General features: G+C 46.9%; 57 protein-coding genes and 1 tRNA gene (1 of these 58 running past the window's edge). 23 read left to right on the forward strand and 35 right to left on the reverse strand.

Going from position 1 to position 57071, the window contains the following annotated elements; genetic code table 11:
* Window positions 1-198: 198 nt before the first annotated feature.
* Together htpG and R6242_RS13965 are read right to left on the reverse strand one after the other, a co-directional pair.
* Window positions 199-2100 carry a molecular chaperone HtpG gene (htpG, locus tag R6242_RS13960; protein ID WP_318427762.1) on the reverse strand — a complete coding sequence of 634 codons (1902 nt, stop codon included), beginning with the start codon at window positions 2098-2100 and terminating at the stop codon, window positions 199-201.
* A 157-nt stretch (window positions 2101-2257) separates the two neighbouring features.
* Complete coding sequence (locus R6242_RS13965; RefSeq protein WP_293932906.1) at window positions 2258-2593, reverse strand: hypothetical protein; 336 nt, start codon at window positions 2591-2593, stop codon at window positions 2258-2260.
* Window positions 2594-2812: 219 nt separating this feature from the next.
* On the opposite strand from R6242_RS13965, the gene R6242_RS13970 reads away from it, so the two are divergent.
* From R6242_RS13970 to R6242_RS13995, 6 genes are all read left to right on the forward strand, one after another.
* Window positions 2813-3625, forward strand: coding sequence for an alpha/beta hydrolase (locus R6242_RS13970; RefSeq protein WP_318427765.1), 813 nt, complete (start codon window positions 2813-2815; stop codon window positions 3623-3625).
* A complete protein-coding gene (gene msrB, locus R6242_RS13975; protein ID WP_318427768.1) occupies window positions 3626-4021 on the forward strand; it encodes a peptide-methionine (R)-S-oxide reductase MsrB in 396 nt (131 codons plus the stop codon).
* Window positions 4022-4354: 333 nt separating this feature from the next.
* Entirely contained in the window at window positions 4355-5416 is a 1062-nt protein-coding gene (locus R6242_RS13980; protein ID WP_318427771.1) for an FUSC family protein, read from the forward strand.
* 501 nt (window positions 5417-5917) lie between these two features.
* Entirely contained in the window at window positions 5918-6463 is a 546-nt protein-coding gene (locus tag R6242_RS13985) for a heme NO-binding domain-containing protein (protein ID WP_318427774.1), read from the forward strand.
* A 10-nt stretch (window positions 6464-6473) separates the two neighbouring features.
* Window positions 6474-8633, forward strand: a complete 2160-nt coding sequence (locus R6242_RS13990; protein WP_318427776.1) for an EAL domain-containing protein — start codon at window positions 6474-6476, stop codon at window positions 8631-8633.
* 189 nt (window positions 8634-8822) lie between these two features.
* Window positions 8823-9944 carry an MBL fold metallo-hydrolase gene (locus R6242_RS13995; protein WP_318427778.1) on the forward strand — a complete coding sequence of 374 codons (1122 nt, stop codon included), beginning with the start codon at window positions 8823-8825 and terminating at the stop codon, window positions 9942-9944.
* 225 nt (window positions 9945-10169) lie between these two features.
* Here the strand turns inward: R6242_RS13995 and tsgA are convergent, their stop codons facing one another.
* The 3 genes from tsgA to R6242_RS14010 all read right to left on the reverse strand — a co-directional run bounded on the left by tsgA (window position 10170) and on the right by R6242_RS14010 (window position 14161).
* Window positions 10170-11369, reverse strand: coding sequence for an MFS transporter TsgA (gene tsgA, locus R6242_RS14000; RefSeq protein ID WP_318427780.1), 1200 nt, complete (start codon window positions 11367-11369; stop codon window positions 10170-10172).
* A gap of 2 nt (window positions 11370-11371) precedes the next feature.
* Window positions 11372-12202, reverse strand: a complete 831-nt coding sequence (locus R6242_RS14005; RefSeq protein WP_046350813.1) for a purine-nucleoside phosphorylase — start codon at window positions 12200-12202, stop codon at window positions 11372-11374.
* A 645-nt stretch (window positions 12203-12847) separates the two neighbouring features.
* Entirely contained in the window at window positions 12848-14161 is a 1314-nt protein-coding gene (locus tag R6242_RS14010) for a Na+/H+ antiporter family protein (protein ID WP_318427783.1), read from the reverse strand.
* A gap of 226 nt (window positions 14162-14387) precedes the next feature.
* Between R6242_RS14010 and R6242_RS14015 the strand changes: the two genes are divergently transcribed.
* Both R6242_RS14015 and R6242_RS14020 read left to right on the forward strand, forming a co-directional pair.
* On the forward strand, window positions 14388-15851 hold the full coding sequence (locus R6242_RS14015; protein WP_293932889.1) for an amino acid permease: 1464 nt from the start codon (window positions 14388-14390) through the stop codon (window positions 15849-15851).
* 259 nt (window positions 15852-16110) lie between these two features.
* Entirely contained in the window at window positions 16111-17724 is a 1614-nt protein-coding gene (locus R6242_RS14020) for a methyl-accepting chemotaxis protein (protein ID WP_318427788.1), read from the forward strand.
* 91 nt (window positions 17725-17815) lie between these two features.
* On the opposite strand, the gene R6242_RS14025 is transcribed toward R6242_RS14020, so the two are convergent.
* Window positions 17816-19018, reverse strand: coding sequence for a sterol desaturase family protein (locus tag R6242_RS14025; protein ID WP_318427790.1), 1203 nt, complete (start codon window positions 19016-19018; stop codon window positions 17816-17818).
* A 391-nt stretch (window positions 19019-19409) separates the two neighbouring features.
* On the opposite strand from R6242_RS14025, the gene R6242_RS14030 reads away from it, so the two are divergent.
* From R6242_RS14030 to R6242_RS14040, 3 genes are all read left to right on the forward strand, one after another.
* Window positions 19410-20660, forward strand: a complete 1251-nt coding sequence (locus R6242_RS14030) for a 6-phosphofructokinase (RefSeq protein ID WP_318427792.1) — start codon at window positions 19410-19412, stop codon at window positions 20658-20660.
* Window positions 20661-20736: 76 nt separating this feature from the next.
* Window positions 20737-21411, forward strand: a complete 675-nt coding sequence (locus R6242_RS14035; RefSeq protein WP_293932882.1) for a MarC family NAAT transporter — start codon at window positions 20737-20739, stop codon at window positions 21409-21411.
* 56 nt (window positions 21412-21467) lie between these two features.
* Window positions 21468-21929 carry an MgtC/SapB family protein gene (locus R6242_RS14040; RefSeq protein ID WP_318427795.1) on the forward strand — a complete coding sequence of 154 codons (462 nt, stop codon included), beginning with the start codon at window positions 21468-21470 and terminating at the stop codon, window positions 21927-21929.
* Here R6242_RS14040 and miaA read toward each other — a convergent pair.
* The 4 genes from miaA to R6242_RS14060 form a co-directional block, all read right to left on the reverse strand.
* A complete protein-coding gene (gene miaA, locus R6242_RS14045) occupies window positions 21926-22861 on the reverse strand; it encodes a tRNA (adenosine(37)-N6)-dimethylallyltransferase MiaA (protein WP_318427798.1) in 936 nt (311 codons plus the stop codon). The genes R6242_RS14040 and miaA overlap by 4 nt on opposite strands.
* A 234-nt stretch (window positions 22862-23095) precedes the next feature.
* A complete protein-coding gene (locus R6242_RS14050; protein ID WP_318427800.1) occupies window positions 23096-23257 on the reverse strand; it encodes a hypothetical protein in 162 nt (53 codons plus the stop codon).
* A gap of 347 nt (window positions 23258-23604) precedes the next feature.
* Window positions 23605-24351 carry a tetratricopeptide repeat protein gene (locus tag R6242_RS14055; protein ID WP_318427801.1) on the reverse strand — a complete coding sequence of 249 codons (747 nt, stop codon included), beginning with the start codon at window positions 24349-24351 and terminating at the stop codon, window positions 23605-23607.
* A 57-nt stretch (window positions 24352-24408) separates the two neighbouring features.
* Window positions 24409-26418: a bifunctional 2',3'-cyclic-nucleotide 2'-phosphodiesterase/3'-nucleotidase gene (locus R6242_RS14060; RefSeq protein WP_318427802.1), complete on the reverse strand. Its 2010-nt coding sequence runs from the start codon at window positions 26416-26418 to the stop codon at window positions 24409-24411.
* Between the two features lie 461 nt (window positions 26419-26879).
* Here R6242_RS14060 and R6242_RS14065 point away from each other — a divergent pair, with 461 nt between their 5' ends.
* The 3 genes from R6242_RS14065 to R6242_RS14075 all read left to right on the forward strand — a co-directional run bounded on the left by R6242_RS14065 (window position 26880) and on the right by R6242_RS14075 (window position 30329).
* Window positions 26880-28502 carry an NAD(P)/FAD-dependent oxidoreductase gene (locus R6242_RS14065; protein ID WP_318427803.1) on the forward strand — a complete coding sequence of 541 codons (1623 nt, stop codon included), beginning with the start codon at window positions 26880-26882 and terminating at the stop codon, window positions 28500-28502.
* Window positions 28503-28748: 246 nt separating this feature from the next.
* A complete protein-coding gene (locus tag R6242_RS14070; RefSeq protein ID WP_318427804.1) occupies window positions 28749-29411 on the forward strand; it encodes an OmpA family protein in 663 nt (220 codons plus the stop codon).
* A gap of 192 nt (window positions 29412-29603) precedes the next feature.
* Window positions 29604-30329, forward strand: coding sequence for a 1-acylglycerol-3-phosphate O-acyltransferase (locus tag R6242_RS14075; protein ID WP_318427805.1), 726 nt, complete (start codon window positions 29604-29606; stop codon window positions 30327-30329).
* On the opposite strand, the gene R6242_RS14080 is transcribed toward R6242_RS14075, so the two are convergent.
* From R6242_RS14080 to R6242_RS14100, 5 genes are all read right to left on the reverse strand, one after another.
* Window positions 30312-31043 (reverse strand): alpha/beta hydrolase, encoded by a 732-nt coding sequence (locus tag R6242_RS14080; protein WP_318427806.1) that lies wholly within the window; start codon window positions 31041-31043, stop codon window positions 30312-30314. The two genes, R6242_RS14075 and R6242_RS14080, sit on opposite strands and share 18 nt — an antisense overlap.
* Window positions 31040-32050 carry a M14 family zinc carboxypeptidase gene (locus tag R6242_RS14085; protein WP_318427808.1) on the reverse strand — a complete coding sequence of 337 codons (1011 nt, stop codon included), beginning with the start codon at window positions 32048-32050 and terminating at the stop codon, window positions 31040-31042. Before R6242_RS14085 ends, R6242_RS14080 begins: the two co-directional genes overlap by 4 nt.
* A gap of 89 nt (window positions 32051-32139) precedes the next feature.
* Window positions 32140-32808: an amino acid ABC transporter permease gene (locus tag R6242_RS14090; RefSeq protein WP_318427812.1), complete on the reverse strand. Its 669-nt coding sequence runs from the start codon at window positions 32806-32808 to the stop codon at window positions 32140-32142.
* Between the two features lie 173 nt (window positions 32809-32981).
* Window positions 32982-33758, reverse strand: coding sequence for a transporter substrate-binding domain-containing protein (locus R6242_RS14095; protein ID WP_293932862.1), 777 nt, complete (start codon window positions 33756-33758; stop codon window positions 32982-32984).
* A 175-nt stretch (window positions 33759-33933) separates the two neighbouring features.
* Window positions 33934-34641 (reverse strand): ABC transporter substrate-binding protein, encoded by a 708-nt coding sequence (locus R6242_RS14100; protein ID WP_318427818.1) that lies wholly within the window; start codon window positions 34639-34641, stop codon window positions 33934-33936.
* Between the two features lie 626 nt (window positions 34642-35267).
* On the opposite strand from R6242_RS14100, the gene R6242_RS14105 reads away from it, so the two are divergent.
* From R6242_RS14105 to R6242_RS14120, 4 genes are all read left to right on the forward strand, one after another.
* Complete coding sequence (locus R6242_RS14105; RefSeq protein ID WP_318427821.1) at window positions 35268-36275, forward strand: isopenicillin N synthase family dioxygenase; 1008 nt, start codon at window positions 35268-35270, stop codon at window positions 36273-36275.
* A gap of 3 nt (window positions 36276-36278) precedes the next feature.
* Entirely contained in the window at window positions 36279-37673 is a 1395-nt protein-coding gene (locus R6242_RS14110; protein WP_318427824.1) for a cystathionine beta-synthase, read from the forward strand.
* 66 nt (window positions 37674-37739) lie between these two features.
* Entirely contained in the window at window positions 37740-38885 is a 1146-nt protein-coding gene (locus R6242_RS14115; protein ID WP_318427826.1) for a PLP-dependent aspartate aminotransferase family protein, read from the forward strand.
* An 84-nt stretch (window positions 38886-38969) separates the two neighbouring features.
* Window positions 38970-40097: a PatB family C-S lyase gene (locus tag R6242_RS14120; RefSeq protein ID WP_318427828.1), complete on the forward strand. Its 1128-nt coding sequence runs from the start codon at window positions 38970-38972 to the stop codon at window positions 40095-40097.
* A 72-nt stretch (window positions 40098-40169) separates the two neighbouring features.
* On the opposite strand, the gene R6242_RS14125 is transcribed toward R6242_RS14120, so the two are convergent.
* The 4 genes from R6242_RS14125 to R6242_RS14140 all read right to left on the reverse strand — a co-directional run bounded on the left by R6242_RS14125 (window position 40170) and on the right by R6242_RS14140 (window position 45660).
* Entirely contained in the window at window positions 40170-40610 is a 441-nt protein-coding gene (locus tag R6242_RS14125) for a MarR family transcriptional regulator (protein WP_318427830.1), read from the reverse strand.
* Complete coding sequence (locus tag R6242_RS14130) at window positions 40607-42157, reverse strand: MFS transporter (RefSeq protein ID WP_318427832.1); 1551 nt, start codon at window positions 42155-42157, stop codon at window positions 40607-40609. The genes R6242_RS14125 and R6242_RS14130 overlap by 4 nt, the downstream gene beginning before the upstream one ends.
* A gap of 157 nt (window positions 42158-42314) precedes the next feature.
* Window positions 42315-43562, reverse strand: a complete 1248-nt coding sequence (gene sstT, locus R6242_RS14135) for a serine/threonine transporter SstT (protein ID WP_318427834.1) — start codon at window positions 43560-43562, stop codon at window positions 42315-42317.
* Between the two features lie 271 nt (window positions 43563-43833).
* Window positions 43834-45660 carry a methyl-accepting chemotaxis protein gene (locus R6242_RS14140; protein WP_318427836.1) on the reverse strand — a complete coding sequence of 609 codons (1827 nt, stop codon included), beginning with the start codon at window positions 45658-45660 and terminating at the stop codon, window positions 43834-43836.
* A gap of 273 nt (window positions 45661-45933) precedes the next feature.
* On the opposite strand from R6242_RS14140, the gene R6242_RS14145 reads away from it, so the two are divergent.
* The gene (locus tag R6242_RS14145; RefSeq protein ID WP_412100222.1) at window positions 45934-46575 is read left to right on the forward strand and encodes a Vat family streptogramin A O-acetyltransferase; all 642 of its coding nucleotides are present in this window, start codon (window positions 45934-45936) and stop codon (window positions 46573-46575) included.
* 92 nt (window positions 46576-46667) lie between these two features.
* Here R6242_RS14145 and R6242_RS14150 read toward each other — a convergent pair.
* Together R6242_RS14150 and R6242_RS14155 are read right to left on the reverse strand one after the other, a co-directional pair.
* A tRNA-Leu gene (locus tag R6242_RS14150) sits at window positions 46668-46751 on the reverse strand.
* 486 nt (window positions 46752-47237) lie between these two features.
* The gene (locus R6242_RS14155; protein ID WP_293932840.1) at window positions 47238-47579 is read right to left on the reverse strand and encodes an FKBP-type peptidyl-prolyl cis-trans isomerase; all 342 of its coding nucleotides are present in this window, start codon (window positions 47577-47579) and stop codon (window positions 47238-47240) included.
* A gap of 359 nt (window positions 47580-47938) precedes the next feature.
* On the opposite strand from R6242_RS14155, the gene R6242_RS14160 reads away from it, so the two are divergent.
* On the forward strand, window positions 47939-48184 hold the full coding sequence (locus R6242_RS14160) for a hypothetical protein (RefSeq protein ID WP_318427842.1): 246 nt from the start codon (window positions 47939-47941) through the stop codon (window positions 48182-48184).
* A 614-nt stretch (window positions 48185-48798) separates the two neighbouring features.
* Here R6242_RS14160 and R6242_RS14165 read toward each other — a convergent pair.
* The 11 genes from R6242_RS14165 to R6242_RS14215 all read right to left on the reverse strand — a co-directional run bounded on the left by R6242_RS14165 (window position 48799) and on the right by R6242_RS14215 (window position 54388).
* On the reverse strand, window positions 48799-50499 hold the full coding sequence (locus R6242_RS14165; protein ID WP_318427846.1) for a DNA cytosine methyltransferase: 1701 nt from the start codon (window positions 50497-50499) through the stop codon (window positions 48799-48801).
* Between the two features lie 30 nt (window positions 50500-50529).
* Window positions 50530-50883 carry a hypothetical protein gene (locus R6242_RS14170; protein WP_318427851.1) on the reverse strand — a complete coding sequence of 118 codons (354 nt, stop codon included), beginning with the start codon at window positions 50881-50883 and terminating at the stop codon, window positions 50530-50532.
* A gap of 1 nt (window position 50884) precedes the next feature.
* Entirely contained in the window at window positions 50885-51601 is a 717-nt protein-coding gene (locus R6242_RS14175; RefSeq protein ID WP_318427857.1) for a conjugal transfer protein TraL, read from the reverse strand.
* Window positions 51602-51605: 4 nt separating this feature from the next.
* On the reverse strand, window positions 51606-51932 hold the full coding sequence (locus R6242_RS14180) for a hypothetical protein (protein WP_318427866.1): 327 nt from the start codon (window positions 51930-51932) through the stop codon (window positions 51606-51608).
* Between the two features lie 68 nt (window positions 51933-52000).
* Window positions 52001-52189 (reverse strand): hypothetical protein, encoded by a 189-nt coding sequence (locus tag R6242_RS14185; RefSeq protein WP_318427870.1) that lies wholly within the window; start codon window positions 52187-52189, stop codon window positions 52001-52003.
* A 9-nt stretch (window positions 52190-52198) separates the two neighbouring features.
* Window positions 52199-52480 (reverse strand): helix-turn-helix domain-containing protein, encoded by a 282-nt coding sequence (locus R6242_RS14190; RefSeq protein WP_318427875.1) that lies wholly within the window; start codon window positions 52478-52480, stop codon window positions 52199-52201.
* The gene (locus tag R6242_RS14195) at window positions 52477-52923 is read right to left on the reverse strand and encodes a hypothetical protein (RefSeq protein WP_318427880.1); all 447 of its coding nucleotides are present in this window, start codon (window positions 52921-52923) and stop codon (window positions 52477-52479) included. The genes R6242_RS14190 and R6242_RS14195 overlap by 4 nt, the downstream gene beginning before the upstream one ends.
* Window positions 52920-53573, reverse strand: a complete 654-nt coding sequence (locus R6242_RS14200; protein WP_318427884.1) for a hypothetical protein — start codon at window positions 53571-53573, stop codon at window positions 52920-52922. The genes R6242_RS14195 and R6242_RS14200 overlap by 4 nt, the downstream gene beginning before the upstream one ends.
* A gap of 2 nt (window positions 53574-53575) precedes the next feature.
* Window positions 53576-53764 carry a hypothetical protein gene (locus tag R6242_RS14205; protein WP_318427889.1) on the reverse strand — a complete coding sequence of 63 codons (189 nt, stop codon included), beginning with the start codon at window positions 53762-53764 and terminating at the stop codon, window positions 53576-53578.
* A gap of 19 nt (window positions 53765-53783) precedes the next feature.
* Window positions 53784-53969 carry a hypothetical protein gene (locus tag R6242_RS14210; protein WP_318427894.1) on the reverse strand — a complete coding sequence of 62 codons (186 nt, stop codon included), beginning with the start codon at window positions 53967-53969 and terminating at the stop codon, window positions 53784-53786.
* A gap of 29 nt (window positions 53970-53998) precedes the next feature.
* Window positions 53999-54388 carry a hypothetical protein gene (locus R6242_RS14215; protein WP_318427896.1) on the reverse strand — a complete coding sequence of 130 codons (390 nt, stop codon included), beginning with the start codon at window positions 54386-54388 and terminating at the stop codon, window positions 53999-54001.
* 104 nt (window positions 54389-54492) lie between these two features.
* Here R6242_RS14215 and R6242_RS14220 point away from each other — a divergent pair, with 104 nt between their 5' ends.
* Window positions 54493-54678 carry a hypothetical protein gene (locus tag R6242_RS14220; protein WP_318427899.1) on the forward strand — a complete coding sequence of 62 codons (186 nt, stop codon included), beginning with the start codon at window positions 54493-54495 and terminating at the stop codon, window positions 54676-54678.
* A 338-nt stretch (window positions 54679-55016) separates the two neighbouring features.
* Here the strand turns inward: R6242_RS14220 and R6242_RS14225 are convergent, their stop codons facing one another.
* Window positions 55017-55247: a hypothetical protein gene (locus tag R6242_RS14225; RefSeq protein ID WP_318427901.1), complete on the reverse strand. Its 231-nt coding sequence runs from the start codon at window positions 55245-55247 to the stop codon at window positions 55017-55019.
* Between the two features lie 226 nt (window positions 55248-55473).
* Here R6242_RS14225 and R6242_RS14230 point away from each other — a divergent pair, with 226 nt between their 5' ends.
* Entirely contained in the window at window positions 55474-55695 is a 222-nt protein-coding gene (locus R6242_RS14230; protein WP_318427904.1) for an Arc family DNA-binding protein, read from the forward strand.
* A 163-nt stretch (window positions 55696-55858) separates the two neighbouring features.
* Here the strand turns inward: R6242_RS14230 and R6242_RS14235 are convergent, their stop codons facing one another.
* Entirely contained in the window at window positions 55859-56218 is a 360-nt protein-coding gene (locus tag R6242_RS14235) for a hypothetical protein (protein WP_318427911.1), read from the reverse strand.
* A 24-nt stretch (window positions 56219-56242) separates the two neighbouring features.
* Complete coding sequence (locus R6242_RS14240) at window positions 56243-56941, reverse strand: helix-turn-helix transcriptional regulator (protein WP_318427914.1); 699 nt, start codon at window positions 56939-56941, stop codon at window positions 56243-56245.
* 73 nt (window positions 56942-57014) lie between these two features.
* Here R6242_RS14240 and R6242_RS14245 point away from each other — a divergent pair, with 73 nt between their 5' ends.
* On the forward strand, window positions 57015-57071 hold the start of the coding sequence (locus R6242_RS14245; RefSeq protein WP_318427916.1) for a hypothetical protein. The gene runs 162 nt beyond the window's last position; only the first 57 of its 219 coding nucleotides appear in the window; the start codon lies at window positions 57015-57017; the stop codon falls past the right edge of the window.

Consider the following 57071-nt stretch of genomic DNA (forward strand, 5'->3'; position numbering starts at 1 on the left):
AAGTCGGCGCTTGGTGCTTGCATGCGCAAATTGGTTCACCTGTGCTTCGGCGTCCTGAAAACACAAAAAAAATATCAAGCTGAGTATCAAAATGCTTGACCGGCAAGACGGTATCTACAAATTCCAAAACCAAATCAAGCACTCAAGAAATCCATCTACACAGAGGCTATTGAGCAAGAAACATAATCAGGTAACCGTTTATGCCACGACGGACATCATTAGGCTATTCAGGCGTTTTACAAAACTAGCAGGGTCATCTAGCTGTGCGCCTTCGGCCAGCTGAGCTTGGTCAAACAATAGCTCAGTCCAGTCACTAAAGCGCTCACCTTCTAACTCGGCCTTCAGTTTTTTAACCAGCATATGATCTGGGTTGATTTCCAGAATGGGCTTGCTGCCTTTTACATCTTGCCCTGCAGATTTTAATAGGCGCTCTAAGTTAGCGCTCATATCTTGGTTTTCTACCACGATGCAAGCTGGGCTGTCGGTCAGGCGATTGGTGACGCGCACGTCTTTGACTTTATCACCCAATACGGCTTTCACTTTGTCCAGCACGTCTTTTAGCTCGCTGGCGGCGGCTTCTTGCTGCTGCTTTTCTTCTTCGTTTTCAAACTGAGAAAGATCTAACTCACCCTTGGTCACGGATTGCAATTTCTTGCCGTCAAATTCGGTTAGGCCAGAGATCATCCATTCGTCAACACGTTCGCTCATCAGCAGCACTTCAATGCCTTTCTTACGGAAGACTTCGAGGTGCGGGCTGTTTTTAGCGGCAGCAAAGCTGTCAGCAGTAATAAAGTAGATCTTGTCTTGGCCTTCTTTCATCCGCGCTACGTATTGCGCCAGGCTGACATTTTGATCTGTGCTATCGCTGTGCGATGAGGCAAAGCGCAGCAAGCCTGCCACGCGGTCTTTATTGGCGAAGTCTTCGGCAACGCCTTCTTTCATCACGCGGCCAAACTGTTCCCAGAATGTTGCGTATTTAGCTTGCTCAGCAGCATCATCAGAATTAGCCATGCCTTCTAAAAGGCCTAGCACTTTCTTCACGCAGCCTTGCTTAATCTGCTCGATATCTTTGCTGTGTTGCAGAATTTCGCGGCTTACATTGAGCGGTAAGTTGCTGCTGTCGATCAGGCCGCGAACAAAGCGCAGGTATTGTGGCAGCAGCTTTTCTGCGTCTTCCATAATAAATACGCGGCGAACGTAAAGCTTGATACCGTGACGGCGTTCGCGGTCGTGCATATCAAACGGCGCACGTTGAGGAATATAAAGCAGCTCGGTGTATTCCTGCTTACCTTCAACGCGAGCATGGCTCCACGCTAATGGTGCTTCAAAATCGTGTGATACGTGTTTGTAGAATTCGGTGTATTGCTCGTCAGTGATGTCTGACTTAGCGCGTGCCCACAGTGCGGATGCTTGGTTGACTGCTTCAACGCCTTCCGCAGGGGTGATATTGCCCTCATCATCGTAGCCCGCTGTTTTAGGCATGAAAATAGGCAGGGTGATGTGGTCAGAGTATTTGCGGATCACTGAGCGTAGGCTCCAGTCTGATAGATATTCGTCTTCGCCTTCTTTCATGTGCAAGACGATCTCTGTACCACGGCCTTCTTTTGCGACTTCTTCTAGCGTAAATTCGCCATCGCCTGTGGATTCCCATTGGGTAGCGGTGCTTTCACCAGCACGGCGGGAGGTGAGGGTCACTTTGTCGGCAACAATAAAAGCCGAGTAAAAGCCCACACCAAACTGGCCGATCAAGTTGGCATCTTTCTGTGCATCGCCAGAGAGCTTGCCAAAGAATTCTTTGGTGCCAGAGCGGGCAATGGTACCGATATTCTTGACGACTTCATCACGGCTCATACCAATACCGTTGTCATGCAGAGTAAGGGTACGCGCTTCTTTGTCGAAGGAAAGGCTGATCTTCAGCTCGCTATCATCCCCATACAGGCTTGCATCGTTCAGTGCTTCAAAACGTAGCTTGTCGCAAGCGTCTGATGCATTGGAGATCAGCTCACGCAGGAAAATCTCTTTGTTAGAGTAGAGAGAGTGGATCATCAGCTGTAGGAGCTGTTTAACTTCGGTTTGGAAGCCTAATGTTTCTTTTGCCATGAAGATGCTCTTTTAATAAGTGAACGGTGATGCGGTTCTAAGTGGGGGCAGCTTCTGGCGCTTCAAGAGCTAACTCGATTTGATTGCGTTATATCTAGCCTAGCAGCAGCCGGATCGCTTGCCAGCAAGGGTTTGTTGCATTGCGGCAAAGGCAATCCTATTCGCCCCAAATTAAACCATCTCTAGGTGCTAGGATGCTGCTACTCTGTGGCAAGTTTTGCCTTAGATTACGTCTAGCCAGAATCTTGGTCTGAGCTTCTGCGGGAAGATCGGTCAGCAAAAGTAAGTTTTTACGAATTAATGCATCGATCACGTCCTCAATAACGCGAATCAAATCGCTATCAAGTGAGTGAAATAGCTCTGAATGGGCTGGCGCGCCGATAAAGCTCACTAGCTCGGGTGCATTTTGCGGGATAAATTCGCTAGCCTCAGAACTGGCGTCACGAAAAATGGCGATAATTTGGCCATTTGGGTCGCGGGAAATGTAGGGCATGGTAGATCCTTTAATGAATGTAAGTACTGCTTTAGTTTAACAGGCCATTGAAACACGGTTGTTTAGCTCATCCTCTTCATTTAAGCAGTTTGTAGCGCGGGTATATTATTTTGTCTGTTTGAACGGCTAAGCCTACCGCCTTGGCCCGCGCTACAGATTGGTATGCTTAACTTGCAATGGTTTTTTTAATGGTCTGTTCAGCGTTAGGAAAAAAACGACATGAGCGTTTATGCACTTGAGATTTTAAAGGCTAAAGCTGTAAAAAAACGCAAGAATGTACCGCCTTTAATCATGATTCACGGCGCTTACGCGGGATCTTGGTGTTGGGAAGTCTCTTTTCTACCGTATTTTACCGCTGCAGGCTTTGATGTGATTGCGCCTAGTTTACGTGGGCATGCCGGTAGTATGGGTAGAGAAAAACTGGATCATTTTGGTATTGATGATTATGTGAAAGATATTTTATCTATCATTGCAGATTTGCCCGAGCCCCCTATTTTAATTGGCCACTCCATGGGCGGCCTAGTGGCGCAAAGGGTGGCGAAAGAAACTAAGCTAGCGGGGTTGGTGTTATTGGCGAGCGTGGCACCTTACGGTGTTGCTGCCTCTTTTGCCCATTTACTGACGGCATCCCCTAGCTTGCTGTGGAATTTAAGCCAGTTTCAATGGCAGGGCGCGGCTGCTGCGGGGAATCCAAGCTTTGTACGTGAGCTACTGTTTTCGTCTAAAACAGATCGAGCCATGGTGGATCATTTTGCCGCAAGAGCGCAGCCAGAATCGATGCGTGCCCTCACCGAAATGGCGATTCCACATCCTTTTGCTGGTTTAAACTGCCCTAAATTGCCATGTTTGGTGCTGGGGGCAGGGGACGATCAGCTGATTCCACCAAGTGATATTTATGCTTGCGCAACGGCTTGGAATACCCAAGCGGAAATCATTGCCGATTGTGGCCATGCCATGATGGCCGATTATCAACAGAATATTGTTGCCGAGAGAATCTTGGCGTGGTTAACGCAAAATTATCCGGAGGATTAAATGGAAGGCAAAATTAAGAAGAGTGATGGCGAGTGGCGTGAGCAACTTTCCGCCGAGCAATATCGCGTGGCTCGGGAGGGCGGCACGGAGCGGCCTTTTTCTGGCGAGCACTATCGCCAATCCAATCGCGGCAAGTATCACTGCATTTGCTGCGGTGCTTTGTTGTTTGAATCAGAGCGCAAGTTTGATGCAGGCTGTGGTTGGCCTAGCTTTTGGGCCGAGGCCGCAGGCGCAAATATCCAGCGGATTCGGGACGGTAGCCACGGCATGATTCGGGTGGAAGTACGCTGCAGTAGTTGCGAGGCGCATCTAGGCCATGTTTTTCCTGATGGCCCACTACCAAGTGGCGAGCGCTATTGTATTAACTCGGTATCGATTGAGTTTCGCGAAGATTAAACCACAAGCTAAAGAATAAGCTTGCGTTATAGCTGGGTTGGCTTAAATCCCACCTTTATAGGCGCTGAATTAATTCAAAGTTTTACAAATAAAATGGTGTAGGGCGGGTGAAACCCGCCAAATTTAAAGTGTAAAAGCAAAAAACGGCTGGTTGCACCCGCTCTACGATATAGTCATATTTTTGAGAAACAGCATTTTTCTACGACCAATACCTAGCTTGATGCATGTAGGGCAGGCTTAAAGCCTGCTGAAGGCGGATAAGGTGTGATTTTTACAGCCAAGGCGCACGAGCAAACAGCAGTAGAATCCAGCTCCTTATCTAAAGGGTGATGTATGCATACTCAGCTGGTTCAGATGCTGGCAATCAAAAAACCACCGCAAGGCACTCCTTGGCGGCGGATGTTGCGTGTGATGATTGCGGTTGGCTTGCCCTTGGCAATTGCCTTATTCCGAGGCGAGTTTTTGCCTGCGGTGTATGGTGCGGTAGCCGGTTTTTATACCATGTTTGTGGATAATGGCGGCAATACATCGGAGCGGATCACCGTGATGATGTATATGACCGTAGGCATGCTGCTGGCAGGAATTGCTGGGGTGGCGGGGCATTATGTGCAAGGCGCGCCATTAGCGTTTTTATTGGCATTTGCCATTTTTACCGGTTGGTTGCAAGGTGCGGGCAATTCAGTTGAAATGATGAGCAAATATTGGCTGATTGCTTTTTTATTTGGCGATAGTGCGCCGCATTTATCACCGCTAGCGGGTACGTATTTATTAATTGGTGGCATGTCGGGTATTTTTGCCGTGTTATTAGACCGTTGCTTGTTTCGAGCGCCTGAGCAAAAAAATGGCCCAATGTTATATGAGGCCATGAGCCGCATTTTACGTCGCCCACATAATAATTCTATTTTTGCCTTTTATTTTGCCGCCAAAGTATTGCTTGCTTATTTAATTGGTTATGGCTTGGGTTTAGAGCGCGCTTATTGGGTGCCTTTAACCGTGGTGCTGGTCACAGTTTATGATAATAAACTTACTATTGATCGAATGGTACAGCGCTTATTTGGTTCAGTGATTGGTGCTTTATTAGGCTGGGCTATGCTGTATTTTTTTAAAGCAGAATGGCAATTGGCCGCAATGGTGGTGTTGTTGGCGGCAATTACACCCGTGTTTTTAGAGCGTAATTATTGGTTGGCGGTGATTCCAATTACGGCACTGGTGATGGTATTGCTTGATTTTGGTGGTGAACATCATTCTTTGGTACGGGCACGGGTAGAAAACACTATTATTGCCTGCGTATTGTCTGGAATGGGTACTTTGTTATTTATTCGTTTACAGCCCCATTATTTTGATCCTCGTCCTAAAAAAAAATTAAAACGTATTCAGAGTGATGAGCCTTTGTGAGCCTTATTTTCTGATTTATATCTAGTGCATACAAATGCCTGATTATGTCTCTTTCCTGTTTTTTGCCGTTTGTTTGATATTATCCTCGTAGGGGCGCTGCTTGTTGCGCTCCTACGGTATAGGCTAGCTCGCTTCTAATATGCCTAGCAATACATGGCGTTGTTTTATTTATTGCGAATCTACTTGTTAGATTAATATTTAGTGTGAATTATTCAGTACAGCACACTTTAAATATATTGGTTTTTTTATTGATCTTGCTGATTAATCCATATGGCTTGCTATGCGGCATCAGTCATTACTGACTATTTCTAATAAAGTCTACTTTGTGCCAAACCTGCCTGTATTGAACGTATTTTAATAAATAGCCAGTAATTATTTCTAGTGTGCTTAGCTCTACTCTGCTCGTGTGTCGTTGATATTTACAGGTAAGGTTTGAACTTGTTTTGTTTCTCATCCATGCTAAGTAATTAGGAATTCTAGATTCAGCGATGGAGGGGTGTCATGAAAGGTATTGTGTTCAATGAGTTTATGGATTTTGTTGAATCTGTGCAGGGGATTGTGGCTGTCGATGAAATGATTTCGGTGGCTAAGCCGCCTTCTGGTGGCGCTTATACGGCGGCTGGGTATTATGATTTTCATGAAATGTTTGCCTTGGTGCAGGCATTATCAGCGCGTTGTGGTGTAGCTGTTCCTGATTTAGTACGGGCATTTGGCCAGCATTTATTTGGCCGGCTGATTGCGCAGCGCTCAGAATTACTCCGTTCAATGCCCGATGTGTACACCTTTTTGGAGAGTATCGAAGGGCAGATTCATGTGGAGGTGCGCAGAATATACCCCGATGCAGATTTACCCATGCTAGAAACCGAGAGAAGCAGTGATGGCTCTTTGCTATTGCGCTATCGTTCTCGTCGCCATTTAGCCGATCTAGCACTGGGCATGATTGAAGGCTGTATTGCGCACTACGGTGGTAAAGCCACGGTGACACGCCGTGATTTGGCGGATGAGGGCGAGCTGCAGGTGACGGAGTTTAAAGTGTGCGCACTTTAAGGCTTAAATCATGAGCGATGAGATTGAAGCGGTGCTGCGCCGTGCAATCGAGCGTGAAAAAAAAGCACGTCAGTATGCCGAAGGGTTGGTTGAAGAGCGCACTGAGTCGCTGCGCTTAGCTTATGAAAAGCTGCGCAATGCAGAAGAGCAGGAATTTTTTGATGTCTTATCTAAAATGCCTTGCGCGGTACTGCTGGCACAAGTGAGTGGTGAAATTTCACTGGCTAATCCTGCTGCGGTAGAAATCTTAGGTTTTGCCCAAGAAGCGGATTTAATTGGCCTAAATTGGCTGCGCATGGTGGTGGATGATGAGATTGATCCACTCAGTGAAGGGGTGCAAGAAGACGCCGCTATCTTGTTGCGCAAGGGTGATGGTAGCTTTTCGGCGGTGCATATTATTATCGGTAGCAGTGCATTTTTGGGCCGACCGGTACGTATTATTATTTTGCACGATGTGTCGGAGCAGCGCCGCCTACATCATCAACTACGTTATCAAGCGACCCACGATGGGCTTACTGGCCTACCTAATCGCACCCGTTTACTAGAGCGGTTAAGCCAGCATATTGCCTCTGCACGACTGCATGGCATGGGCTTAAGTGTATTTTTTATTGATCTAGATAAATTTAAATTTATTAACGATAGCCAAGGCCATGCTGCAGGCGATTTAGTGCTGTGTGAAATTGCCAAGCGCCTACTTACTTTACCCTTAGCAGGAGGAACGGCGGCAAGGTTAGGTGGGGATGAGTTTGTGGTTGCGGTGCCTACTCACTGTGCCATGGACCGGTTACAGATGGCCGAGGCTATTTTAGCCGCTATTTTGCAGCCGATTCAGCTGGATCGAATCGATCAAATCATGGGGGGCAGTATTGGTGCTGCACAATACCCAGAACATGGCTCAGATGCGGAAATCCTGCTAAAACGCGCAGATATTGCCATGTATCACGCTAAAGAAGGCGGCGGTAGCACGGTGTGCTATTTCTCTGAGCATATGCAGCAGGAGTTAGATTCGCGGCGCTTACTTGAAAGCCGCTTGCGTTATGCCATTAGCCATAATGAATTGGTTTTGCACTATCAACCTCAAGTCGATTTAAGTACCGGTATGTTAGTCAGCGTTGAGGCACTAGTACGCTGGCAATCACCAGATTATGGTTTGCTCTATCCTGGGGCTTTTATCTCGATGGCAGAAGAGGTCGGCTTGATTTGTGAGATAGGCCAGTGGGTGATGTTGGCGGCTTGCCAGCAAATATTGTGCTGGCAGCAAGCGGGCATGGGCTGGGTGAGGGTGGCGGTTAATGTATCGCCATTAGAGCTGGGAGGTGATGCAATTGTGTATCGAGTGGCCAATGCGCTGGCCTGCCATGGTATTCCGCCTGAATGTTTAGAGTTAGAAATTACCGAAAGTTTATCCATTAGCGATCCAGAAATGGCTTTAGATATCATTGCCCAGATTAAGGCTTTGGGTGTGGCGCTGGCGATTGATGATTTTGGCGTGGGCTATTCAAACTTAGGTTATTTAAAGCGCTTTCCTGCCGAGCGGCTCAAAATTGATCAATCTTTTGTGCGTGGCCTCAGCCATAGTGCCCATGATAAAGCCATTGTGGCGACCATTATTCAGCTGGCGCGTAGCTTATCCATGCAGGCTTTGGCAGAAGGGGTGGAGACGGAGCAAGAAGCGAAAATTTTACTGGAGCTAGGCGCGCATTTGATTCAAGGCTATTGGATTTCACGCCCTGTTTCTAGTGCAGATTTAGAGGTCATGTTAAGGCAGGCCTGTGTGCTAGACCCAAAGCAATTACAGGGGGCCGCAAACTCACCTTGTGTGCTGGTGATTGATGATCAGCCGGTGATGCTGGAGGTGATTCAGCATATTTTATCCAGCCTTTCACTTAAGCTTTATCTGGCAGACAGCGCCGAATCTGCCTTGCCGTTGTTAGATTGCCATCAGTTTGCGGCGATTGTGTGCGATTACCAATTGCCTGGCGAGGATGGGATTGCGTTTTTGGCCAAGGCCAAGTGGATTCAGCCTAAGGCATTACGTATCTTAATTACCGCGAGCACGGATTTAGCGGTATTACGCCAAGCTATTAATATTGCCCGTGTGGAGCATTTCTTGCAAAAGCCGGTTGATCCTATTCAATTGCTTAGTTTGATGTCTACTTTATCCGCGTAACACGCCTTTGCCTCAAGCATCCAATGATGCCGAAATGATTCATGCATCAAAATCCTTTTAAGAATAAATACCAGATAGCGTTTTAAGCCCTTGAAAAAGACCGAGAGCTGATGCACCTAAGGTCAATGGCGGGGTGTGTACTTACGCTTGTTGCTTGTAAACGCTGCGATTGAATCAATTGGGAAAATAATGAAATCATTAGGAAAAAAAGCCGATGGGCTGCGGCTGGAGCGGATGCAGGCTTCGCCGCTCTGGTCGGGCAATGGCTTCAGAAATATCCATCCCATTACCCCTGGTCTGCGTGATTTGGCTGTGCCACATCCTTCAATGAAAGATTTTATTTGCGGCGGTGAGCGGCGCAAGCCTCTGGGCTTATTGCCCGCGTTTGACCCGCGTGAGAGCTGGCACAAACCTAGCGATACCGGCCTGCGTGCCACATGGCTGGGGCATTCCACCGTGCTGCTAGAGATAGATGGCCTGCGGGTACTCACTGATCCGGTATGGGGATCGCGGGTTTCGCCTTCTAAGCTGGTTGGGCCTAAGCGTTTTCAGCCGGTACCCGTACCGCTGGCGGCCATGCCACATATCGATCTGGTACTGGTATCGCACGATCATTACGATCATCTGGATTACCCAACCATCCGCGAGCTAGCCAAACGCCAAGTGCCTTTTGTGACCTCGCTGGGTGTAGGCGCGCATTTGCAAGCTTGGGGCGTGGCGGCAGAATGTATTCATGAGCTGGATTGGTGGGAGACTTACACCCTGCCTCATGCAGATTTAAGCGTTAGCGCTACGCCATCCCAGCATTTTTCTGGCCGTGGGCTAAAAGATCGAAATGCGACGCTTTGGTCGTCGATGGTGATTCGCTCGGCACGGCATTCGGTGTTTTTTAGTGGTGATACCGGCCTAACCAGCGAATTTGCCACCATCGCGCAAAAAATGGGCCCATTTGATTTGGTGATGCTAGAAGTAGGCGCGTTTCATCCATCATGGGGGGATATCCATCTTGGGCCAGAAAACGCCCTAAAAGCCTTGAAATTGCTCGGTGGTGGGGCGTTTTTACCGGTGCACTGGGGCACGTTCAGCCTCGCCATGCACGCTTGGGATGAGCCAGTAGAAACGCTGCTTAAGCTGGCCCCAGAGCAGGGTGTGCAACTGGTGATGCCTCGTCTTGGCGAAGCGGTGGAGCCATCGCGGGCCGAGATCGTGACGCCGTGGTGGCGCGATGTGGATGCAAGGCCGCAAAAAGTATCTGCAGAGCCACCAGAAGAAGAAACCTTGCCGAAGGCGATGCCTTGGCCATTTGATTAAATTTTTTCTTGCTTATGTCTCTTGCTCATGTTTTGTCGTTGGGCTGAGCATATCAACGTGAATAGAGTTAACTCGTAGGGGCGCTGCTTGCTGCGCCCTCGCTGAAAACGCAGCAAGCAGCGCCCCTACAGAATATTGGCCTACATGTTATTTATGGCTTTTTTAAAGCAGATACGATGTAAAAAAAACGCCCCAATTGGGGCGTTTTTTTTGGGTGAGTGGGGATTACAGGCCCAGCTTACCGTGTAGTTCTTCTGCCTTGCTGCATGAACCTGCCAAAATAATCCCGATCAGTGCAAATACATACACAATCACGGAAGAATTTAGTGCCCAGTGCAGGCCGTAGTTCGAGAAGATATACGCTGAAACAGATGCAAAAATCAGTGTACCAACCGAACCGCAGGTCAGAATGGTTGAGATCAGGCTTGGTGGCGATACTTTTACTTGCAAGCTGCCATAGCTGATCAGGCCAGAGTAAATACCAGAGTTAAAGAAGCCAAAGCAAACCAGTGCAATGCCGATGACGGTAGCTTGTGGCACGTTAGCGATGGTGGCGATGCTAGCCGCACCAATAATGGCAGAGACAATCAGGAAGCTACGTAGCGGTACATAACGCACGGTATAGTGGTTTAGCCACAGGCCAATGGCCTTAGAGCCCCAGTACAGAGTTACATAGAGTGCTGCGGTATCAATAGGTAGCTTCACTGCATCTTGCAGGTAAGTAGGCAGCCACATGGTGAATACCAGCTCGGCGTAAATAAACGCAAAGGCAGCGAAACACACGTAGTAAATGGCCTTTCCCCAAGGCTCTTTAGCTACAATTGTGCCATCTTCATGTTTTACTTCACGTTCTACGGTTGGGAATTTCGCCTTGGCGATCAACACAATCAAGAGCAGAGAAATAGCGGACATCAGGAAGTACATCACCAACCAGCTGGCGTTGTGCTTAAACAGATAGCCCAGAATCACCGGCAATACCACACCCGCAAAGCTGAAGAAGAAGTCGGTAAAAATTAGGCTAGATGAGCGATCTTTAGGATCTGGATTAATCCGCACCACCAAATAACTACCCACGGCCATGGTGATACCGGCTGCAGCACCAATCATCAGCACGGTAAAACCAAATAGCGTGATCGAAGGTACTACGGTTAAGACCACGGTCAGTGCAATGGTCACTGCCGAAGCAATCGCTAGCAGTGATTTGATGCTGTATTTTTGCATCAGCACACCACCTACCAGAATCGGCACAAACAAGCCAAAGTTCAGCAGGGTAAACATCTGGCCGATAAAACCAGGGTCTTTATGAAAGGCTGCCGATACCGGCCCAAGCACAAGGCCTAGCGTGGTAATTAAAGCGCCGGTAAAGAAATAACATACATAAGCGATCAGATTTAATCTGCGCTTGGAATCTTTTTGAACGTCCATGATTACAGAGCCACCACAATGTTTTTAACCCACTTAGAAAACTTCTCGGATACGCTATTGGCCACATCCACCACCGCTGCGTGGTTATGATGGGTTTTAGCTAGGCCGGTCGCCATATTGGTAATGCAAGAAATGCCTAGCACTTCCATACCAAAGTAATTCGCCATAATTACTTCGTATACGGTAGACATCCCTACAGAATCTGCGCCGTAGGATTGAACCATTTTGATTTCAGCACGGGTTTCGTAAGTAGGGCCGGTCATCTTCACATAAGTGCCTTTCTTAGGCGCAACGCCAGATTCAGCCGCCAGTGATTCAGCCAGTGCGATAAGACGTGGCGAGTAAGGCGCTGTTTGATCTAAGAAGCGTGGGCCACATGCATCGTCGTTTTTGCCGATCAGTGGGTGATTGCCTGTCAGGTTGATATGATCATCAATAATCATGATGTCACCTGCAGTAAAGCTAGGGTTGCAGCCACCTGCCGCATTGCTGACGATCAGTTGCTTGATGCCCAGTTCTTTAAATACCGCGATCGGGAAAGTGACTTCTTGTGGGGTGTAGCCTTCGTAGTAATGAAAGCGACCTTCCATAATCAGTACGTTTTTACCGTCTGCCACTTCAGCAATGGTCAGCTTACCCTTATGGCCCGCTACGGATGATTGTGGGAAGTGTGGAATATCGCCGTAAGAAATGCTTTCTAATACTTTGACGATTTTAGTGAAGTCGCCCAAACCAGAGCCTAGAATCACTGCTGTTTCTGGGATGGTATGAGTAAAGGCTTTTTGCAGATGGGCTGCAGAGAGCTTGGCTTCTTCATGACGAACGTTATTCATGGTGTAGTCCTATTGCTTGTGTTTTAAAATGTGTTTTTTGAATTCTTCAATATTGTATTTGTAATGGATCGCCTTAAAGCTTGGCTTGTTTTAGATCAAACCTGATTGTATCAGCTTATAAGCGTTATTTTTTTATCTGAATTTTAACGGCTTAAGTGCAATTAAAAAAGGGAGCGATTCTCCTCCATCCAAGAATGCCATACGCATAAGGTAAAGTAATTACATTCAACGCCTTTTTTTAAATAAAAAACTTAAAATTCAATGTGTTATCTGTGTTTTTTATCTGTGGGGTAGCGAGATGATTGTTGTTTTTTAATAAATAAGTTTGAGCGTTACCTAGCGGGAAGAATTGGGCGCTAAGGCATTAATTATCAATATTTAAATTTATATCTTATTAAATCAATAGCCTATGATGATTTGTGCATTTAATGTCTTACTATTTTTAAATCAAATTTAAACAAATAAGATGGCTGAGTATTTTTTGATTTTTGGCCTTTATTTATCATTTAACCCTTAAAAAACCAAGGGTTAAATGATATAGCATTAAATTAAATACTGATTTCTGCAATTACTCAGTAAGCCTAATGCAGGGCGCAGCAAGTAGCACCCTTACAATGCGCATTGCACGACGTATCATTTTAAAACTTACAAAGCCATCACCGCAATCCAGCCAAAGGCTAAAACAGGCAGATTAAAGTGCAAGAACGTGGGTACCACCGTATCCCACATATGATCATGCTGGCCGTCGATATTTAAGCCCGCCGTTGGCCCTAATGTGGAGTCTGCAGCGGGGGAGCCCGCATCGCCTAGTGCTCCCGCCGTGCCAATGAGGCAGACGATGGCTTCAGCGCTTAGCCCCAGTTTGATCGCCAGTGGCACATAAATGGTGGCCAAAATAGGGACGGTAGAAAACGAAGAACCAATGCCCAGCGTAACAATCAGCCCTACGAGTAGCATTAAAAACACCGCCAGCGGTTTATTGCCGCCAATAAAGCCCATAGAGTGTTCAACTAGGCTAGTGACATCGCCCGTGGCTTTTAGCACTTCGGCAAAGCCAGAGGCGGCAATCATAATCAGGCCAATCCCCGCCATCATTTTCATGCCTTCAGCAAAAATGCCATCGGCCTTTTTGAGCGGCACGGCGCCGCCCAATACGCAAATCATAAAGCCTGCTAAGGCACCAAATAGCATGGAATCAGCATACAGCTGGGTGATAAAAGTGCCCACCATGGCAAGGCCCGCCACCGATAGGCTGCGGCGGCTGTATTGAATATCTTCACGCTCAATGGCGGCAATGGCATCAATATTGTACTGACGCGGTTTGCGATAGCTGATAAACACGGCAATCAGTAAACCGATCACCATGCCCAGTGCAGGCAGAGCCATGGCGCGCATCACATCCACATGGCTGGCGTCTAAGCCCGATTTGGCAATGCTGCCGAGTAAAATCTGCTGCAGAAAAATCTCGCCAAAGCCCACAGGAAACACCATATACGGCGTAACCAGACCAAAGGTCAGAATACAGGCCAAGAGGCGTCGGTCTACTTGCAGCTTGGCTAGGGTGTAGAGTAGTGGCGGCACCACCAGCGGGATAAAGGCGATATGAATCGGCAGAATATTTTGCGATGCAATCGCAAGGGCGAGTAGCGCTAGGATAATTCCCCACTTGATTTTGCTGCCGGTGCTGCTTTGCCTTGCTAGCTTGGCTAAGCCATCGGCCATGGCGTGCGGCAGGCCAGATTCGGCTAAAGCTAGCGCAAAGGCGCCTAAGAGGGCATAAGACAAGGCAATGCCCGCCCCACCACCCAGCCCAGAATTAAAAGCCGCTAAGGTCTGCGAAATATTTAGCCCGCCAAATAATCCGCCAGCCATGGCGCTGACCAGAATGCTGATCACCACATTTACGCGGCTTAGTGAGAGCGCCAGCATCAGTGTGACGGCAATTAAGACGGCATTCATAAGCGAATTCAGTAGGGAAAAAACCGGACTTTAACCCGTGATAGAAAATTTTGCTGCAGGAATTAGGGAACTTTTGCCAAAACGGTTTTATTCCCTATTCAGCAATTTCTGCTGTAAGGATTGTTGCTGCGGGTGCTAACATCACGCGCCGCTGATTGCAGCGCCTATTTAACGGGCTGTTTGGCATGGCTTAAAAGTATTCTGCAGGCTAGAAAAGGAAGAAGTAATGATTGGAGAAGATACAGGTCAGGCCCATGGTTTAAAGCGTAATTTACGCGCTCGCCATCTCTCCATGATCGCCATTGGCGGATCAATTGGTACTGGGCTGTTTGTGGCTTCTGGTGCGACGGTTGCGCAAGCTGGGCCTGGTGGTGCTTTGCTTGCTTATGCGGTAATCGGCCTGATGGTTTATTTTTTGATGACCAGTTTGGCCGAGATGGCGGCGTATATGCCGGTTTCTGGTTCATTTTCAACCTATGGTGCTAAATTTGTAGAGCCAGGTTTTGGCTTCGCGCTGGGCTGGAATTACTGGTACAACTGGGCGGTAACCATTGCAGTAGAGCTGGCAGCGGCCAGTATGGTGATGAAATTCTGGTTCCCTGATAGCCCCAGCATGCTGTGGAGTGCCATATTTTTAGGGATTATGTTTTCGCTCAACTATATCTCGGTGAAAGGTTTTGGCGAGGCGGAATACTGGTTCTCCTTAATTAAAGTAGTCACGGTGATTGTATTTATCGGAACCGGCCTGTTTATGGTGTTTGGCATCATGAAAGGCACGCATCCGGTGGGATTGGAAAACTTTACCTTAGGTGATGCGCCCTTTGTAGGAGGGTTCCCCGCCATGCTCGGGGTGGCGATGATTGCTGGATTTTCTTTTCAGGGCACGGAGCTGATCGGCATTGCTGCTGGCGAATCGGCCAATCCAGAAAAAGATATTCCCCAAGCGATTAAGCAAGTGTTCTGGCGCATCTTATTGTTTTATGTATTTGCCATTTTAATTATTGGTTTGTTGATTCCTTATACCGACCCCAATCTATTAAAAGGCGATGTGAGCGATATTGGGGTTAGCCCATTTACGCTGGTATTTAAAAACGCAGGGATTGCTTTTGCTGCTAGCCTGATGAATACAGTGATTTTAACCGCTATTTTGTCGGCGGGTAATTCAGGTATGTATGCCTCTACCCGTATGCTTTATTCCCTCGCCACCGAAGGTAAAGCACCGAAAATATTTGCTCAATTATCGAATAATGGCGTGCCAAGAAATGCGCTGTATGCCACCACGGTAGTGGGGATGCTGTGTTTCTTTGCCTCTATCTTTGGCGATAAAACGGTTTATCTGTGGCTATTAAATACCTCGGGGATGACGGGCTTTATTGCTTGGCTAGGTATTGCTACTTGCCATTATCGCTTTCGTAAAGGCTATATCGCCCAAGGCCGTGATTTAAGCGCACTGCCTTATCGCTCGCGCTTTTACCCAATTGGGCCGTTGTTTGCGTTTGCGCTGTGCATGATGATTATGCTGGGGCAAAATTACCAAGCCTTTATGGCGGGCGAAATTGATTGGGCCAGCGTAGCGGCAACCTATATTGGTATTCCGTTGTTCTTAATTATTTGGTTTGGCTATAAGTATAAAAACAAGAGCAAGTTTGTTTCTTTAGCCACAATGGATCTAGATAGTCAGCGTGATTAGTTGCTGTGTAAAACAAAAAACTCCTGCCTAGGTCGGAGTTTTTTTATTACCTCCTTGCATTTAGTGAAAAATTTCTAGCTAAATGCGGGGTGGACATTTGTGGTGCAACCCGCATAATGAGTAAAAGCGCAGTGGTACTTTGCAAAGCGGCGTAGTGCTTATTTTATTTTGCGGTATCGCTTATTTAATTTGTGGGCGCTTAACACGTGAAATCTTGGTTGATTAGCTTGAATTTTGTAACTCACTATTTGGAAAAATCTTGAAAATCGCTCACCGACTCACCGTATTGGTGGCAACAACAACCGTTTCAATATTGCTATTGATTACCGTCGGATATTTTAAGCTCAGCGCAATTAATACGCTGGTCGACGAAGTGGTCGTCAATGTGATGCCATCTTTAGAAACATTGAATAATGCTGAACTCACCTTTATGAGCGCTCGTCGCTTGGAGCTTAGTTATATTATTGAAGCGGATCCGGCTCAAAAGCAGGTGCAAATTGATAAAATGCAAGGCCTCTTGGCAGATGTTGATCGTTTACTGCAAAGCTACGAAAAATACGCTGATGATGATATTGATCGTAAAAATTTAGCCACTGCAGTCACAGAGTTTACTGCTTTAAAACCGTTGATGGCTGAAGGGGCGCGTTTTGCATTATCCCGCCCTATGGAAGAAACGCGTGCGTTTGTTTCCAATTCGGTCACTCCACAGGCAGAAAAGTTTTTTGCCGCGCTAAGTATCGCTAAAGAACACAATAACAAGTATTCCAAAGAAGCCAGCCAAGAGGTTAAATCACAAATATCCAAGGCCATTACTAGTTCATTAGTTGTGGGTGGCGTGCTGCTTATTTTGGCCTTTGCCATTGGTTACTGGATTACGCAAGGCATTAAAAAACCACTCATGGATTTGCGCCAATTCTTAGTAAATTTAGGCACGAATTACGATTTTACTCAGCGTATGCAAGTGAGCAGCAATGATGAAATTGGGGAGTCGCTGCATGCTTTAAATGGCTTACTTGATACCCTACAAGCTAGCTTGCAACAGCTGCATAGAATTGGCCGTGATGTGACGGCGACAGCCAGCGAATTATCCTCGGCCAGCCATGAGTTATCGAGCACTTCACACCATGTAAGTGGTGCTGCATCAAGCATGGCGGCAGGGGTAGAAGAGGTTACGGTGAGCATTAGCTTGGTTGCAGATCGCAGTAGCGAATGTGATCGCACGGCGCGCGAAGCGGGCTTGATGGCCGCTAGTGGTGGCGATGTGATTGAAAGTACTATTCATAGTATTCAACAAATTGCCGCAGATGTACGCGTATCAGCGGGGCAAGTTGAAGCGCTGAAAGAGCGCACCGCAAGCATTAATACTGTGGTGAATGTGATCAAAGATATTGCAGATCAAACTAATTTGCTGGCCCTTAATGCCGCGATTGAGGCCGCGCGTGCGGGTGATCTGGGCCGTGGTTTTGCTGTTGTTGCCGATGAAGTGCGTAAGCTTGCCGAGCGAACCAGCCAATCCACTCAAGAAATTGTTGCTACCGTTTCAGCCATTCAAAATGAAGCCAATACCACTGTGCTAAGTATGCAGCAAACCGTGAAACAAGTTGATTTGGGTGTGCTGCAGGCTCAACAAGCCAGCACCGCCATCTTGAGTATCCGTCAGAATGCCGATCTAGTTGTGGTGCAGGTCAGTGAGATTAGCGATTCAATGCGTGAGCAAAGCGCGGCGAGCAGCATGATGGCGCAGCAGGTAGAGCGTGTGGCGCAAATGTCTGAGGAAAGTAGCTCTGTTGCACAAAATACCGCCTCTGAAGGCTTGCGCCTGCGGCAGCTAAGCAGCGAGCTGGACGCGGCAATTGCGACATATCAGGTTTAATTTAAACTATGGTTTAGCCCTGTATTATTGAGCCAAGCTATTTTTATTAAAAATGCCCCGATCTGAACCGGGGCATTTTTTATAGTTAATATTATTTTTGCAATTTGAACGGGAAGAGTTGCTGCTTTAAAAAACCATGCGGGACATAATTGCCAACGACGCCATATTTATCTGGAAACTGCTTCTCTGAATCAACGGCAGAGCCAAAAATATAGTCAATAAACGCGAAGTGAGCGGCATAATTTTTATCAATGGCAATATCGTCGGATGAGTGATGCCAGTGGTGAAAATCAGGCGTGACCAAGATATAACGTAAAGGCCCCCAGTTAAGATGCACGTTTGAATGATTAAATACCGACTGAAACCCTACAATCAGGATATACATATCCAATACATTTTTGCTAAATCCCATCACATAAAGCGCGCCAAGGATTAAGACGCGTGTCACAATAATTTCAAGGATATGCAGTCTTGATCCTGCTAGCCAATCCATAACTTCAGAGCTGTGATGTATAGAGTGATATTTCCATAAAAAAGGGACTTCATGGTAGGAGCGGTGAGTCCAGTATTCAACGAAATCGGCAATAAAAATACATAGCAATAATTGTGGGAAGAACCAAATACTCTGAATAAATTCTTGTAATGAGTGTTTGACCAGCCAGCCAAAGCCATAGTGAATCGTGAAATTGACGACTAGTAGCATAAAGCCAATTAAAAGATGGTTAAAGCCAAAATGAATTAAATCGTTTTGCCATGCTTTTCTAAATAATGTTTGCCCTTTATAAAGTGGGAACATTTTTTCTAGAAGCACAAAAATAATGGATGAGCCAAGTAGATCAAGAATAAACCAATCTAGCCCTAGATAATAAGTATTTTCATGGTTGTAATCGCCTACATGTACCCGTGATCCACCCAGTGCAACGGTGATCATGACGAAGAAAAATGCAGCTAAATTAATATTTCTTTTGCGATTTAAAAGAATATTACTGAATGACCAGCCGCCAGAAAACAATAAGGCAAAAAACATAATTTGGCGGATATCGGCCGTGTTGTAGACATCGCGCAGCTCAGGTGTGGTGAGATATTCAGGAAAATGAAATGCAATCACACCTAAAAAACACAGAATAGCTAGGCATAAAGAAAAAATGCCGCTGGCCATGCCATAGCCTTGTTTGATTTCACCTTCTTTATTCAGTAAAGAGCTTGTTTCGCTGATTACTTCATTGGCTACTTCACTCATATCGATTGCTGGTATGGCTACTTTGCTGGCTAAGTGCTTAAAATTTTCTTTCATTTTATCCTTTTACATGCCTTATTTCTTACAAAAAAATGTTTGTCATAAATGTTTTTTTGCATGCTATGAAGTTTAATAAGCATTGTCAATTTCATATTTAAAATAGATTTATTTTAAATTTTGTCAATAAATTGAGGAGATTAATGTTGCAGGGGTGTATAAATTTTTATCTGTAGATTTTGGCTTATTTTGGGCATTTTGTTTCATTAATAAATGCATATTGAGCATATAAGCCTTACTGCGCAGGGCTAGCGAGCGTTGCTCCGGTGCGTGGGCATGCCCCCTTTTTTTTGCATGCTCTAAAACCCTAATGCAAAAAGCCCCGATGACTTAACATGCTGCAACGCGCAAAATACCTGCCTAAAATTTATTATTTTCGGAAAACTCAATCATGGCTAGAAACGCGCTTTACGCCCAATCGGGTGGTGTAACCCCTGTGATTAATGCTTCGGCTGCAGCCGTGATTGCTGCTGCCCGTGCGCATCCTGAGCAGATTGGCCGTATGTATGCCGCTAAAAATGGCGTGTTGGGTGTGCTGGCTGAAGAGCTGATCGATACCGCCAGCATGAGCGAAACAGAGCTAGCCGCGCTAGCCGCATCCCCAGGCGGTGCTTTTGGCTCTTGCCGCCATAAGCTGCGCTTTGGTAAAGAGCTAACCCGCTTATTTGAAGTATTTGCCGCGCACGATATTGGTTATTTGTTTTATAACGGTGGCGGCGATTCGGCCGATACCTGCTTAAAGATTGCTGCACACGCTGAATATCTTGGCTACGATCTCACCGCTATTCATGTGCCAAAAACCATTGATAACGATTTGCCACATTCAGATTGCTCGCCAGGCTTTGGCTCGGTGGCCAAGTATGTGGGCACTTCGGTGCGTGAAGCGGGGATGGACGTTGCATCCATGTGCGGCTCCAGCACCAAAGTATTTATTATGGAAGTCATGGGCCGCCATACCGGTTGGATTGCCGCAAGTAGCGGCTTAGCGTCTGGCGAAGGCAATCTGCCACCGCACCTGATTTTGCTGCCGGAAGTCACCTTTAACGCGGCGACCTTCCTTGCTGCCGTTGAAGAAACCATTGCCCGCGAAGGCTATTGCGTGATCGTGGCTGCGGAAGGCATTAAAAATGCTGAAGGCAAGTTCGTTGCCGAAGCGGGTGGCACCGATGCCTTTGGTCATGCCCAACTGGGCGGCGTTGCGCCTTACTTGGCACAGCTGATCAAAACAGCTCAAGGCCACAAGTGCCACTGGGCGGTGGCGGATTATCTGCAACGCGCAGCACGCCATATGGCATCGCAAACCGATGTAGATCAAGCCATGGCAGCCGGTACAGCCGCAGTGAAGTTTGCTCTGGCCGGTGAGCGCGGCGTCATGCCAACTATCGTTCGCACTAGCGATACGCCTTATGCTTGGACGATTGGATCGGTGAAGCTGGAAGAAGTGGCCAACCATGAAAAACACCTGCCAGCAGAATATATCCGCGCTGATGGCTTTCATATCACCCCAGCAGCGCACACTTATTTTGCACCGCTGATTATGGGTGAGGCGATTCCTCCTTATGCAAATGGTTTGCCCGCTTACCCAGTGTGGAATTTTTCCGTAGTCGAAGCCAAGCTAGAAGCGTTTAATACGGCGGCGTAAACTTTCTCTAATCTTGATCTAAATAAAAGGGAAGGGCACTGTTCAAGTGTACGCTTCCCTTTTTTGCGTGGACAAGATGACCTTATTTCGCTTGGTACTAGAGTACCTGTCTTACATCCTAACGACAGTTACGGCGCTTTTACCGATTATTAATCCGCTTTCTACTGCTGCAATTTTGCCTGGAATATCGGTGCATTTATCCGATGCCGAGCGAAAACAGCAGGTTAAACTGGCTTGCTACTATATGGCAGGAATCTTAATCACCTTCCTGATGGCAGGGGGCTTGATTATGGATTTCTTTAATATCTCTATTCCTGGCTTACGTATTGCTGGTGGGATGGTCGTGATTTATCTGGGTTTTAGAATGCTGTTTCCAGATTCCTCACCACCCATTGATGACAAGCCTGAGTTAGGTGCCAGGCGTGAAATTGCTTTTACCCCACTCGCTATGCCTTCGATGGCGGGGCCTGGCTCGATTGCGGTGGTGATTTCAATGTCTTCTACCTTGCATTCACAAAGGCATATCCCTGTATGGGCGGGGTATTTTCTTTTGATACTGGGCATTGCCGCCACAGCCTTTATCTGCTGGCTAACCTTACGCGCCTCTAGCCGTTTATTTGCTGTGCTTGGGGATGAAGGCATTAGTGCAATATCAAGAATTATGGGTTTTATGCTGATTTGTATCGGGGTGCAGTTTTTTATTAATGGCGTGGGTGAATTACTACACGATGCAAGCTTTATGCCGCGTTAAGCGTTTTATGCTTTATCTTGCTAGCTGGCTTACTTGATCAGTAGTGGTGATGTTTTATGAGAGTGCTTTTAGATGGTGATATTTTCTTGCGCTTGCTAGTAGCGGTGTTTTTAGGTGGGATGATTGGTATCAATCGCTTTATGCACAAAAAGCCAGCCGGCGTACGCACCCATGCCTTGGTATCTTTGGGCGCGGCGCTGATGATTGCTTTAAATGGCGTGATTAGCCATGACGATGCCCAAGCCTTTAGCCGTGTGGCTCAAGGCTTGATTACCGGCATTGGCTTTTTGGGGGCGGGATTAATTGTGCATCGTAGCGATAATGTTGTGGAGGGGCTTACCTCTGCCGCCTCGATCTGGCTTACTGCTGCGATAGGTTTGGCTTGCGGTGCTGGCTATGTGGATGTCGCCCTGTTTGTGGTGATTTTAGCGCTGCTGGTGATTAATTTGGGTGGTGGATTAGAGCGCTGGGCCGAAAGACGGGTGCAGCGCTGGCGCGATGATCAATCGCCACATTAAAGCCAGCCCGTAACAGCTGCCTTTACCCGTTCTGCCAAATCATTTTCTTGGCAATTAATCTCTAGCAAATCATCCATGCCCCGCATCCAAGTCAGCTGGCGTTTAGCCAATTGGCGGGTGGCGGCGATGCCTTTTTCGCGCATGGTGGGATAATCTACCAAGCCATCCTGGTATTCCCAAGCCTGCCGATAGCCCACGCAGCGCATCGAAGGCAGCTCCAGCGATAAAGCATATTTAGCCCGCAAGCGGCTTACTTCATCCAGTAAACCAAGCGCCAGCATTTGATCAAAGCGCAGCGCAATGCGCTGGTGCAGCCATTGTCTATCTTGTGGCAGTAGGGCAATTTTAAGCAGGCGATAAGGCAAAGCGCCACTGGCAGGCTCGGCCAGTAAATCAGACATTTTGCGGCCAGTGAGCTGGCAGACCTCTAAGGCGCGCTCGATGCGCTGGGCGTCGGCGGGTTTAAGCCGCTCTGCCGTGATGGGGTCGATGGCGGCTAGCTTGGCGTGCATGGCAGGCCAGCCGATCAGCTCAGCTTCTTCATGGATTTGCACCCGCAGCGCGGCATCCGCTTGTGGCAATTCATGAATGCCGTGTTGCAAGGTGTTGTAATACAGCATGGTGCCGCCCACCAGCACCGGCACTTTGCCGCGCGAGGTGATATCCGCCATTAAAGCCAGTGCATCGCGCCTAAATTGCGCGGCAGAATAGGCTTCAGTCGGTGAAATAATATCGATCAAATGGTGCGGCGCACGGGCTAGCTCTGCCGCGTTTGGCTTGGCACTGCCAATATCCATATCTTTAAATACCAACGCCGAATCAACCGAAATCAACTCCACCGGCAAGCCGCTTTCCAGTAAATGAATGGCGCTGGCGGTCTTACCGCTGGCGGTTGGGCCCATTAAGAAAATGGCAGGGGAGTGATGCGGCATGGCTAAAGTCTCAAGCTAAAAAATATGGAAAATTAAAATTTATCAAAGGCATTACATACGAAAATGGGCCACCATCCTGAAAAAAACCATCAGTATCTTAGGGGCGCTGCTTGCTGCGCCCTGTTTGGGAAATAAAGCCCCAATCCTATCAACTTAAGATTTAACCAACATGTAGGGTGGGCAAGGCGGTTTATCTTGCCCACGCGGATACGCGGGCAAAAAAACGCGCCCACCCTACGATGTTTTAAATGCTTGCAATAGTGCAATCCAAGTTGAAGCCTGTTTAACAATTAAAACATTGCCCTTAAGTTGATAGGATTGGGGTGAAACCCGCGTGTTTATTCGGCATTGCTCGGGTTTTACCCGCCCTAGCAGCTCCAAAACCAAATCAAGCACTCAAGAAATCCATCTACACAGAGCCCGTTGAGCAAGAGACATAATCAGGTCAACTTAAGGGCAATTGATTGATCGTTAACCCTTAAGTGATTAACTGAGATCAATCTATTGCAAGTGTTGACACAGCATAGGGCGTAGCAAGCCGCCCCCTATATTTTTCCCTGTGCTTATATTTGTATTGATAGCCATAAAAAAACCCGCTAAAGCGAGGCTTTATGCGGGTTTTTAGTTTTTCTAGTGTTTTGGCGCTGGGTTGCCACTAGAACCCAACTCAGTAGCGATTCTACAGGGCGCTGTAGAGATCGACAAGCCGGAGGCTGGCTGCGTGCAACGGTGGTTGGCGGGCCTTAATCAAACATCACGACCTTATTACTATGATCTTGTTTGCAATGGCTGATATGGCCCGCCATTTCGCTGAGGGAATGCGCTTGCACAGGGTTGATATCTAGGCCCATTTCACCCATTTCAAAAGCCAGCGCTAGCTCTTGTAGGGCAGGCACGTATTGTAGGTTGGCGGCTTGCTTGTAATGGCTGATTGCCATTTTATCGTCTTGTTTTACATAATCGCCGTAGCGATACCAGTTGCCTAGGGTGTAAATCGCGGCAGGGTCTTGGTTTTGGGCTGCAGTATTGATGAGCTCGATTCCCTTGGCCTGATCTTTAGGGCCACCTTCGCCTTTTAGCGTCATTATACCTAGCCGGTAAATGCCTAACTGGCCTGCAGTACTCAATAATAATCTGGCTTTTTGTTTGTCTTCATTGACGCCATCACCTTTTAAATAGGCCATGGCCAGCTGGAAACGTGCTTTTTGATCGCCGGCTTCGGCGGCTTTCTCATACCATTTTGCCGCCTCTGATTTATCACTTGATTGCTCAGCAAATAAGCGCGCGGCCAGTGGATGCCCCGCTTGAGCGAGCTCTTGTAAACGATTTTTGCCACCATCTGCATTAAGGCGTAATTGTTCTACAGCCATATTAGGCATAGAGAGGAGCTGGGCTTGCTGCTGCTGGCGGTATTCTTTAAGGATAAATGTGCCTGCTGCAAGGAGTGCCATAGCCAGTAAAACCAATGCAGGTTTAGATAATACTTTCATAAAAACTCCAAATCCCTGAGGCTTGCACCTCAGGGATTTTTATATCAAATCAAGTCATTATTTAGAAAGGTCGATACTAAATACCGAGGCGCTGTTATCTGCTTTAGTTGACTCAAAGGTGATATTGCTGATTTTTTCCATGGCTGCCACGTCTTTAACGGCTTTGTCTGATGACGTTTCAAAAGTCACCTTACCAGCTGTTTTAACCTTGGCAAAGCGCCAGTTAGCCACTGCGCCTTGTTTGGCTAAGGTCAGCGTTTTTTGCTCTTTTACATAGCTAACGATGATGTCACGGTTAGCATCGCCACCGCTATCAACCACAATCTGGCTACCATCAAGGCCAGCAAAGCCACCGCCACCGCTGGCACGGTAGTTATTGGTCACCACAATAAACTCAGCCGTTGGGTCAATGGCCTTGCCACCCAAGGTGATATTAACAATGCGGCTGCCTTTGTCTTTTGTTACGTCTATTTCGTAGCTGATGCCGGTGATTTGGTCAAAGTTATACGATGGGAATGCGCTGGCAATCAAAGGCTGATCGGTAGTTTTAGTTGGGTCAATTTGGTTAAACTGCTCGGCTGATTTTTCCAGCCACAGTTTTACCGCAGCACCATTAATTTTTACCGCTTGCAGGGTATTAGGGTAGAGATATAAATCGGCAATATTTTTAATCGCCACATCGCCCGTTGCAATATCGGTATAGCCCGTGCCTTTAAAATTCATTTTAAATGGCGCAGCTGCGGACAGGATCGGCAGATTGGCATATTTAGGCAGATTTGCTTTCACAAACTTGCTGACGTAGTCGGTTTGCGCCAAGTTAATCAGCTGAATTGCTGACGTTGGGGCAATTTGTGAGAAGAAAGAGCTGATGCGGTATTCGCTCTTGCCCACACCCGCGCTCACGTACTTGATGGTGCCTTGATGTTCTTTATCAACCAGCTTAGCAATTTCTGGTTTCACTTCTACCGCTGTCACCTTACCCGCAGCGTCTTTTGTGCTGACAGGCTTCAGTACGCCTTGTGAATCATTGGTTTTCCAAACCTTACCGTCAAATTCTAGATTCAGTTTCAGCACGCCCAGTGTGTTGCCCCAGAAGCCAGACATCACGGTAGGAACACCATTCACAAGGCCTTTGACATTATCCACTCCCTTCATGTCTTTGTAGTTTTTGCCATCAGGGAATGTGCTGTGTGAGTGGCCGGAAACAATGGCGGTAATACCTGGCACATCTTTCGCAAGGTAGTAAACCGCGTTTTCCAAGGCTGGGCTGTTTTCAGCAGTAGAAATACCGCTGTGTGCCAGCGCTACCACGATATCTGCACCCTTGGCTTTCATTTCAGGCACGTATTTTTTTGCCGCGTCCACAATACCCAATACGCTGACTTTGCCTTCCAGGTTACGTTTATCCCAATCCATAATGCCTGGTGGGGTAAAACCGATCACGCCCACTTTTAGCTTGATATCTTTGCCATCGGTGCTTTTAAAGGTGCGATCCAGAATGACGTAAGGCTCAAATAAAGGTTTGCCGTCGCCAGCGTTATTCACGTTAGAAGTAACCAGTGGGAAATCTGGGCCTGCGCATTTTTGACCGGCTTCTGGGCCAGATTTCATGGATGAGCCAGTCACTTGACCAAGATATTTTAGGCCGTAGTTAAACTCATGATTACCGATATTACCGGCATCATATTTCATGAGGTTCATTACTTTGTGAATCGCCAGTGGCGTATCACATTTAACTGGCTCGATTTGCGCTTGGTAGTCAGAAAGCGAGGTGCCTTGAATGGTATCGCCATCGTCTACTAGCAAGTTATTTGGGTTTTCTTTACGCGCAGCATCAATCAGGGTGGCAGTACGCTCAAAACCAAGGGTATTGTCTTCGGTGGTTTTGTAATAGTCGTAGCTCAGCACATTGGCGTGCAGGTCGGTGGTTTGCAATACGGCCAAATCAAGCTTGGTGCCGGCTGCAGGGGGAGGTGTGACCGGTGTTGCTGGGGTATCGTCGCTGTTATTACATGCAGCTAAGGCCAGCGTGCTGCTGATCAGGCCTGCTAATAGTGAAACACGCATCTCTTCTCTTCTCTTATGGTTTTTGAGTGAAGGCGCGAGCATAGGGGCAAAAGTTTGCAGTAAGACTGCAGTTGTGTTGCAAATAGATGAAGTTTTTAATGCAGTGAGCGTTTTATGCTTATTTTTGTTCATCTTTTAATGAAAGTTGCTAAGCAAGTATAAAGCGGTGCTATTTCATTTAAATTTTGTTGCCGATGGCTTTTGTTTGATAAGGATATTATTGGCTTGAGGAATGGGTTTTGAAAGAATCACCATGGCTTAGCTCAATATTTAGCAGTTTAAAGTCTTGGTGGCTTTATTTGCCATGCCATAGTGCTGCAAGCGGGCTAGAAAACCGGCAAAATAGCGGGCTGAACTGAATTAGTTGGCTTGTTTGCATATTTGATGGCAGGTGTTTTCTAGCATCACATAAAATATGTAAATCAGCGCCGTTTGCGCACCTTGAATTTCGGAAAGACAGAATGTTAAGAATCAATGAAGTAAAACTACCGCTTGATCATTCGGAAGAAGAATTAAAACAGGCGCTGCTGAAGCGCTTGGCTATCTCTAGCAATGATCTGATTAGCTTTAGTATTTTTAAGCGCAGCTACGATGCGCGTAAGCGTACTGCAATTTTGCTAATCTACTCCTTAGATGCCGAAGTTAAGCAAGAGGCCGCAGTGCTTAAGCGCTTAAGCAGCGATCGTCATATTATGCTTACACCCGATATTGAATATCAGTATGTGGGCAGCGCACCAGCGGGGTTGGTAGATCGCCCGGTGGTAATTGGCACTGGCCCCTGTGGCTTGTTTGCTGGCTTGTTGCTGGCACAAATGGGCTTTAAGCCGATTATCCTTGAGCGTGGTAAGGCAGTACGTGAGCGCACTAAAGATACTTGGGGCCTATGGCGCAAGGGCGAGCTGAATCCTGAATCCAATGTGCAATACGGTGAAGGCGGCGCGGGCACCTTTTCTGACGGTAAGCTTTACAGCCAAATTAAAGACCCTAAGCATTTAGGTTATAAAGTTTTACAAGAATTTGTAAAAGCCGGTGCGCCAGATGAAATCATGTATGTCAGCAAGCCGCATATCGGTACTTTCCGCTTGGTGAGTATGGTAGAAAGCATGCGCGCCAATATTATTGAGCTGGGCGGTGAAGTGCGGTTCTCTAGCAAGGTAGAGCAGCTGATTTTGGCTGATGGCCAAGTTGAAGGCGTTGAGCTGGCGAACGGCGAAAAAATCTTGTCTAAGCACGTGGTGCTGGCGATTGGTCATAGCGCTAGGGATACCTTTTACAAGCTATTTGAGCAGGGCGTGTATATGGAGGCCAAGCCGTTCTCTCTTGGATTCCGTGTAGAACACCCGCAAGCGCTGATTGATACCGCTCGCTTTGGTGCTAGTGCTGGCCATCCTATTTTGGGTGCTGCGGATTATAAATTGGTGCATCACGCCAGCAATGGCCGCTCGGTGTATAGCTTCTGTATGTGCCCTGGTGGCACGGTGGTGGCGGCCGCATCCGAGCCAGGACGCGTGGTGACCAACGGCATGAGCCAGTATTCCCGCAATGAGCGCAATGCCAATGCGGCGATTGTGGTGGGGATTACGCCCGAGATCGATTTCCCTGGCCATCCGCTGGCAGGGATTGAGCTGCAACGTAAATGGGAAAGCAAAGCTTTTGAAGTGGGCGGCAGCAGCTACCAAGCCCCTGCGCAAAAGCTGGGTGATTTCCTTGCTGGCAAGCCATCCACCGAGTTTGGCGTGGTGGTGCCGTCCTATACCCCGGGTGTACATCTCACTGATTTAAGCGATTGCCTACCTGAATACGCCATTACCGCCATTCGTGAGGCAATGCCTGCTTTTGATAAGCAAATCAAAGGCTTTGGTATGGCTGATGCACTGTTTACCGGCGTAGAAACGCGTACCTCGTCGCCAGTGCGGATTAAACGTGATAACGACAGCTTGCAAAGCATCAATACCAAAGGCTTATTCCCTGCAGGCGAAGGTGCTGGCTATGCGGGGGGGATTTTATCGGCGGGGGTAGATGGGATTAAAATTGCTGAAGCGGTGGCTTTAAGCATTTTGAATGAATTAAAAGTGGCTGATTAAGAATTTTGTTGTTATTTATTAGGCATAAGGTGGTGGGGGCAGGCTTTTGTTTGGCTTAAGCCTCGCCATTGCTGTGTTTTACCTCACCCATACTGGGTAATATGCCCAAATCATTTTGATTTATATTATGCCTCAGGCGTTTATAATCAGGCATATATTCATTAAATAAATATTGAATTGGCATTGGGCGTACTTGCTATACGGGTAGGCCCAATATTTGCCTTTCAAAAAATAAAAGGAATCATCGTGCGTATTACTCTGCCACTTATTTTAGCTTTATTACTTTCAGCGTGTGCCACCAATGATTTAGGGGAAAAGCGTGATTTTAATAAAACCGAGCTGGGCGCTTTAATTGGTGTAGTTGGTGGTGCTGCTGCAGGGGCCGCCATTAATCATAATAACCGTGGCAAAGGTGCGCTGATTGGTGCTATTGGCGGTGGTTTGGCGGGTGGTGGGATTGGTTACTATATGGATAAGCAAACCAAGGATTTTCAACAGCAATTAGCTGCTGAAATTCAGCGTGGTGATATCACCGTACAAAAAATGGCCGATCAATCCTTATTGGTGAGCATGACTTCTAATACCGGTTTTGATACCAATTCGTCGGTATTAAAAGCGGGCTATACCCCAACGCTAGATAAAATTGCCAAAATTGTGAATCAATATGGCAAAACATCTATTTCTATTGTTGGCCATACCGACAACACCGGTAGCGTAACGGTAAATCAAAGCGTATCAGAGCGCCGCGCTCAATCGGTGGCGGATTACTTTGTTAGCCGCAATGTAAATGCAGTACGTCTTGATGCATCAGGCCGTGGCAAGGCTGAGCCACGCTCCAGCAATGAAACGGAAGCAGGCCGTAGCTTAAATCGCCGCGTAGAATTACGTATTGTGCCGGTTGCTGCTTAATTGCATTGGGGCGCAATTTATCGCGCCCTTACTATTGGCCTTAACTTTTTTGCATGTACCGCGTAAGGCAGAGCATTGTGTGATGCAATTATTTATCTAATTGATGCCGCTTAAGTTGCTATTTAGCAACTTTAATTGTGAAATAGAGGATAGATCCGTACACTGCTGCCCTTTATTGCCATGGGCGCTTGTATGCTTTATTTGCTTCGAATGCTGTTGATGTCGCTACACTTTATTGTCGCTGGCATGATTGGCATCCTGATTGGCCTTTGTCGCCCATTTAATCCTGATAATAGCCGCCTCTGTGGCCGTCTTTACTCGCTACCTGCCATGCCTATTCTTGGCTTTAAGGTAAGGGCAGAGATCAAAGGCCTGTTAGAGCATCAACGCTCTTGTGTGATTGTGGCTAATCACCAGTCTAATTATGATTTATTTGTATTTGGCCGTGCTGTGCCTGCACGTACCGTGACCATTGGTAAAAAAAGCCTGAAATGGATTCCATTTTTTGGTCAGCTATTTTGGTTGGCGGGAAATGTGCTGATCGATAGAGGCAATGCACAGCGGGCTAAAAAAGCCATGCTGACCACAACCGATACCTTGCAACATAAAGACACGTCTATTTGGGTGTTTGTTGAAGGCACCCGCAATAAAGGTCGTGGCTTATTACCTTTTAAAAAGGGTGCATTTCAAATGGCAATTAATGCGGGTGTGCCTATTTTACCGGTCTGTGTGAGCACTTATAGTAATCATATGCGGTTAAATAATTGGCATTCTGCAGAGGTACTCATGCGCTCGCTAGAGCCTATTTCTACTACTGGTTTAACACAGAATGATTTACCTGCTTTAATTGAGCAGTGCCGCAATCAAATGCTGGCGTGTATTGAAGAGTTGGATAAAGAATTAATGTCGCGCAGTTAAATATTCTTTAATGGCCTGCAATACCCATTCGCCATCATCTAATGGTAAATCGTGCCCTGCCTGGGGGTGAACTAAGCAGGGCACTTGCCATTTTTTGGCTAGTGTTTGTGAGCAAGTGGGGCTCACTAATTGATCTACTCCACCAGATAATAGCAAAATGGGTACATTGGGTTGGCTGGCTTTATAGCGCATTGCAGCTAGTAATTGGCGCAGGATATTTAGGGTGTTAATGGGGTATTGGCGTTGCATTGCCATCCAATCGTTTAATACAGCTTGGGGTCGAGTTTGGCTGGTTAATTGTAAAATAATCCGCTCTTTTTCCTTGGGGCTGCTGATTAATAAACGCAGCAAGGCAGGGTAGCTGTGGGGCCTTAGCCGCTGATAAAAAGGATTTATCGGCCTTAAGCTGGTATTGATGAGTATGCAGGCGCTTATTTCTTCTGGAAACGCTTTAGCCCAAGCTACAGCTGCCATTGCACCTAATGAAATGGCTAATACATGATAGGGGCTGGGCTGTGTTGCTAAGCTTTGCCGGATATGCTCTACCATTGCTTCAATATGGCTGAGGCTAGCTTGCTGATGTAATACGCCATTGCCTGGCCAATCAATAGTGATGATCTTATCATTGGGCCAAGCCGCTTGCGCTTTGGTAATAAAATCACCCCAATGCCGAGATTCACGCATTAGCCCACGTAATAGCACCCATGTTTTCATATAATTCCGTACCAAAGCGCTTCGGCTTCTTGTTTGCAATTAATATAATGATTGGCTTTAGGTAGCCATTTGCTGTGATCGTGAACTGCACGTAATAAAAATTCAAATAATAATAAATGACTGCGCAATACTCTTTGTTGGCGATGTGGCACAATTGGGTTAAATAAGCCTAATAAAGACATTAATTGGCGTGGGTTTTTTTTAACCCATAGCCAAGAGCCTAATTCTAAAGTCAGTGGTAAAAAAAACTGACCACTCCCACTATTTTCTGTATATAAATAATCCCAAATATCGCCGTGGGTACAATACTGCAAAGCCTGTGGTTCAATTACATAAGGATGATGTGGGTAGCTTTGATCAAATAAGGCTTTAAGTGCATAAACTTCGGCTAAATTAGGAAAAGGAATCCGCGTATGGGCATAGGGAAACCACAGTCTATCTCTTAGGCCAAAGCCAGAGTGGCAATCGAGTGCAATACTAAATGGGCTATTGAGTAATTGGGATTTAACCACATTGCAAAGCGCTTGATTTTCTAATTCCATGCTTGCGTTTAATTCGCCTCGATACCAAGGCAGATGCGGGCTAATTCTATGCCCACCGACTAGAAAAGACGTTTTTTCTGCGGATTCAATTGGCGCATTGCGCATTAAATCTACCCCGTAGCCATTGCTACGTGTGCCTCGGGCGATGCCAATTGGGTTAATGAGCGGCATAAACACCAAACGCATGTTTTTTAGGGTGTGCTGTAAGCCACTATCCCAGCGCAACCTGACTAAGAGCGAGCGTAGGAATGCCAACACAATTTGGCTACCAATCCGCTCTAAGCCATGCACCCCGCCAAAAAATCCCAGCACAGGGGCATCTAGTGCTGTGCTGCCCATGCTGATGCTATAGAGCGGAAAGCTCACTTCGTGCCTTTTAACCTCGCCGTGCTGTTGCACACGTAAGACATTTCCTGCTTGCAAGATAATGTCTTCCAGCTCAATTAGTTCTGGTAATTGCAGCATGACTTACTCAGGTAAGTGAGATCAAGGTGCTTTTATAGTAAGCAGCGGCGGATGCTGCATGGCTTATTTATATTCTGTTGCCTTGCATCTTACCTAATATACATTTGGTTTAGCTTTACTTCTAGCTTGCGTTGTACTGTTTCAAAGGATGCGCTTAACAGCCAGTAAATGGCGGCGGCCATTAAATAGAGAGGAAAGGGCTGAAAGGTGGTGGCGATGACTTCCTTACTGGCAAGCATAAGCTCGCTGACCGAAATAACGGATACGAGTGAGGTATCTTTAATTAGGCTAATCAGGCTATTAGATAAGCTGGGTACAGCTAGGCGTAAAGCTTGCGGAGCAACCACGTAACGCAGTGTTTGGCTATTTGTTAGACCTAGGCTTTTACCGGCATCCCATTGCCCTTGGGTAATGCCATTGATAGAGCCACGTAGCGTTTCAGATAAATAACCACCCACATTGAGGCTTAAAGCTAAAACACCCGCGGTGAGCGGCTCAAACTGGATGCCAATGCTGGGTAGGCCAAAATAAATGACAAATAATTGCACCAACAGTGGTGTGCCGCGAATACAGCTGACATAAACGGCGCATATTTGTGATAACACGGGGATTTTACTCAGCCGGATCAAAACCACCAAGATGGCGATAAGTAAGCCGCCTAGCATGGAAGCGATCGCTAAAAAGAGCGTATAGCCCGCGCCATGCAGCAAAATTGGAAACGCGTCTTTAAGTAGCTGTATTAAGCTGGGTAAATCCATTTCCTTGCTCCAAAAATAAAAACCCCCAGTCGTAACAGGGGGTGTAGATCTTACATTTACTGGTTGATATTACATACAACGATTTTTAGTCCACGAAATACACGAGCAGATGAAATATTGCATTTTTTCGTATAACTCGTGGGCTATGTATTTTGATGTGCTATGCCGCTATTTTACTGTGCAACCGGCGGTTTGCTCACATCACGATCAAACCATTTCTTAGATATTTTGGTGAAACTACCATCTGCTTGCAAATCCGCCAAGGCTTTATTTAAGGATGCCTTAAATTTAGGGTTACCTTTTACAAAAGGAATGCCTGATTTTTCGATATCACCCAGTGGCGCACCGGCTTTCAGTGGCAATTTGGTTTTCTTCACGATATAAGGAATCAGCAAGCTATCGTTCAGCGCAGCATCAATGCGGCTAAGCGCTAAATCTTGCAAATATTCTTGGGAGCCTGGATAGGTTTTAACGTCGATTCCACCTACTGCCTTGGCGATATCGGCATAGTTAGTGCCTTGACCTAAGCCTAGTTTTTTACCTTTTAAATCATCTAAGCTTTTGAATACGCGGGTTTCATTGCTACGCACAATCAGCTGCGGGCTAGATAGCGTGTAAGGCTCAGAAAAATCAAAGGTCTCCTTGCGCTTGTCGGTGATGCCTACTTGGTTAATCACAATATCGTACTTGCCAGCTTGTAAGCCAGCCAGCATGGCACTCCACTCACTGGTACTAAACTCTGCTTTTACCCCTAGTTTTTGTGCTAAAGCTTTAGCTAGCTCAACTTCAAAACCCGTTAATTCATTGTTTTCTTTGTAATTAAACGGTGGGTAAGTGCCTTCTACCGCAATTTTTAACGTGCCGCGTTGTTTAATGGTATCGAGTAAATCGGCTGCACCCGCGTGAATTGTAAAACCTAGTAAAGCTGCAGCAAGCAAGAATTTGCGCATTTGTATATTCCTTTTTGATCTAAATAAATGTTTTCAAATGCAATATTCGCATAGTTGCACAGTGCTGAACAGAATTTTTAAGTGGCAATGACATGGTAATTTTGACTAAGACAAAAACAAGGGGCTGGACGACGAGGAGTAAATAGCGATTTTAGCCTATAGTTTGTAAAGCGCTTTATTTTCTATATTTATTTTCTATGGATAAATTACTACCGTCTTTATCCATGCCTTGCAATATTTTATTATAAAAATTTATTTTTTTATTATCCATATTGATATTACAGGCAAGGTACATTTCTGATTGATTAAATAAAAAAATGGGTGTTATCTTATCTGATAAGTTTTTTCTTTTTAAAATGGCTAGCCCAAGTAGCTCACCCGTCGCCCAAAAATCAAAACGATTTTTTAATAGTTTTTGTGGGTTATCTTCATCTGTTTTTGCAAGATCTACTTTAAAACCTTTTTTAATTAAATACTCTGCAATCGCATCGCCGCGATAAGTACCAATAGAATAAGGCTTTAATTCATCTAGATTTTTAGGTGCACGTGTATCACCTTGTTTGGCAAAGATATACCAATTATTTTTGACCAATGGTCCCACCCATTGAAACAGCGCTTCGCGCTCGGGGGTGCGGGTGGTTGAAAAAACGCAGGTGTCGCGCTCTTTTTGGGCTAATTGATAAGCCCGTACCCAAGGATAGGCGGTTATGGTGTAGTTTTCTTTGGCACGCAACATTATTTCAATCACTTTCTCAGTAGAGATTCCACTGACCTTTTGGCTTTTGGCATCCAAGATATTAAACGGCGGGTAATCCTCGGTGGTTAAGGTTAATGCCAGTGCTGGGCCGCTTAGTATGATTAGAGTCAAAAACGTTGATTTCATTTTCTAATCCAAATAAAGGCCGCACAAAATAACCGTTTTATATCTCTTATCTAGTGGTATTAGCAGAAGGTTTTTCATCGTGGTTTATGTATCTCTGCTTAGCTGGTCTTGTTATTCAGATCTGGCGCTAGGATTAGGTAAATCATGTTTTTGTTTTAGACCTTTAATGCGCAAAGTACAACGCCTCTACCTAGCTAGTAGACAGCTCGCTGTGGTTTGCTTGTCAGTTTAAAGCAGCGCCCCCTAGGGGTTATCTCCCCTCATGCCGATAATCTCAGGTCAACCACAAAAATGAGCAAAAGGCATACGAAGGTGATTTTTTAGATTTTTTCTTGGCTTTGCTTACTTTTTGTTCAGCTTGTGGCGTGCCTTATCGTACCCCCCTTAAAGGCACAGCCCTGTGCCAATCAAAAACATAAAATAATAATATTAAAGTAATTTTTTATAGCCAAACGATATAAAAACCGGCTAAGCTAGCCTTTATAGACTAAATGAGTCTAAAAAAACAGTTTAAATAATATTTTGATCGATAGAGGCCTATATGTCTAAACACTCTTTTTTACTCATCTCTTGTCGATGCTGCACCGTGGAGCCTGCCGTGTTTACAAAGTGATCGAGGTGTTTAAATGAGCTTGCCTGTTTTAGATTTATCCCTGTTTTATAGTGAAAATCGTGATGAATTCTTGCGTGATCTGCGCCATGCCGCGCGGGATTACGGGTTTTTTTATTTGCGTGGTCATGGCATCAGTGAGGGCTACCAGCAGGACATGCTGACCTTAGCAAGGCAGTTTTTTGCTTTAAGCCAGGCCGAGAAAATGGCGGTGGGTATGGTGAATTCACCGCATTTTCGCGGCTATACCCGCCAAGGGGGCGAGCTGACTGCAGGGCGGGCCGATCAGCGCGAGCAATTTGACACGATGAATGAGGGCCGAGCGGCCCTTGATACAGAGCCTGCATGGCGGCGTTTGCAAGGCCCCAATCAATGGCCGGAAAGCCTGCCTGCATTAAAAGCGGGTTTGTTGTTTTGGCAAGATAGTTTAAGTGCAATTTGTGAGCGGCTGATGCAGGCTTTTGCGCTGGCATTGGGCCAGCCAGAAGATATCTTTGCAGCGCTTTACCGTGGCGAGCCGTTTCAGCATTTAAAGATGATTCGTTATCCGGGTATAGGGCAAGCGGGGCAAGGGGTGGGCGCGCATAAAGATGCGGGGCTGCTGACCTTGGTGATGCAGGATAAGCAGTCTGGCTTGCAGGTGGCCACATCTCAGGGCTGGCTCGATGCGCCCCCTTTGCCTGGCACGTTTGTGGTGAATATTGGCGAGCTACTAGAGCTGGCTTCTGGCGGCTATTTGCAAGCCACCTTACATAGAGTGGTGTCTCCACCCGTGGGGATTGAGCGTTTGTCTTACGCGTTCTTTATGGGGCCAAGGCTGGATGCTGCCGTGCCTTTACTGCAGCTGCCGGCTGAGCTTAGCAAGCAGTTGGCGGCGGTGTCAGTTGATCCGGCGAACCCATTGTTTAGCCATGTAGGTGAAAACGTACTAAAAGGCCGAGCGCGCTCACATCTGGATGTGGCGGCAAGGCATTATCCTGATTTTTGTTTGTCAGCCGGTATTAAAACTACAGAAAGAGTTTAGTCAATGACTTCAGCATCCATTTTATCTTTGATCGGCAATACGCCACTGGTAGAAATCACCCAGCTGGATACCGGTCTCTGTCGCTTATTTGTAAAGCTGGAAAACCAAAATCCAGGCGGCTCAATTAAAGATCGCGTGGCGCTTTCAATGATTGAAGCCGCCGAGCAAAGCGGGCAGTTAAAGCCTGGCGGTACTATTGTGGAGGCCACTGCAGGCAATACCGGCCTAGGCTTGGCACTGGTGGCGGGGCGTAAGGGTTATCGCACCGTGCTGATTGTGCCAGATAAAATGAGCCGCGAAAAAGTATTGAATTTACAGGCCTTAGGGGCGCAAGTGATTCTGACCCGCTCTGATGTGGGCAAGGGCCACCCTGATTATTATCAGGACAAAGCCCGCCGCGTGGCGCAATCGATTCCGGGTGCTTTATATATTGATCAGTTTAGTAATCCGGCCAACCCCGCCGCACATGAAAAAACCACGGGGCCAGAAATCTGGCGTCAGCTAGAAGAAAAAGTGGATGCGGTGGTGGTGGGCGTAGGCTCAAGTGGCACGCTAACGGGCTTATCCCGCTTTTTTGCCCGCGTTTCCCCGCAAACCGAGTTTGTATTGGCCGACCCAGTGGGATCGATTCTGGCGGATTACGTGGAAACCGGTGCTTTTGGCAGCGCAGGCAGCTGGCTGGTTGAGGGCATAGGCGAAGATTTTGTGCCGCCGCAGTTTGACGGCAGCTTAATTAAGCGCAGCTACCGCATCAGCGATAAAGAAAGCTTTGAAACCGGCCGCGCGTTGCTGCAGGCCGAGGGGTTATTTGCCGGTGCATCGTCCGGCACGTTGCTGGCCGCTGCGCTACGTTATTGCCGCGAGCAGACCACGCCCAAACGCGTGGTGACCTTTATTGGCGATAGCGGCAATAAGTATTTAAGCAAAATGTATAACGATCATTGGATGATCGATCAGGGCATGATAGAAAACGCCAAAACGGGCAATCTGGCTGATCTCATCAGCCGCCCACACGCCAGTGGCGCCACGCTGATTGCCGACCCAGACGAGCCAATTTCGCAAGCATGGCAGCGGATGCGCAGCAACGATGTATCGCAATTGCCGGTGCTGGAAAACGGTGAAATAGTCGGGATTATCGACGAGTGGGATTTACTCTTGTCTGTGCACGGCGAGCCGCAGCAATTTGCTATGCCGGTACGCGCCGCCATGACCAGCCAAGTCACTACATTAGCGCCAGACACCTCGGTTAGAGATTTGCTGCAAGTGTTTAACGACGACAAAATCGCCGTTATCGCTGATAAAGAACGCTTTTACGGCCTCATCACCCAGAGTGATTTACTGGCCTTTTGGCGTAAGAAATTTGTGAGTGAAGCGATTTTAAGCCCCGCTGCACATTGAACTTAGGGTGGATTTGAAGCATCCATCGATGAATCGTCAACAGACCCTAGCCTTCGGAGCCATTTTATGAGCACATTTGAAACCCTCGCCGTCACCAGCGGCCTGCACCGTGATCCACTCGGGGCGATTAATACCCCGATTTATGCCTCTTCTACTTTTCGCCAGCCATCCCCTGGCCAGCCGGATCAATATGAATATTCGCGCTCCAGCAATCCAACGCGCGATGCTTTTGAGGTGGCGATTGCCGCTTTAGAAGGCGGCACGCGTGGCTATGCATTTGCATCAGGCATGGCAGCCATTGCCACGGTACTAGAGTTGTTGCCGGTAAATAGTCACTTAGTGGCCGTGGATGATTTATACGGTGGCAGTGGACGTTTATTTGAAAAAGTAAAACAGCGCACCGCAGGCTTAACGGTGACTTATGTGCCAACCGGCGATTTGGAAGCGCTGCAAGCGGCTATCAAGCCAGAAACTAAAATGATCTGGATTGAAACGCCTTCTAATCCGCTCAATCGCCTCAGTGATTTAAGCGCCATTGTGGCCATTGCTCGTGAAGCAGGTGTGCTCACCGTGGCCGATAACACCTTTGCCTCGCCCGCTTTGCAGCGCCCGCTAGAGCATGGCGTGGATATCGTGCTGCACTCGGCAACCAAGTATTTAAACGGCCATTCTGACGTGATCGCCGGAGCCGTGGTGGTAGGGGATAACGCGGAGCTGGCGGAGCAATTAAGCTTTTTGCAAAACGCTATCGGCGCGGTGCTTGATCCATTTCAAAGCTTTTTAGCACTGCGTGGGATTCGGACTTTAGCGATTCGTATGCAGCGCCATAATCAAAACGCATTGGTTGTTGCCCAGTGGCTAGAGCAGCATCCACGGGTAGAGCGAGTTTTATATCCCTATTTAGAAAGCCACCCACAATACGCGCTGGCAAAAAAACAAATGTCTGGCGGTGGCGGTGTGGTGTCGTTTTACCTGAAGGGCGATGACGCCGCTGCGCATCAAGTGCTGACCCATACCAAGCTGTTTACCTTAGCCGAAAGCCTAGGCGGGGTAGAAAGCCTGATCAGCCAGCCGGTGCGGATGACTCACGCCTCCGTGCCGCCAGAGCGCCGCCTTAAATTAGGCATCAGCGATAATCTAATTCGTCTTTCAGTGGGGATTGAAGGCATTGAAGATTTGCTGGCTGATTTAGAACAGGCCTTGGCAGCATAGTTGTGCTCTTCATGCTGATCTGTAGCTATCAAGCGCCTTCTTAAACCGTTATCCTTTACTTACTATTTTGTAAAAGGATTTACCATGGATTTCCAGACTCCCGTTGATCGTAGCGGTACTTCCAGTGAAAAATGGAATAAATACGCTGGCCAAGATGTATTGCCGATGTGGGTGGCGGATATGGATTTTGCCAGTCCGGAATCCATTATCACTGCGCTGCAGCAGCGGGTAGCGCATGGGGTGTTTGGTTATACCGATGCGCCTGATAGCTTGGTTGAGGCGGTGCAGGGCTACGCGGCTCAGCATTATGGCTGGCAGATTGATGCCAGCTGGATTGTCTGGTTGCCGGGGCTGGTGCAGGGTTTGAATTTGGCTTGCCGTACGGTTGGGAATGCTGGGGATGAGGTGCTGACCGCTACGCCGATTTACCCGCCCTTTTTACGTGCGCCAGGTTTATCTAATCGCAGCTTATTGGCGGTGCCGCTGCAGCAAATTGATAATCACTGGCAATGGGATTTTGCCGCCTTAGAAGCAGCGATCACGCCTAAAACCAAACTCTTACTACTTTGCCATCCGCATAATCCGGTAGGCCGAGCTTGGAATACAGCAGAGCTGACTCAGCTGATTGCTATTGCCCGCCGTCATCAGTTGATTATTTGTTCCGATGAAATCCATTGCGATTTACTGCTGGCAGATGGCGTGCAGCATCAGCCCTTGGCGGCGGTGGATGCTAGCTTTGCTGCGCAAACCATTACCCTGCTTGCGCCATCTAAAACATGGAATATCGCGGGGTTGGGCTGCTCGCTGGCGGTGATTCCAGACCCAACATTACGTGCTAACTTTCGTAAGCAAATGGCGGGGATTGTGCCATCCGTTAACCTGCTGGCCTTTACTGCCGCAGAAGCCGCCTATCGTGATGATGGCGCATGGCACGCCGAGTTGATCAGCACGCTGCGACAAAATCGCGATATCTTACTGGATTGGTTTTCCGGATCAGATCGCCTAAAAATTACCCTGCCAGAAGCCACCTATTTGGCGTGGATAGACGTAAGAGCGCTTGATCCCATCAACCCGCTGCCGTTTTTTGAACAGCTGGGCGTGGGCCTATCGGATGGGCGAGATTTTGGCCTGCCGGGGTTTGTAAGGCTAAATTTTGGCTGCCCAAGTGTGACACTGAAAGCTGCGCTAAAACGGATTGAATCGCTGCGTTAATCGCATATTGTGAGCAAGGTAAAGGGCCTTGCTCACTGCGGAGCAGAATGATAAAACTTTCTTGGCTTGTGCTTACCCTTTTAAGCCAATCTGCCCACAGCCGCGTTCCAGCTTATTCAGCATCCCTTGAAACGCCTGCAGTTCTTCATCACTAAACTCCGCCAAAATTACGTTTAAAAACTCGCTGCGTTTGGGTAAGGCTTGGGTGATGGCGGCTTGGCCAAGCGGGGTAAGAGTGACATTGCTAAGGCGGTTGTCTTGGCTATCGCTGACTCGATGAATGAGTAAATCTTTTTCCATCGATTTAAGCTGGCGGGTTAAAGCGCCTGGATCCATGCTGAGCTGCTGCACCAAAAATTTTTGTGTGCAGAGTGTTTCTTTATGCAGCTGGTTTAAAATGCGCCAACGGCTTAGCCCATGCCCCACCGATAGCTCAAATGCGCCCAGCATGGTGCGATAGCTGCGCCCCAGCTGTTGTAATACTTTGAGTTGCTCAGCTTCATGCTCAGTCATGCTTGGGCCTTTGATTTGAACTGAATACGGGGAATCCGGCGCAAGCACCAGAAGGCAAATAAGATGGCGGCAACGCCCAGCCATTGGCTGCTCTGAATGGCATGGCTGAGTGTGGCGCGGGCTTGCTCGATCAGCGCCAAGCCATCAAAGCCCATTTGGTTGATTTGAGTCATCGCCATGTGCTGCGCCTCTGGGTTCACCAAAACTTGCGGGTCTTTCATTAAATTAGCGATGGCGGTTTGGTTGGCAAAGCGCTGGCTAATTTCATGTCCGTAACGCCAAGTCAGGATAGAGCCAACCAGCGCGGTGCTCAGCATACCGCCAATCATCCGCAAGGATTGTAGTAGCGCGGTGCTAATGCCTAGGTCTTTACGTGGGCAGGTTTCTTGCACAAAAATAGTGAGATTGGGCATGATAAATCCCAGCCCTAATCCGCCAGACACCATGAAAGCAATCACTAAAACATGTGAGGTGTGTGGGCTAATCAGCATCATGCCCAGCACGCAAATCAGCAGCAGGCCAAAGCCTACATAGAGCATCGCTTCAGGCCTTGGTAAATGCGGTACTACACGGCCATTGATAATGCTGGCAAAGGTAATGCAAACCACCAGTGGGGTAATCAGCATTCCCGCTTGGCTGGCAGATAGATGAAAGCCACCTTGTAATAGCAAGGGTGCGTAAGACAAAATTGCAAACATGGTAAAGCCCATCAGCAGCGATAGCCTAAATAGCGCTGCCAAGGCAGGGTCGCGAAAGAGCGCAAAGGGCAGCATGGCGTGCTCGTTATTTGCTTCTTGCCGCCAAGCTAATATGCCCGTGACGGTGCAAATAATCAGCGTAGCCATGACCGCTAGGCTAAATCCTTGCGCTGGCAACCATTCTACAGATAGCTGCAAGCTACCTAAAAATAGCGTAATCAATAGTGCACCCAGCCAATCTAGCCGAATCTTATCGCTATGCTGTGGCTTAATCCGTGGCAGGTAGCGGCTAACAAAAAACACACTTAATAGGCCAACAGGGATATTCACAAAGAAAACGGCCCTCCAGCTTACATAGTGGGTGAGCAAGCCGCCAATGCTTGGGCCAATCGCGTTAGCAATCCCAAAGGCGGCACTGAGCATCACCTGCCATTGCAGGCGCACTTTGCTATCGGGGAATAAATCGGGAATACAGGCAAACGCCGTCCCGACCAGCATGCCGCCACCTATCCCCTGCAGAGCACGGGCTAGTACCAGTAGCAACATGCTATTGGCCATGCCGCAGAGTATGGATGCCAAGGTAAAGGTCACGATGGCCACCACCACAAAGGGCCGGCGGCCATAGTAATCACCTAAGCGGCCAAAGATGGGAATGGTCACCACCGATGCCAGTAAATAAGCGGTAGAAACCCAAGCGTAAAGCTCAAAGCCATGCAGCTCGGCCACGATGGTAGGTAGTGCGGTGGCGACAATGGTTTGATCCAACGCCACCATCATAATCACAAAGCAAATACCCAGCATGGCGAGTAGGGATTGGCGGAAAGTGCGCTCGGTGTTGGGTGTTTGCATAATAGACTAGTCAATGATTGATGGGTCAATAGATTTTCGCAGTTTGTTGCGTCAGAAGGAAGTCACTTTTACCAGAGGCCAACTGAGCTGTAGTAATGGGATGAAAAAAAGCGCAGATTGCTCTGCGCTTTTGAAAATGATATTGGGCGGCTCAGCCTTAGCGATCAGCAAAAGCCAGCTGATCTTGTGCTTTATTGCTGGTGGCTTGGCAGGCGGCCGCAGTAAACAAGACATCGGTTGATGAGTTTAAGGCGGTTTCGGCGGAATCTTGCAATACGCCAATAATAAAGCCCACGGCAACTACTTGCATGGCTAGATCATTAGAAATACCAAACAAGCTACACGCCATAGGAATCAGCAGTAGTGAGCCGCCCGCCACGCCAGAAGCGCCGCAGGCACAAATAGCAGAGACAACACTTAAGAGTAGTGCTGTTGGCAAATCAACGTGAATGCCAAGCGTGTTGACTGCGGCTAAAGTCAGTACCGAAATAGTGATCGCTGCCCCCGCCATATTGATGGTTGCACCCAGTGGAATCGATACCGAGTAATCGTCTTCATGCAGGCCTAGCTTTTTGCATAGCGCCATATTCACAGGGATATTGGCAGCAGAGCTACGGGTAAAAAAGGCGGTTACGCCGCTTTCACGCAGGCAAGCAAAGACCAGTGGATAGGGATTGCGGCGTAGTTTCCAGAATACAATTGCTGGGTTCATCACCAGTGCCACAAACAGCATGCTGCCAATCAGCACCAATAAAAGATGACCGTAGTTCAGCAGCGATTCAATCCCTGTTTCGGCAATGGTGGAGGCCACCAAGCCAAAAATCCCCAGCGGCGCAAAGCGAATCACCACGCCCACAATCACCGATACGCCGCCAGACAAATCGCTGACCACGGTTTTAGTGGTTTCATTGGCGTGGCGCATGGCAACGCCCAGGGCCACAGCCCAAGCTAAAATGCCGATAAAGTTGGCATTCATCAGTGCTTTGACTGGATTATCTACTACGCTAAGCAGCAGGCTACGCAGCACTTCTACAATGCCACTAGGTGGGGTGATGTCGCTGGCGTGTTTGACCAGAATTAATGTAGATGGAAACAAAAAACTAGCGGCCACAGCCACTACAGCGGCGGCAAAGGTGCCGAATAAATATAAAACCAAAATTGGCCGCATATTCGATTTTTGGCTGGGCTTATGATTGGCAATGGATGCCGCTACTAATACAAAGACCAAAATTGGCGCTACAGCTTTTAACGCGCTTACAAATAAGCTACCTAATAAACCCGCTGATTTAGCGCCCTCAGGAAAAAACAGCGCCAGCATAATGCCCAAAATTAAGCCAATTAATATTTGGCTGACTAAACTGGTGCTATTCAATAGCCTAATGAGTGGATTTTTTACCTGCGGCATTGAATTTCCTTTGCTTATCTATATGGCATTGTTTGATGGTGATGCGCAGCCAATCTCTATTGAAAAAAAGCTGCTTTGAAAGCGGAGTGATTTAGGGGGCAGGATAAAAGCTAAATGAATATCTTACTACTAGGGATTCCCTTACGCCGCTTGCTTTCTGTTTAAAATAATGTAATCGATGATCCGTGAAGCGCAGTATTTACTCCTTTGGCATAATATCGCTAAAAAAAAGCGCTACCCAAAAGGGTAACGCTTGAGCAAATACGATGAATTAAATCTTAAAACGATTAAATGTAGATTGCATATTTTTAGCTAATTCATCCAGCATTTTTAGCGTTTTCATGGATGATTGCAGTGCCGCATCAGAATCAAGAATTTGGCCATTAATTGATTCGGTGCTTTGCGCCATGGCGGTAGTGGCATTTTGCTGCTCGCCAGTAGAAAGCGCAATTTCACCGATTCTTTCGGTGACTTGCTTCATCGATTGGCCAATCAACAACATGTGCTCGCTAGCGGTTTGGGTAAGCGAGCTACTTACATCTACGGCTTTTACCGTGGTTTGCATATTGCTCACAGCAAGGCCTGTTTCATTAAGGATATCGCCAATCATCTGGCTGATCTCCATGGTGGCCTTGCCCGTGCGCTCAGCGAGCTTACGCACCTCATCGGCAACCACGGCAAAGCCTCGGCCTTGCTCACCTGCCCGTGCGGCTTCAATGGCGGCATTCAGCGCCAGCAGATTAGTCTGGTCGGCAATTTCGCGGATCACATTGGTGATCTTGCTAATATCCTGCGAACGATGCTCTAGCGATGCCAGTAGGCCAGATAAATCATTGACAGATTGGCGTGTGTGCTCCATTTCTGTGCTGATTTTGAGCACGTTTTCGCTACCATGCAGCGAAGCCTTGGCCGCGTCTTTAACTAGATTGTCGGTTTCGCGTGCGGCTTCGGCAATATGCGAGATGCTGACGCTTACTTCTTCGATGGCTGCGGCATTAGAGCTAGAAATATCGGCCAGCGTATGTGAATCATCGGCAAGTTTTAGTACAGAGTGATTAACTGCACTTACCCCACCAGTTAGCTCAATGGCCTCACGGCGTAATTCTTTGAATAAAATATTTAAGCGTTCAATAAATTGGTTAAACGCTTGCGCCGTTTCAGCCACTTCATCGTTGCCAGTGCTAGGGATACGCTGAGTCAAGTCAGCCTCGCCCTTGGATATATCCAGCATGGCATCGCGAATCTGTAATAAGCCTGCCAATAAGCGACGTAAATAGGCGGTGCAGAACACAATAACAACAATCAAGACCAAAATCACAGCCGCAATAATGATCATAATCAAATGATTGAGCGGCGCATCAATTTCGGCTTTATCTAGTGCAACGCCCAATAACCAGTCGCTGCCCGCAATCGGGGAAAGCTGCACAATATAATCATCTCCCGCCATATTAAATATGCTGGATTTATTTTGTAGAGCGGTGAATTGGCTAGATTCTAAGCCAGGGATCAGGTCGCTAATCGGCTTAAGCTCAAAGCCAGGCTTTGGATAGGCAATAATTTTGCCTTCCTTGGTCATAAGAAATACATGGCCCTTGCCGGAAAGCTTGATAGCTAGCGTAGATTTTACCAAATCGCCGATCAAGATATCGCCACCGATCACTTTTTCTTGGCCGCTTATTTTTTGTGCCAAAGTCAGTACTAATTCATTAAGGGCTGCATCACGGTAGGGCTCTGAAACAATCACTTCATTGGCTGATTTGGCCTGAATATACCAAGGCCGAGCCGCTGGATCATAATCAGGACGAGGTTTGCTTTGGCCAGGCACTGAATACAGCATGGTTTTGCTTGTGCCATCGCCTTCAAACATCAGGCTATAGCCACCGGCATCGGCAAGCTGTTGCAAATAAAGGCTGATATTTTCTTCGCCGCTATGGCGCAGTGCAGATTTAATTACGCGTTTACGGGCATCAAGCCAATTGCTGATAAAGGTGGTTTGCCCAGCGGCAACCGAATCAATCTCTCGTTCGGCTTCGGCGTAGGTGTGATTGCGGATGTTAAAGCAAGTAATCAGGGTGATACTGATCGTTGCAAAGAGCATAGATAACGCGATTAATAGCGTAATTTTACTTCTGATGGACTGCATCATGTGCCTGAAAGTAAAGAGAATTAATCTGAATTATCCTCTTTTATTATGTTATTAGGATACGCTAATGCGCGTAAATTGTTGCGTGGGTATTAATTACTATCTGAGGCAAGTAAATGCCCCTTAATTAATCACTTTTTATTGATACGTTTAGAGTACATGCGCTTGAATTTAATCTAAATTGTAGCCACCCTCTATCTTGTTAATAAAACTGCAGAAGGAGTCATGATGATCATCGGCCCAAACCCAGAGAGTCCTCATCCTAAGGAGGGCTTTTCTCAGGTCTGCTTTATTAAAAACACGGTAACCAATCCCAATATCATAATTGGGGACTATAGCTATTACGATGACCCAGAGGATTCAGAAAATTTTGAGCGCAATGTGCTCTATCACTATCCCTTTATTGGCGATAAATTAATCATTGGTAAATTCTGTGCCTTAGCAAAGGGCATAAAATTTATAATGAACGGTGCCAATCACAAACTTTCTGGCATCTCTACCTACCCCTTTCAAATCTTTGGCAATGGCTGGGAAAAGAACGCCCCTCCACTTACTGATTTTCCATATAAAGGTGATACCATTATTGGTAATGATGTATGGATAGGCTTTGATGCATTGATTATGCCTGGGGTTAAAATTGGCAACGGGGCAGTGATTTCTGCTCGCTCTGTTGTTACCCGTAATATTCCGGCCTACACCGTTGTTGGTGGTAACCCAGCTAAGCTTATTAAGCATCGCTTTACCCTAGATCAAGTGGCCAGATTAGAAGAAATAGCTTGGTGGGATTGGCCGGTGGAAATCATAAGCCAGCATTTGGCCGAGATTATGGCGGGGGATATTGAAGCTTTGGCTGTGGTGGAGCGTGCTTAATTTGAAGTTGAATTAGATTAAGTTGTTTAGCGGCAAAGCGCAAAAACAAAAAACCCGCTAATCCGTGAGGATGCGGGTTTAATATTTTGCTGTGGTGCCCGGGATCGGACTTGAACCGATACGCCATAAGCGAGGGATTTTAAGTCCCTTGTGTCTACCAATTTCACCACCCGGGCCACAAACACTTGCTGCTCTGTTTGCAGAACAGGTGCGCATTATAACTAGCCTAAGATATTTTGCAAGCCCTTTTATCCATAAAAATAGCGGGTCTTGCTAATGAAATACGCTGTTTTTCTTCTAGTATATTGAATTAATTAGCTTATTTTTTTAGGGTGTTGGGTGATAAATCTTAACTCTACTCATATCGGCTACAAATTTCTTTGAGGGTTTTTAATTGGCTTTGGGTTTCGATCGATGCACTATTTTGAAAATAAGCCTCACCCCAATACTTATACGCACTTAAATACCGCGGATTAAGCTGGAGTGCCGCTGGCTAATAGTGGGGGGCATCTTAGAGGCGCTTTGATTTTCTTGTTGCACTAACTACCAAGCGTGTAATGATTGGTTTTGTTGTTGCCTTTGAGCTTAAGTAATCCATTCGGCTCATTGATCGGATTAGGTGCATTTATTGCTATGTTTTAGCTGGCCCTAGCAAAATGTTATTAATCGTCACGAGTCAGTACTTCTAATAGCTCAATTTCAAAGACAAGATTGGAGTTTGGCTTAATATGCTCGCCGATTTGTCTTTCGCCGTAGGCGAGGTGGGCGGGGACTAAAAGTTTGCGTTTTCCGCCTACTTTCATTCCCATTAATCCCTGATCCCAGCCTTTAATGACGCGGCCTGTGCCGATGACGCACTGAAATGGCGAGCCCCTATCATAAGAGGAATCAAATTTTGTGCCATCTTCAAGGAATCCATTGTATTGGGTGGTGATCAAAGCGCCTTTAACGGCTGCCTTGCCATTGCCTAGTTGGATATCAATGATTTCCAATTCTATTGTCATTTATTTTGCTCGTTTATTTTAATTATGGACTACTGCCTAGAAACCCTATCATATAGGATTAGGATTAATTTACCCAAGTGTTGTGCAGACCCACATATCTTTAGTCCTGATTATGCCTCTTGCTTAATGGACTCTGTGTAGATGGATTTCTTGGGTGTTGGGCTTGGTTTTTGAATGCGTAGGGCGGGTGAAACTCGCGAGCAATGCTGAAGAAATACGCGGGTTTCACCCGCCATACTATATTTATAATGAGATTGAGCAAGAGGCTAATCAGGTCATTAGTAAGGTGTAAGCGCCTTAGGTATTAGGCCTTTGTCATCGTTTTTTTGAGTAAGTGATATAACTAGGAGAGGGTTGATATGAAATGGAGTTTAAATAAGCTATTGCTTAGCGCATTGTTGCTATCTTTGAGCGCAATGGAATCATTTGCGGCTTTGCCGCCTAAATATCTAGCAGTGAAGGAGTTTAAAAAGTGTCTGGGAAGTAAACAAATAGAGACGTACAGTGCGTGGTGCATGCCCGCTAAAAAAACAGCAATTTGCTCGAAAGAATCTTGGTCACAATTAAAAGCATTGAGGGGTAAAGATAAACTGCCAAGTTGTTAAGGTGGGATTTGAATGGGGTCATACGGCTTGGTGCGCGTCTGGAGCTTGCTCATCCATTCTGGCTTTCAGAAAAAGCGTGTTTTTTTTAGGAACGCCAGGCAAAGAAAAAGCCCTGAATAATCAGGGCTTTAACGGTCTTGCTTATGGAGGCGGAGGCCGGAATCGAACCGGCGTAGACGGCTTTGCAAGCCGAATCATTTATATATAAATCAATAAGTTGTAATGATTGCTATCTTAAATGCTAACCTTACGGATTTTTTAGTTTTCTATTTGTAATTAAAAAGCCCCGCTTAGCAGGGCTTGGAAGTTGTTTCAACAATCAATCATTTCTTTACAGTTAGCCGCATGTCCTCTTCATTTTCGGACTCCAGCTCTGAGTCAGCGATAACTTTGCATGCAATAGCTTGTTCACGGATTAGTACTGGATTAACTAGGTTATTGGCTTTGAATTTTTCATTGTATTCTGCCAGTTTTTTTTCTGCGATTTCCAGCCATTTTTCGCCATGCTCATTAAATAATGCACTGGCCCAATGGATGACAATGGCCTGCTCATATTCAGCCTTTTTTGCCTTATCTTCGTAAATACCTGCTGCAATTAAGGATTGCTCCTTGGGTTATGCAGCCAGCAGCTGCCGTTTTTCTTTCGGCTGCCAGATGGCCAGCTCTGGCAGATTGGCTTTAACAAGCGCAGCGGCCAGCGGTGGGCAGACTGAATTGCCGGCCATGCGCACTTGGGCTTTCTTTGTGAGTGGCTTGCCGTTGATGACGGGTGCAAAGTTGTACGTTGCCGGGAAGCCTTGTGCGCGGTATAGCTCGCTTGGCTCAAGCATTCGCATGCCGATATCTGCAATCGCATACGTTTGCCCACTAACCGTCACCAGGCCCATTCGATCTGTACACGGAATTGTGTGCATTGGGTCAGTGAGGGGTACGCCGTCTTTTTCATTGCCGTAATACTTGACTAGAAACGCCCGTACTTCGGCGTGGTGAGTGCCTTGAGCGCTAATGGTGTGGATTGGCTCATCAGTTGCGCTGCCAATGTTTGTGCCGCGCATCTTGATTAGATTACTGGTTACGACTGCATGACGATTTTCAGTGGTTTGAGTCGCAATTGGAGCGTCAATGCTAGAGCCACGAAAATCACCCACTTTTTTCTCGCCGTAGTACGTGATTAGATTTGCGCTTAAAAGTGCGTGATGATCTGTCGTCGTCACTGTATGTAGTGGATCCGCTAAATCAACGCCATCGCCGGTGTAGTTGCCGCCGTAGTGCTTAATAAGTGTGGCCGCAGCTAGGGCGAAATGACCGCCTTTCACTTCTGCGCATTGTGTGCGTAACGGCTCATTTGCCGACCATGCACGAGGGCTAGAGGCATTTGCGCATTCAGTAATGACTGGGCTAACTATTCCATAGCCGCCGCTGGATGTGACGGTGGGGAGTGGTTGATTAATATCGCGCACGCCTGTTCCCCAGCGCTGTGCTTTACCTGGTTTACCTTCGCCGTGGGCAAGCGTCACGATGTATGGGTTTGCGGCCTCAATAACATAGCGTTTAATGCCTCGTGCAATTCTGCGCAGCGTGGCTTCTGCTAGCGGCTTTTTGCGTGTAAAAATGGATGGGCATGCATATGACCAATCTATGCAGTCTGCGGCGGTTAGCCACGGTTTTAGAATCCCTGCTTTAACGCCTGGACTATCCGGCGCTGCGTGTGTTGGCGCTGGCCAGACAATCGGTTGACCATCACATCGGGCAATCAGGAATAAACGCTTGCGGATGGTTGGTGCGCCGTAATCGCAGGCACGCAGTTCGCGGTGTTCTACATGGTAGCCGTGGTGTTTGAGCGCATTCACAAAGCTATTGAATGTCCTGCCTTTATTTTTTGGGCAGGGGGTGCCGTCTTCGAGAAGCGGACCCCAGGTTTTAAACTCTTCGACGTTCTCCAGCATGATGACGCGAGGCTTTACTTGAGCTGCCCAGCGCAAAGCGACCCACGCCAATCCTCTGATCTTTTTCTCACGCGGTGCGCCGCCCTTGGCTTTGCTGAAATGCTTACAGTCTGGGCTAAACCACGCCAGTCCAACGGGTCGGCCTTGGGTGACTTCAAGTGGTTTTACGTCCCACACGCTTTCGCAATAATGCTTAGTTTGTGGGTGATTAATGCTGTGCATCGCCAGCGCTTCTGGGTCGTGATTGATTGCGATATCGACGCAGCGACCTAGCCCATCCTCAATCCCCGTTGATGCCCCCCCTCCACCTGAAAAATTATCGACAATCAGCTCATGGTGCAGATCCATAATGAATTGGTCGCGGATCATAGAGAAACCTTTACGCATGAATGAAGAGGTTTAGTCATTTGGATACAGCCTCCTGTTTTCTTCTTCCCTCTCGCGTTCCCATTTGGAGCGCAATTCTGCTCTTGCCTCACTCATGGCTATTGCTAGGTCAATAAATTGCGGGAATTCATCTGCTACCCAGCGGCCCGCAACGCGCAGGGCTTCGGTTTCGCCTACCCTTGCGTATTCCTGCACGATGTTTAAAACAACGCGGGTATAGCGTTCATCCAGCGGGGCGAGAATTTCGCCCATGGAAAAAGCGTTGTTAGGGTTGTATAAGGACAAAATGCACTTTGCCAGTGCGGTCTGGCCGGATGTGCCCCAGTGCTGTTTTACTAATTCCAATGCTTCAAGATATGGATTCATTTCATAACCCCGCTGCTTCAAGCTGCTCAAAAATATCCCTGCGCACGGTTGCTAGTCGCTGCAAAGGCATTGCCGTAAATAGCCCACTGTTAGCTAAATCGTTAAAGATCAGTTTATTGCTGACCATTAATTCAATATCTTTGCCAAAAGTAGATTTATTCCGCTGCTTGATATTGATAATTCCTTTAATTCTATTTTTGTTTTCTGCGTAGATTTGGGTATCGATAAAGCGCTTGCCATTTTTGCTGACTTCGCCAAAGTATTCGTTTTCCCATACTACAATTTGCGCGGGTTGGTTTCTGAGCAATGCCACCAGCCCATTCATGGTGTCGTCCATTGCTTGGCCGCCGGTTAATACTGTGTGGATATAAACCGTTTTCCCCATTTCTTTGAGCATGTCTATTACGCCGTTTTCTGCTAAATAGGCGGAAAGGGGGATGAATGTGGATGCGCCGTTATCAATCACTGCTACGCCATCATGCTCAATAAGCTGTTCAATCAGGCTATCAAATACCCGTGAATCAATTTCAGAGTCCCTATTTAATACATTGACCCGCTGCACCGGAATTGATTTGTAGCGACTGAAAGTATCATTAACCGGATCAGTATCTGCGCAGAATAAATGGTCGATAGTTTCTTTTAGATATTGTGCGAGTAATACGGCAATAAAACTTTTGCCAACGCCGCCTTTGCCTTGTAATACAAAATGAATGCTCATTGCTTTACTCCCATAAATTGTCGGATGGTGTTTTGTCGAATTCAAATGCCGGGTTGCTAATTGCTGCGGGTAATGCTTGGGCCTTAATTGTCTTGGCCTGGGCTGTGGCCGTGGGCGCATGGGGGTTCCTCTTTTGCTGCTTTCTGATTCTAAAAAGGGTGGTTTGGTAAACCTCAAAACTAAGGCCAAAGCCGCGCTGGTTAAGTACAGCCAGTATTTGTAAATGGGTATAGCCAGCAGCGAGAGCAGCATCAATTTCTGGCAGAGCCGCTCTAAGCATTGCGGCTTTGCTGGGCGGTTTACTGGATAAATCCGTAAGTAAATCAGCCATAGTGTTTATAAGTTGTTTAGAAACTGTTTAGATTTTGTTTAGAGAATGTTTAGAAAGTGTTTAGATTTTTACGCCCTGCATTCCCACACTTCGCGGGTCATTTGCTGCAGCTCTTTGCGCTGTTGCCATTCAATGCGCTTTTTGCTGATGGCGGTATCCTGTGCAATTTGGTTTGGAGTAGCTTTAGATTTGCCCAGAAATAGAATATTCATCTCTTGGGTAAAGGTGCGTGCTTCACGGCTAGTTAGTGTTTGCATGGCGGGCTCTTAAGCGTAAGCGGATAAATCAGGGCGGGGTTTGTTTTTTCGCCCCACTGGGTTTTGTATTACAGGCATCGCCAGCGCTTCACGCTCGGCCTTTTTTTTGCGGCGGGCGGCAGTTTGTTTTGCAGCCACACTGCGCACATAGCTGACTAAATCATCCTCAAGAAACACGTAAGCTCTGCCGATCTTTGCGGCGATTAATTCACCGCTGGCGGCCAGCTCGCTGAGCGTGGTGGGGTGGATATTTAAGAACGCGGCGGCGGTGGCGATGTCATAGCTTTTCATGCTGCTTGTGCCTCTAAAGCAATTTTGATGCGCTCTGTGTTAGTCGTTGCACGTATTTGATAAACATCAAGCGTGCGATAAACACGGCGTTGGGCGTTCACTACTGCGGTGGCTGCGGCCAGCTCTTCAGTGCTTAAAATCCCATCTGGGGTATCCAGCACGGTAAGTAATCTGCGCAGCGGGGCTTGGTCGATAGAGAAATGCATGTCTTGCCCCAAGCGTTCCCAGCAGCCAATCCAGCCGTCTAATGACGGGGCCACAGGCAGCAAGTCGTCGTTGATATCGCGGAAAACGGCGTATTCCGGCGCACCATCCACGCTTACAACGCTGATTTCGCCCTTGTGCAGCTCATCAAACATTTGATCAATCAGTAGGAAAGCGCTGCGCACCTCAAGAATGGTGGGGGTGCGTGGCTTAGTGCGGCGGCGGCTGGCGCGGTTCATGCGTGGCCCCACAAGCAGCGGGATTGATGTTGTATCGCTGATTGCAAATGCAGCTCACAAATAATATGCAGACTGTGGATGTCGCCGTAATTATTGATATTCTGATCAATAAAATAGGGAGCTATTCCGCGCTCGCTGGAATGTGAGTTAACAGGGGCAATATTGCGGCGATTAATTTGCCAGATATGGCCGTCTAATCGGCTAATGAAATCAGCTTCATCATCAAAGCGCACATCAGTCACAACAACATTGCCGACTGTTGATTCAATTCGCTTTGCTAATTGTGTGGTCCAATAGTCCTGGCTGTAGTACTTGCGACGGTATTCTGTGCCCCATTGCTGCATAATCCAGCGCGGTGATCGGGATTCAAAAGCCAGGGCTGGCCGTTGTCTAAGCAAATGCGCTTGAACGTCATTAAAATTCTGATTGCGGCAATTAATTAGTGCCAACTCTTCACAATCAGTTTCTTTAGAATCACGGTTATTAAAAAAATCCACAGGCACATTAAATGCCTCCGCTAATTCTTCTTTCAATGCGTCGCCAAACGCCATTTTGGTAAAACCGTGATGGGCCACCAGAAAATCAGCAGCAGTATCTTTGCCTGCCCCCGCTAATCCACTTAGCCCGATAATAATGCGTGGTTTATTCATGATTAGTTCTCAAAATCAGTAGGATTAAAGATAAGAAACAGGCCGTAAAAAATATATGCGATGCCTAATAAAATGACTGTGGCAAATGCGCTGTTTTCTGGGGATGGCACTTTAATTAAAATAAAACAGATAGCAGTCCATGCAATTACAAATAAAGAAAATAGCACTAAAGCAATAATTACATCTCGCATAGCTAACTCCGTTTAGGGTTCACTCACATCGCATAGCCGCCGCGTGGGCAGGGGCTATACGCTGGGGGCGATTAGCTGGCGTATGCATCACGGGTATCTTGCCATCGACAAGGTTTTCTAAATTGATGCAGCCAAAGTCTGGCTTTTGTGCCGCATTTAGGATTTCTTGCACTGCGGTTTGGTTTGCAGTTTGGTTTAATTCCATGATGATTTACTTCCTTGGTTCGGGTGGGGTTAAGCGACTTTTGAGGTCGCGTTTTCAATTTCGCGCACTAATGTCGGTGTGACGGCAATATCGCGCACGGTTTTAGGGGCGGTTTCTACGCTGCGCAAATCCAGCGTGCGTTGGCTAGGGTCTGTCGCCAGCATGTCGCCCTCTGGCGTGCCAAACATGATCGATTCATTGCGTGGCAGGCGGGGCTTAGTCATCTTGATGTCGTAAGCCACATTCAGCGCCCCAGATCGGCGGCCAGCAGGCTTGATCGATATCGTGAGCGTGATCTTGCCGCCTTTTCTTTCTTCTACTTCGGTGATGGCCATGTTGACCTCACGAATCGACTCGCCCAGCTCCTCTACAAGCTCGCCGCCTGCAATATCGCGCAGGATGTCTATTGATGACCTCATGCTGTGCTACTCCTAAGTTGACATATAAAGTAAGGGGTGGTCGCTCCGGTGATAAACTGTTGATGTCTTACAAGGACGCATTCAACTTTTACTAAGGAGCAACTATGGAAAATCATTACTGCATGACGGTTGGTGAATTGCGCCAAGAGTTATCTGGCTATTCAAACAACACCCCATTAAGTTTTGGAGCGGGTGATCTGGTGTTCTACCGAGCCAAAAACCGTGGAGCTGTCGATCAACCCGCCGTTAATATCGAGTTCAATCAGGTTTATGTTGTGACTTCTGAATAATCGGGCGGTTATCGCCGGTCTTGCTATTCATCCAATCGCGTAGCAGGTTTAAAACGTTGTCTTGGTCGCCGCTTCGGTAGCTTTCCATGAGGGGGCCTAGTTGGCCTCTTCACCTGGGCGTAAGTGCGTAAGCGGTTCCGCCCATCTACAGCTCCTTATTAATATTTAATAGCTAACGTAATTAAATATAGCTGTTGAAATAATGTTTGGTCAATAGCAAACGCAATATTTTTTTGATATTGTGTATTTTTGGCGAAAAAAAACCGCCAGAAGGCGGTTTGTCGCTTAGTAAATTTAACTCAAGCGTTGTATAAAAATGACGTTACCATTTTTTTTTATCAGAGCATGGTTAGTTTCCTGATCGCAAGAGTAGATAGGTTTATGGGGTGAATTTGAAAAAATGCATGGGCTGCAGTGGCTTCTTCGTAGGATAGAAGCGGGGTCAGTGGAATCGTGATTTTTTGTCCTAGGGCATATTCAATTGAGAGCTGCAGATAGAATTCTCTTTCTGCTTGTGAAATTGGCATTGTTTCGCCTTGTATTACAGCGGTATCAAAACTACTATTCATGCTGGATCCTTTGAAGGAGGGTCTTTTATTGATTTGTAAGAAATACCCATGTCGTTGGCGCGGCGTGGGTATTTTTTTTGTCAGTTGTGGCTATTTTTTTCTTACATATTTCTAACATTGAATGCTGATAATACCATTTTAAACTCCATGAGTAAGGGGTAGTCCGATCAACGTAGTGTTATGGTGACACTATACAAATAGTCAATAAAAACGCCACTATTGTGGAATGATTGACGATATTATCCGTACCCAAATTCGCGTTCCTGGCCCCTTGTATGAGGAGCTAAAGGAGCGTGCAGAGCAGAATCATCATTCACTGAATAGTGAAATGATTCTGCGGCTGCAGGCTTCATTAACTGAACAGGAACAGTTGTTAAAAAGAATGTCTTTGCTTGAGCAACAAAATCAAAATATATTGCAGCTTCTGCAGCAATTGATATTGAAGTAATAACAGCTCTATTACTAGATGCTGTAGATGCAAAAAGGGGTTTGTTGTGGGTTTTGAGAGTACTTTTTGCATTTATGCATAAAAAAACCCGCTTGAGTTAAGCGGGTTTTTTTATGCATATTATGGTGATACAGCTTCTTTATAGTTCGTATCTCTTCGTACCTTATTTGCAGCCAGTGCTGATGCTTTCTATAGATGTTGTTGGAGTGATGCGGGCTGCTCCTCCTAGGTAAAATTCAGCAGTAGAGCCGTTTTCGGTTGTTCTAATGTGGATAATGGCCCAGTGCATTGCTCCATTGAGTATAACAATCTCAAGTGGCTCATTTTCTGTACTTACTATTTTTGATCGTAAAGAGCCCAAAGCGTAGCTATCTGCATTTCGATCAATGCATTGGGCAAACGCTTTAGCTGAGCGAGAACTTGAAAGTGTGCCTTGAGGTCGATCTTTTAGTATTTCGTTATGTGTTGCACAGCCGCTTAAAAGAGTGACCATAAATGCTGAAAGTGTTAGTGAACATTTCATGCTTATATTCTCACTGCTGGAGGTTCATATTCCGCCACTTACAGCAATTACCCGGCCAATAATTTGCACTTGGTCGGTCAATTCGGCAGGGATAAATTTGTCAGGGTATTTATTTTTGTCTACGTTATCTGAGCTAATTCGTAGTGAACCACCAATTTCTTTGTGAATGCGCTTTACAAATACTTCTCCTTCGATTGCAAGAGCATAAACCTTCCCCTCACTTACTTGCGTTTGGCAATAGTCAACAACGAGACTATCCCCATCTAAAATTCGAGGTTCCATGCTGTTGCCATCTGCAACCATTGTTGCAGCGCATTTAGGATCGATTCCAACTCGCTCTGCCCACTTACGTCTAAATGCTTGTTGCTGTCCTTTGAAGTCAACTTCCCACACTATATTACCGCTCCCTGCTGAAAGCTTTATATCAAGTGAAGGGATAAAAACATAGATGTCAGGATCTAGCTCGTCTTCGTTATCCCATACTTGAATCGGGCGCAGCGATGTTGTGTTTATGCCAGTCATGGGGCCTTTGCCTTGTTCTAGCCAGAGGGGATTACATTGCAGTGCCTCGGCCAGTGCAACAACGGCATTAGTGCTTTTATTGCGCCCAGACTCAAATAGGGCAATGGTCGGTTGCGCAACGCCCGCCCGTTTTGCCACTTCCCCTTGTGTTAAGCCTAGTTCTTGCCGACGTTGTCGGACTCTGTATGAAAATGTGCTCATATAGCGATTGTAATACCTATATAAATTGCAATGGCTATTGCGAAATAATAGCTAATGCAATATATTTGAGTGCATGAACTGGACAACACTCATCAAAACGGTAATTAACCGAGGCTACACCCAACAGCAA

It is taken from the genome of Iodobacter sp. CM08, from assembly GCF_033446605.1.
Classification (GTDB): domain Bacteria; phylum Pseudomonadota; class Gammaproteobacteria; order Burkholderiales; family Chitinibacteraceae; genus Iodobacter.

Bases quoted from the DNA above. Each gene is read 5' to 3' on its own strand.
- htpG (WP_318427762.1), bottom strand. From the start codon at position 2,100: ATGGCAAAAGAAACATTAGGCTTCCAAACCGAAGTTAAACAGCTCCTA.
- R6242_RS13965 (WP_293932906.1), bottom strand. From the start codon at position 2,593: ATGCCCTACATTTCCCGCGACCCAAATGGCCAAATTATCGCCATTTTT.
- R6242_RS13970 (WP_318427765.1), top strand. From the start codon at position 2,813: ATGAGCGTTTATGCACTTGAGATTTTAAAGGCTAAAGCTGTAAAAAAA.
- msrB (WP_318427768.1), top strand. From the start codon at position 3,626: ATGGAAGGCAAAATTAAGAAGAGTGATGGCGAGTGGCGTGAGCAACTT.
- R6242_RS13980 (WP_318427771.1), top strand. From the start codon at position 4,355: ATGCATACTCAGCTGGTTCAGATGCTGGCAATCAAAAAACCACCGCAA.
- R6242_RS13985 (WP_318427774.1), top strand. From the start codon at position 5,918: ATGAAAGGTATTGTGTTCAATGAGTTTATGGATTTTGTTGAATCTGTG.
- R6242_RS13990 (WP_318427776.1), top strand. From the start codon at position 6,474: ATGAGCGATGAGATTGAAGCGGTGCTGCGCCGTGCAATCGAGCGTGAA.
- R6242_RS13995 (WP_318427778.1), top strand. From the start codon at position 8,823: ATGAAATCATTAGGAAAAAAAGCCGATGGGCTGCGGCTGGAGCGGATG.
- tsgA (WP_318427780.1), bottom strand. From the start codon at position 11,369: ATGGACGTTCAAAAAGATTCCAAGCGCAGATTAAATCTGATCGCTTAT.
- R6242_RS14005 (WP_046350813.1), bottom strand. From the start codon at position 12,202: ATGAATAACGTTCGTCATGAAGAAGCCAAGCTCTCTGCAGCCCATCTG.
- R6242_RS14010 (WP_318427783.1), bottom strand. From the start codon at position 14,161: ATGAATGCCGTCTTAATTGCCGTCACACTGATGCTGGCGCTCTCACTA.
- R6242_RS14015 (WP_293932889.1), top strand. From the start codon at position 14,388: ATGATTGGAGAAGATACAGGTCAGGCCCATGGTTTAAAGCGTAATTTA.
- R6242_RS14025 (WP_318427790.1), bottom strand. From the start codon at position 19,018: ATGAAAGAAAATTTTAAGCACTTAGCCAGCAAAGTAGCCATACCAGCA.
- R6242_RS14030 (WP_318427792.1), top strand. From the start codon at position 19,410: ATGGCTAGAAACGCGCTTTACGCCCAATCGGGTGGTGTAACCCCTGTG.
- R6242_RS14035 (WP_293932882.1), top strand. From the start codon at position 20,737: ATGACCTTATTTCGCTTGGTACTAGAGTACCTGTCTTACATCCTAACG.
- R6242_RS14040 (WP_318427795.1), top strand. From the start codon at position 21,468: ATGAGAGTGCTTTTAGATGGTGATATTTTCTTGCGCTTGCTAGTAGCG.
- miaA (WP_318427798.1), bottom strand. From the start codon at position 22,861: ATGCCGCATCACTCCCCTGCCATTTTCTTAATGGGCCCAACCGCCAGC.
- R6242_RS14055 (WP_318427801.1), bottom strand. From the start codon at position 24,351: ATGAAAGTATTATCTAAACCTGCATTGGTTTTACTGGCTATGGCACTC.
- R6242_RS14060 (WP_318427802.1), bottom strand. From the start codon at position 26,418: ATGCGTGTTTCACTATTAGCAGGCCTGATCAGCAGCACGCTGGCCTTA.
- R6242_RS14065 (WP_318427803.1), top strand. From the start codon at position 26,880: ATGTTAAGAATCAATGAAGTAAAACTACCGCTTGATCATTCGGAAGAA.
- R6242_RS14075 (WP_318427805.1), top strand. From the start codon at position 29,604: ATGCTTTATTTGCTTCGAATGCTGTTGATGTCGCTACACTTTATTGTC.
- R6242_RS14080 (WP_318427806.1), bottom strand. From the start codon at position 31,043: ATGAAAACATGGGTGCTATTACGTGGGCTAATGCGTGAATCTCGGCAT.
- R6242_RS14085 (WP_318427808.1), bottom strand. From the start codon at position 32,050: ATGCTGCAATTACCAGAACTAATTGAGCTGGAAGACATTATCTTGCAA.
- R6242_RS14090 (WP_318427812.1), bottom strand. From the start codon at position 32,808: ATGGATTTACCCAGCTTAATACAGCTACTTAAAGACGCGTTTCCAATT.
- R6242_RS14095 (WP_293932862.1), bottom strand. From the start codon at position 33,758: ATGCGCAAATTCTTGCTTGCTGCAGCTTTACTAGGTTTTACAATTCAC.
- R6242_RS14100 (WP_318427818.1), bottom strand. From the start codon at position 34,641: ATGAAATCAACGTTTTTGACTCTAATCATACTAAGCGGCCCAGCACTG.
- R6242_RS14105 (WP_318427821.1), top strand. From the start codon at position 35,268: ATGAGCTTGCCTGTTTTAGATTTATCCCTGTTTTATAGTGAAAATCGT.
- R6242_RS14110 (WP_318427824.1), top strand. From the start codon at position 36,279: ATGACTTCAGCATCCATTTTATCTTTGATCGGCAATACGCCACTGGTA.
- R6242_RS14115 (WP_318427826.1), top strand. From the start codon at position 37,740: ATGAGCACATTTGAAACCCTCGCCGTCACCAGCGGCCTGCACCGTGAT.
- R6242_RS14120 (WP_318427828.1), top strand. From the start codon at position 38,970: ATGGATTTCCAGACTCCCGTTGATCGTAGCGGTACTTCCAGTGAAAAA.
- R6242_RS14125 (WP_318427830.1), bottom strand. From the start codon at position 40,610: ATGACTGAGCATGAAGCTGAGCAACTCAAAGTATTACAACAGCTGGGG.
- R6242_RS14130 (WP_318427832.1), bottom strand. From the start codon at position 42,157: ATGCAAACACCCAACACCGAGCGCACTTTCCGCCAATCCCTACTCGCC.
- sstT (WP_318427834.1), bottom strand. From the start codon at position 43,562: ATGCCGCAGGTAAAAAATCCACTCATTAGGCTATTGAATAGCACCAGT.
- R6242_RS14140 (WP_318427836.1), bottom strand. From the start codon at position 45,660: ATGCTCTTTGCAACGATCAGTATCACCCTGATTACTTGCTTTAACATC.
- R6242_RS14145 (WP_412100222.1), top strand. From the start codon at position 45,934: ATGATCATCGGCCCAAACCCAGAGAGTCCTCATCCTAAGGAGGGCTTT.
- R6242_RS14155 (WP_293932840.1), bottom strand. From the start codon at position 47,579: ATGACAATAGAATTGGAAATCATTGATATCCAACTAGGCAATGGCAAG.
- R6242_RS14160 (WP_318427842.1), top strand. From the start codon at position 47,939: ATGAAATGGAGTTTAAATAAGCTATTGCTTAGCGCATTGTTGCTATCT.
- R6242_RS14165 (WP_318427846.1), bottom strand. From the start codon at position 50,499: ATGATCCGCGACCAATTCATTATGGATCTGCACCATGAGCTGATTGTC.
- R6242_RS14170 (WP_318427851.1), bottom strand. From the start codon at position 50,883: ATGAATCCATATCTTGAAGCATTGGAATTAGTAAAACAGCACTGGGGC.
- R6242_RS14175 (WP_318427857.1), bottom strand. From the start codon at position 51,601: ATGAGCATTCATTTTGTATTACAAGGCAAAGGCGGCGTTGGCAAAAGT.
- R6242_RS14180 (WP_318427866.1), bottom strand. From the start codon at position 51,932: ATGGCTGATTTACTTACGGATTTATCCAGTAAACCGCCCAGCAAAGCC.
- R6242_RS14185 (WP_318427870.1), bottom strand. From the start codon at position 52,189: ATGCAAACACTAACTAGCCGTGAAGCACGCACCTTTACCCAAGAGATG.
- R6242_RS14190 (WP_318427875.1), bottom strand. From the start codon at position 52,480: ATGAAAAGCTATGACATCGCCACCGCCGCCGCGTTCTTAAATATCCAC.
- R6242_RS14195 (WP_318427880.1), bottom strand. From the start codon at position 52,923: ATGAACCGCGCCAGCCGCCGCCGCACTAAGCCACGCACCCCCACCATT.
- R6242_RS14200 (WP_318427884.1), bottom strand. From the start codon at position 53,573: ATGAATAAACCACGCATTATTATCGGGCTAAGTGGATTAGCGGGGGCA.
- R6242_RS14205 (WP_318427889.1), bottom strand. From the start codon at position 53,764: ATGCGAGATGTAATTATTGCTTTAGTGCTATTTTCTTTATTTGTAATT.
- R6242_RS14210 (WP_318427894.1), bottom strand. From the start codon at position 53,969: ATGGAATTAAACCAAACTGCAAACCAAACCGCAGTGCAAGAAATCCTA.
- R6242_RS14215 (WP_318427896.1), bottom strand. From the start codon at position 54,388: ATGAGGTCATCAATAGACATCCTGCGCGATATTGCAGGCGGCGAGCTT.
- R6242_RS14220 (WP_318427899.1), top strand. From the start codon at position 54,493: ATGGAAAATCATTACTGCATGACGGTTGGTGAATTGCGCCAAGAGTTA.
- R6242_RS14225 (WP_318427901.1), bottom strand. From the start codon at position 55,247: ATGAATAGTAGTTTTGATACCGCTGTAATACAAGGCGAAACAATGCCA.
- R6242_RS14230 (WP_318427904.1), top strand. From the start codon at position 55,474: ATGATTGACGATATTATCCGTACCCAAATTCGCGTTCCTGGCCCCTTG.
- R6242_RS14235 (WP_318427911.1), bottom strand. From the start codon at position 56,218: ATGAAATGTTCACTAACACTTTCAGCATTTATGGTCACTCTTTTAAGC.
- R6242_RS14240 (WP_318427914.1), bottom strand. From the start codon at position 56,941: ATGAGCACATTTTCATACAGAGTCCGACAACGTCGGCAAGAACTAGGC.